General features: G+C 36.5%; 55 protein-coding genes, 2 pseudogenes and 1 riboswitch (1 of these 58 running past the window's edge). Of the genes and pseudogenes, 42 read left to right on the top strand and 15 right to left on the bottom strand.

The window, feature by feature from the left end; genetic code table 11:
- From dinG to J2S13_RS00250, 9 genes are all read left to right on the top strand, one after another.
- On the top strand, positions 1–1,868 hold the 3' portion of the coding sequence (gene dinG, locus J2S13_RS00290) for an ATP-dependent DNA helicase DinG (RefSeq protein WP_307255655.1). Its footprint begins 931 nt before the window's first position; 1,868 of the gene's 2,799 nt are visible here — the last part of the coding sequence; its start codon lies off the left edge, out of view; the stop codon is at positions 1,866–1,868.
- A 73-nt stretch (positions 1,869–1,941) separates the two neighbouring features.
- Positions 1,942–2,742: a ComEC/Rec2 family competence protein gene (locus J2S13_RS00285; RefSeq protein ID WP_307255654.1), complete on the top strand. Its 801-nt coding sequence runs from the start codon at positions 1,942–1,944 to the stop codon at positions 2,740–2,742.
- Between the two features lie 171 nt (positions 2,743–2,913).
- On the top strand, positions 2,914–3,084 hold the full coding sequence (locus tag J2S13_RS00280) for a YpmA family protein (RefSeq protein ID WP_307255653.1): 171 nt from the start codon (positions 2,914–2,916) through the stop codon (positions 3,082–3,084).
- 12 nt (positions 3,085–3,096) lie between these two features.
- Positions 3,097–3,573, top strand: a complete 477-nt coding sequence (locus J2S13_RS00275) for a cell wall elongation regulator TseB-like domain-containing protein (RefSeq protein ID WP_307255652.1) — start codon at positions 3,097–3,099, stop codon at positions 3,571–3,573.
- Positions 3,574–3,596: 23 nt separating this feature from the next.
- Positions 3,597–4,781: a pyridoxal phosphate-dependent aminotransferase gene (locus J2S13_RS00270; protein WP_307255786.1), complete on the top strand. Its 1,185-nt coding sequence runs from the start codon at positions 3,597–3,599 to the stop codon at positions 4,779–4,781.
- A gap of 269 nt (positions 4,782–5,050) precedes the next feature.
- Positions 5,051–6,343, top strand: a complete 1,293-nt coding sequence (gene asnS, locus J2S13_RS00265) for an asparagine--tRNA ligase (RefSeq protein WP_307255651.1) — start codon at positions 5,051–5,053, stop codon at positions 6,341–6,343.
- A 151-nt stretch (positions 6,344–6,494) separates the two neighbouring features.
- Positions 6,495–7,196, top strand: a complete 702-nt coding sequence (locus tag J2S13_RS00260) for a DnaD domain-containing protein (RefSeq protein ID WP_307255650.1) — start codon at positions 6,495–6,497, stop codon at positions 7,194–7,196.
- 101 nt (positions 7,197–7,297) lie between these two features.
- On the top strand, positions 7,298–7,957 hold the full coding sequence (gene nth, locus J2S13_RS00255; RefSeq protein WP_307255649.1) for an endonuclease III: 660 nt from the start codon (positions 7,298–7,300) through the stop codon (positions 7,955–7,957).
- Positions 7,954–8,469 carry a YpoC family protein gene (locus J2S13_RS00250; RefSeq protein WP_307255648.1) on the top strand — a complete coding sequence of 172 codons (516 nt, stop codon included), beginning with the start codon at positions 7,954–7,956 and terminating at the stop codon, positions 8,467–8,469. The genes nth and J2S13_RS00250 overlap by 4 nt, the downstream gene beginning before the upstream one ends.
- 16 nt (positions 8,470–8,485) lie before the next feature.
- Here J2S13_RS00250 and J2S13_RS00245 read toward each other — a convergent pair whose 3' ends face one another.
- Together J2S13_RS00245 and recU are read right to left on the bottom strand one after the other, a co-directional pair.
- Positions 8,486–11,134 carry a transglycosylase domain-containing protein gene (locus J2S13_RS00245; RefSeq protein WP_307255647.1) on the bottom strand — a complete coding sequence of 883 codons (2,649 nt, stop codon included), beginning with the start codon at positions 11,132–11,134 and terminating at the stop codon, positions 8,486–8,488.
- 60 nt (positions 11,135–11,194) lie between these two features.
- The gene (gene recU / locus J2S13_RS00240) at positions 11,195–11,803 is read right to left on the bottom strand and encodes a Holliday junction resolvase RecU (protein WP_307255646.1); all 609 of its coding nucleotides are present in this window, start codon (positions 11,801–11,803) and stop codon (positions 11,195–11,197) included.
- A 114-nt stretch (positions 11,804–11,917) separates the two neighbouring features.
- Here recU and J2S13_RS00235 point away from each other — a divergent pair, with 114 nt between their 5' ends.
- From J2S13_RS00235 to J2S13_RS00225, 3 genes are all read left to right on the top strand, one after another.
- Positions 11,918–12,913 carry a DUF2515 family protein gene (locus J2S13_RS00235; protein ID WP_307255645.1) on the top strand — a complete coding sequence of 332 codons (996 nt, stop codon included), beginning with the start codon at positions 11,918–11,920 and terminating at the stop codon, positions 12,911–12,913.
- A gap of 377 nt (positions 12,914–13,290) precedes the next feature.
- Complete coding sequence (locus J2S13_RS00230; protein WP_307255644.1) at positions 13,291–13,527, top strand: hypothetical protein; 237 nt, start codon at positions 13,291–13,293, stop codon at positions 13,525–13,527.
- Between the two features lie 92 nt (positions 13,528–13,619).
- Positions 13,620–14,000, top strand: coding sequence for a YppE family protein (locus J2S13_RS00225; RefSeq protein ID WP_307255642.1), 381 nt, complete (start codon positions 13,620–13,622; stop codon positions 13,998–14,000).
- Between the two features lie 118 nt (positions 14,001–14,118).
- On the opposite strand, the gene yppF is transcribed toward J2S13_RS00225, so the two are convergent.
- Positions 14,119–14,298 (bottom strand): YppF family protein, encoded by a 180-nt coding sequence (gene yppF, locus J2S13_RS00220; protein WP_307255641.1) that lies wholly within the window; start codon positions 14,296–14,298, stop codon positions 14,119–14,121.
- 181 nt (positions 14,299–14,479) lie between these two features.
- Between yppF and J2S13_RS00215 the strand changes: the two genes are divergently transcribed.
- Positions 14,480–14,971, top strand: coding sequence for a YppG family protein (locus J2S13_RS00215; RefSeq protein ID WP_307255640.1), 492 nt, complete (start codon positions 14,480–14,482; stop codon positions 14,969–14,971).
- A 125-nt stretch (positions 14,972–15,096) separates the two neighbouring features.
- Here J2S13_RS00215 and J2S13_RS00210 read toward each other — a convergent pair whose 3' ends face one another.
- Entirely contained in the window at positions 15,097–15,555 is a 459-nt protein-coding gene (locus tag J2S13_RS00210) for an Hsp20/alpha crystallin family protein (protein ID WP_307255639.1), read from the bottom strand.
- Positions 15,556–15,708: 153 nt separating this feature from the next.
- Between J2S13_RS00210 and J2S13_RS00205 the strand changes: the two genes are divergently transcribed.
- From J2S13_RS00205 to J2S13_RS00170, 8 genes are all read left to right on the top strand, one after another.
- A complete protein-coding gene (locus J2S13_RS00205; protein ID WP_307255638.1) occupies positions 15,709–17,976 on the top strand; it encodes a DEAD/DEAH box helicase in 2,268 nt (755 codons plus the stop codon).
- 39 nt (positions 17,977–18,015) lie between these two features.
- Complete coding sequence (locus J2S13_RS00200; RefSeq protein ID WP_307255637.1) at positions 18,016–19,272, top strand: ribonuclease H-like domain-containing protein; 1,257 nt, start codon at positions 18,016–18,018, stop codon at positions 19,270–19,272.
- A 459-nt stretch (positions 19,273–19,731) separates the two neighbouring features.
- Entirely contained in the window at positions 19,732–19,956 is a 225-nt protein-coding gene (locus J2S13_RS00195) for a CotD family spore coat protein (RefSeq protein ID WP_307255636.1), read from the top strand.
- A 164-nt stretch (positions 19,957–20,120) separates the two neighbouring features.
- The gene (locus tag J2S13_RS00190) at positions 20,121–20,681 is read left to right on the top strand and encodes an SLOG family protein (protein WP_307255635.1); all 561 of its coding nucleotides are present in this window, start codon (positions 20,121–20,123) and stop codon (positions 20,679–20,681) included.
- Between the two features lie 129 nt (positions 20,682–20,810).
- Entirely contained in the window at positions 20,811–21,128 is a 318-nt protein-coding gene (gene gpsB, locus J2S13_RS00185; protein ID WP_307255634.1) for a cell division regulator GpsB, read from the top strand.
- 577 nt (positions 21,129–21,705) lie between these two features.
- Positions 21,706–23,760 (top strand): sensor domain-containing protein, encoded by a 2,055-nt coding sequence (locus J2S13_RS00180; protein WP_307255633.1) that lies wholly within the window; start codon positions 21,706–21,708, stop codon positions 23,758–23,760.
- Between the two features lie 10 nt (positions 23,761–23,770).
- Positions 23,771–24,928: a THUMP domain-containing class I SAM-dependent RNA methyltransferase gene (locus J2S13_RS00175; RefSeq protein WP_307255632.1), complete on the top strand. Its 1,158-nt coding sequence runs from the start codon at positions 23,771–23,773 to the stop codon at positions 24,926–24,928.
- 287 nt (positions 24,929–25,215) lie between these two features.
- Positions 25,216–26,724 carry a carboxypeptidase M32 gene (locus tag J2S13_RS00170; protein ID WP_307255631.1) on the top strand — a complete coding sequence of 503 codons (1,509 nt, stop codon included), beginning with the start codon at positions 25,216–25,218 and terminating at the stop codon, positions 26,722–26,724.
- 304 nt (positions 26,725–27,028) lie between these two features.
- Here the strand turns inward: J2S13_RS00170 and J2S13_RS00165 are convergent, their stop codons facing one another.
- From J2S13_RS00165 to J2S13_RS00155, 3 genes are read right to left on the bottom strand one after another with little or no spacing between them, the layout of a single operon-like run.
- Positions 27,029–28,678, bottom strand: coding sequence for a b(o/a)3-type cytochrome-c oxidase subunit 1 (locus tag J2S13_RS00165; RefSeq protein WP_307255630.1), 1,650 nt, complete (start codon positions 28,676–28,678; stop codon positions 27,029–27,031).
- Between the two features lie 2 nt (positions 28,679–28,680).
- Positions 28,681–29,157, bottom strand: a complete 477-nt coding sequence (locus J2S13_RS00160) for a cytochrome c oxidase subunit II (protein WP_307255629.1) — start codon at positions 29,155–29,157, stop codon at positions 28,681–28,683.
- Between the two features lie 21 nt (positions 29,158–29,178).
- Positions 29,179–29,331 (bottom strand): cytochrome c oxidase subunit 2A, encoded by a 153-nt coding sequence (locus tag J2S13_RS00155; RefSeq protein WP_307255628.1) that lies wholly within the window; start codon positions 29,329–29,331, stop codon positions 29,179–29,181.
- A gap of 347 nt (positions 29,332–29,678) precedes the next feature.
- Positions 29,679–29,780: riboswitch (purine riboswitch) on the top strand.
- Between the two features lie 128 nt (positions 29,781–29,908).
- On the opposite strand from J2S13_RS00155, the gene J2S13_RS00150 reads away from it, so the two are divergent.
- From J2S13_RS00150 to J2S13_RS00120, 7 genes are all read left to right on the top strand, one after another.
- Positions 29,909–30,499 carry a xanthine phosphoribosyltransferase gene (locus J2S13_RS00150; RefSeq protein ID WP_307255626.1) on the top strand — a complete coding sequence of 197 codons (591 nt, stop codon included), beginning with the start codon at positions 29,909–29,911 and terminating at the stop codon, positions 30,497–30,499.
- Positions 30,489–31,793: a nucleobase:cation symporter-2 family protein gene (locus J2S13_RS00145; RefSeq protein WP_307255624.1), complete on the top strand. Its 1,305-nt coding sequence runs from the start codon at positions 30,489–30,491 to the stop codon at positions 31,791–31,793. Before J2S13_RS00150 ends, J2S13_RS00145 begins: the two co-directional genes overlap by 11 nt.
- Positions 31,794–32,224: 431 nt before the next feature.
- Positions 32,225–33,295, top strand: a complete 1,071-nt coding sequence (locus J2S13_RS00140) for a type III polyketide synthase (protein WP_307255623.1) — start codon at positions 32,225–32,227, stop codon at positions 33,293–33,295.
- A complete protein-coding gene (locus J2S13_RS00135) occupies positions 33,295–33,870 on the top strand; it encodes an isoprenylcysteine carboxyl methyltransferase family protein (protein ID WP_307255622.1) in 576 nt (191 codons plus the stop codon). Before J2S13_RS00140 ends, J2S13_RS00135 begins: the two co-directional genes overlap by 1 nt.
- A 496-nt stretch (positions 33,871–34,366) precedes the next feature.
- Positions 34,367–38,008, top strand: coding sequence for a dynamin family protein (locus J2S13_RS00130; RefSeq protein WP_307255621.1), 3,642 nt, complete (start codon positions 34,367–34,369; stop codon positions 38,006–38,008).
- A gap of 14 nt (positions 38,009–38,022) precedes the next feature.
- Positions 38,023–38,217 carry a hypothetical protein gene (locus J2S13_RS00125; RefSeq protein WP_307255620.1) on the top strand — a complete coding sequence of 65 codons (195 nt, stop codon included), beginning with the start codon at positions 38,023–38,025 and terminating at the stop codon, positions 38,215–38,217.
- Entirely contained in the window at positions 38,214–39,047 is an 834-nt protein-coding gene (locus J2S13_RS00120) for a sulfurtransferase (protein WP_307255619.1), read from the top strand. Before J2S13_RS00125 ends, J2S13_RS00120 begins: the two co-directional genes overlap by 4 nt.
- A gap of 123 nt (positions 39,048–39,170) precedes the next feature.
- On the opposite strand, the gene J2S13_RS00115 is transcribed toward J2S13_RS00120, so the two are convergent.
- Together J2S13_RS00115 and proB are read right to left on the bottom strand one after the other, a co-directional pair.
- The gene (locus J2S13_RS00115; RefSeq protein WP_307255618.1) at positions 39,171–40,415 is read right to left on the bottom strand and encodes a glutamate-5-semialdehyde dehydrogenase; all 1,245 of its coding nucleotides are present in this window, start codon (positions 40,413–40,415) and stop codon (positions 39,171–39,173) included.
- Complete coding sequence (gene proB, locus J2S13_RS00110; protein WP_307255617.1) at positions 40,415–41,536, bottom strand: glutamate 5-kinase; 1,122 nt, start codon at positions 41,534–41,536, stop codon at positions 40,415–40,417. Before proB ends, J2S13_RS00115 begins: the two co-directional genes overlap by 1 nt.
- A 433-nt stretch (positions 41,537–41,969) precedes the next feature.
- Between proB and J2S13_RS00105 the strand changes: the two genes are divergently transcribed.
- On the top strand, positions 41,970–42,869 hold the full coding sequence (locus tag J2S13_RS00105) for a 5'-3' exonuclease (RefSeq protein WP_307255616.1): 900 nt from the start codon (positions 41,970–41,972) through the stop codon (positions 42,867–42,869).
- Positions 42,870–42,879: 10 nt separating this feature from the next.
- On the opposite strand, the gene sspL is transcribed toward J2S13_RS00105, so the two are convergent.
- Positions 42,880–43,017 (bottom strand): small, acid-soluble spore protein L, encoded by a 138-nt coding sequence (gene sspL / locus J2S13_RS00100; protein WP_307255615.1) that lies wholly within the window; start codon positions 43,015–43,017, stop codon positions 42,880–42,882.
- 109 nt (positions 43,018–43,126) lie between these two features.
- On the opposite strand from sspL, the gene J2S13_RS00095 reads away from it, so the two are divergent.
- The gene (locus J2S13_RS00095) at positions 43,127–43,402 is read left to right on the top strand and encodes a DUF6123 family protein (protein ID WP_307255614.1); all 276 of its coding nucleotides are present in this window, start codon (positions 43,127–43,129) and stop codon (positions 43,400–43,402) included.
- Positions 43,403–43,491: 89 nt separating this feature from the next.
- On the opposite strand, the gene J2S13_RS00090 is transcribed toward J2S13_RS00095, so the two are convergent.
- On the bottom strand, positions 43,492–43,890 hold the full coding sequence (locus J2S13_RS00090; RefSeq protein ID WP_307255613.1) for an RNase H family protein: 399 nt from the start codon (positions 43,888–43,890) through the stop codon (positions 43,492–43,494).
- Positions 43,891–44,031: 141 nt separating this feature from the next.
- Complete coding sequence (locus J2S13_RS00085) at positions 44,032–44,709, bottom strand: queuosine precursor transporter (RefSeq protein WP_307255612.1); 678 nt, start codon at positions 44,707–44,709, stop codon at positions 44,032–44,034.
- A gap of 145 nt (positions 44,710–44,854) precedes the next feature.
- Here J2S13_RS00085 and J2S13_RS00080 point away from each other — a divergent pair, with 145 nt between their 5' ends.
- Both J2S13_RS00080 and J2S13_RS00075 read left to right on the top strand, forming a co-directional pair.
- Positions 44,855–45,508, top strand: coding sequence for a reverse transcriptase-like protein (locus tag J2S13_RS00080; RefSeq protein ID WP_307255610.1), 654 nt, complete (start codon positions 44,855–44,857; stop codon positions 45,506–45,508).
- Positions 45,509–45,575: 67 nt separating this feature from the next.
- Complete coding sequence (locus J2S13_RS00075) at positions 45,576–45,752, top strand: zinc-finger domain-containing protein (RefSeq protein ID WP_307255609.1); 177 nt, start codon at positions 45,576–45,578, stop codon at positions 45,750–45,752.
- 118 nt (positions 45,753–45,870) lie between these two features.
- On the opposite strand, the gene cspD is transcribed toward J2S13_RS00075, so the two are convergent.
- Positions 45,871–46,071: a cold-shock protein CspD gene (gene cspD / locus J2S13_RS00070; RefSeq protein WP_046524220.1), complete on the bottom strand. Its 201-nt coding sequence runs from the start codon at positions 46,069–46,071 to the stop codon at positions 45,871–45,873.
- A 344-nt stretch (positions 46,072–46,415) separates the two neighbouring features.
- Here cspD and mntR point away from each other — a divergent pair, with 344 nt between their 5' ends.
- Positions 46,416–46,838, top strand: coding sequence for a transcriptional regulator MntR (gene mntR / locus J2S13_RS00065; protein WP_307255608.1), 423 nt, complete (start codon positions 46,416–46,418; stop codon positions 46,836–46,838).
- A gap of 175 nt (positions 46,839–47,013) precedes the next feature.
- Here the strand turns inward: mntR and J2S13_RS00060 are convergent, their stop codons facing one another.
- Entirely contained in the window at positions 47,014–47,229 is a 216-nt protein-coding gene (locus J2S13_RS00060) for a DUF3892 domain-containing protein (RefSeq protein ID WP_307255607.1), read from the bottom strand.
- A 1,080-nt stretch (positions 47,230–48,309) separates the two neighbouring features.
- Here J2S13_RS00060 and J2S13_RS00055 point away from each other — a divergent pair.
- The 5 genes and pseudogenes from J2S13_RS00055 (at position 48,310) to J2S13_RS00030 (ending at position 53,605) form a co-directional block, all read left to right on the top strand.
- Positions 48,310–50,247, top strand: coding sequence for a T7SS effector LXG polymorphic toxin (locus J2S13_RS00055; RefSeq protein WP_307255606.1), 1,938 nt, complete (start codon positions 48,310–48,312; stop codon positions 50,245–50,247).
- A gap of 29 nt (positions 50,248–50,276) precedes the next feature.
- Complete coding sequence (locus tag J2S13_RS00050) at positions 50,277–50,792, top strand: SecY-interacting protein Syd (protein WP_002137246.1); 516 nt, start codon at positions 50,277–50,279, stop codon at positions 50,790–50,792.
- 261 nt (positions 50,793–51,053) lie between these two features.
- The gene (locus J2S13_RS00045) at positions 51,054–52,412 is read left to right on the top strand and encodes an IS1182 family transposase (protein ID WP_307255605.1); all 1,359 of its coding nucleotides are present in this window, start codon (positions 51,054–51,056) and stop codon (positions 52,410–52,412) included.
- Positions 52,413–52,512: 100 nt separating this feature from the next.
- Positions 52,513–52,780 (top strand): annotated as a pseudogene (locus tag J2S13_RS00040) (WXG100 family type VII secretion target); the annotation flags it as partial.
- A 348-nt stretch (positions 52,781–53,128) separates the two neighbouring features.
- A complete protein-coding gene (locus tag J2S13_RS00030) occupies positions 53,129–53,605 on the top strand; it encodes a hypothetical protein (protein WP_307255604.1) in 477 nt (158 codons plus the stop codon).
- A 313-nt stretch (positions 53,606–53,918) separates the two neighbouring features.
- Here J2S13_RS00030 and J2S13_RS00025 read toward each other — a convergent pair whose 3' ends face one another.
- Positions 53,919–54,119 (bottom strand): helix-turn-helix domain-containing protein, encoded by a 201-nt coding sequence (locus J2S13_RS00025; protein WP_074598755.1) that lies wholly within the window; start codon positions 54,117–54,119, stop codon positions 53,919–53,921.
- 165 nt (positions 54,120–54,284) lie between these two features.
- Here J2S13_RS00025 and J2S13_RS00020 point away from each other — a divergent pair.
- From J2S13_RS00020 to J2S13_RS00005, 4 genes and pseudogenes are all read left to right on the top strand, one after another.
- A pseudogene (locus J2S13_RS00020) lies at positions 54,285–55,060 on the top strand (recombinase family protein).
- Between the two features lie 134 nt (positions 55,061–55,194).
- A complete protein-coding gene (locus J2S13_RS00015; RefSeq protein ID WP_307255603.1) occupies positions 55,195–56,427 on the top strand; it encodes an IS110 family RNA-guided transposase in 1,233 nt (410 codons plus the stop codon).
- 12 nt (positions 56,428–56,439) lie between these two features.
- Positions 56,440–57,021 (top strand): AHH domain-containing protein, encoded by a 582-nt coding sequence (locus J2S13_RS00010; RefSeq protein ID WP_307255602.1) that lies wholly within the window; start codon positions 56,440–56,442, stop codon positions 57,019–57,021.
- A 20-nt stretch (positions 57,022–57,041) separates the two neighbouring features.
- Positions 57,042–57,551: an ankyrin repeat domain-containing protein gene (locus tag J2S13_RS00005; protein WP_307255601.1), complete on the top strand. Its 510-nt coding sequence runs from the start codon at positions 57,042–57,044 to the stop codon at positions 57,549–57,551.
- Positions 57,552–57,671: the final 120 nt, after the last annotated feature.

The following is a 57,671-nucleotide window of genomic DNA, read 5'->3' as shown; positions in this document are numbered from 1 at the left end:
GTACATATACGACGGTTTTACAGGAACAATTATTGCAAAAAGAACTGAAACAATTACAAACAATCATCCCCTTCCCATTTCAGGTCGCCGTGTTAAAAGGGAGGAGCCATTATATTGATTTACGTAAATTTGAAAAGAGTTTACATGAATTGGGGAATTATGACACCATCATGGCTAAAATGCAAATATTGGTATGGTTGACCCAAACAGTGACGGGCGATGTGGATGAATTACATTTATCATCGGGGGGAGAACATTATTGGCATCAGATTAAGCAGAAAGAGTCGTATTTAAACAAGTCTCATCTTTTCCGGGAAGAGAAAGATTTTTATCGCTGTTCTCGATTACAGGCAGAAGAAGCAGATGTAGTGATTACGAACCATTCTTTACTAGTACTAGATTTATGTTCAGAAAAGCAACTTTTACCGCCATATGAATATGTCATCATCGATGAAGCTCATCAGTTTGATCGAACAGTGCGAGACTATATTGGGTTGACGTTTGAAGAACATTACTTTAAAAGAATCTATCAAAGATTAGGATTATATGAACAAAACAAACTTCTTTTTCAATGTGAAAAGCTGTTAAAAAAATATGGGGAAAAACCTAATGTTCCAATCTATATTGTGAACGAGAAAATGACACAGTTAGGATTTGAATGTGAAGAATTATTCATTTTTGCTCAAGCTTTTTTGAAAAAATTCAGTGTCACAAAGGGGCCAGCTAGTCGAATCGTCCAACTGAGATTGACGGATCAAGAACGAAAGCATCGTAATTGGAAACAGGTTCAATATACAGCCGAACGAGTTTTCCAAATGATGAAAGACATTTGGATGGAAATGGATGATCGATTAGTAAGACTAAAAAAACACGAAAAAAAATGTACAGTGGATGATCAATTACGAATTGAACAATTATTTAGCGCGATGAAGGAATGGAAGGAGTTAAGTGAATCCATTCGAAATATTTTGATACAGCCCAATCAAGATGAAGTGTACTGGATGGAAGGGGATATACGGTCACTATCTAATACATTTAAAATCATATCCCAACCTATAGAATCTGGAACATTCCTGAAAAATCGTTTATATCCTAATAAAACGGTGATCTTTACTTCCGCCACTTTAACAGTGAACCATTCTTTTCAATATTTTGTACAAAATATTGGTTTACAAGGCTTATCTTACAAAACAGACACATTTTGCTCGCCTTATGATTATAAGGAACATTGTAGATTGTATATTCCAAATGATGTACCAGAAGTCAATCAAGTTTCACTTTCTGAATATGTAGAAGTTTTGGCCAATCATTTAATCAGCATTGCGGAAGCAACAAAGGGAAGAATGCTCATTTTATTTACCTCCTATGAAATGTTGAAGAATACCTATCACTTAATGAATGACTCAGGGATGCTTGAGGATTTCGTTTTGTTAGCACAGGGAATTACGTCAGGGAGTAAATATCGGCTAACTAAGAATTTCCAAAAGTTTGAAAAGGCCATTCTATTTGGTACGAACAGCTTTTGGGAAGGAGTGGATATTCGCGGGGAGGATCTTTCATGTTTAGTCATGGTCCGCCTTCCATTTACTTCACCGAATGAACCATATTTAGCGGCTAAAACGGAGCAATTACAAAGAGTAGGAAAAAGTTCTTTTTTCGCTTATTCTTTACCACAAGCTGTCCTCCGTTTCAAACAAGGATTCGGCCGATTAATTAGAAGTGCGGACGATCGTGGAATTATCATTGTGTTCGATCGCCGAATTATGACCTCATCTTATGGGAAAATGTTTTTGAAATCGATCCCAGAAGTGCCCATCCATCATTCATCATTAGACGAGATGATTGTGGATATAGAAAAATGGTTATAGGGAAGAAAGAATATATGTGATATTTTGAGAGCGGATAACACATTCTAATGAAGATAGAAACGGAGGAAATAAGATGAAAGTGTTATTCGCCATTATGTTACTGTTTTTTTCAATCGTACCCCCGACCTATAGTGCCGAAATTGATTTGAATTTGAAGGATAACGAATTTGCGATTACCTTTTTGCCATTAAATCATGGTGAGGCGGCTTTCTTGCACTTACCAAATAATCGAAATATAATGATCAATTTAGGAATGAAACAGCATGATAAAATGATTGTGAATTATTTAAAAAATTTTCATATCCAAAATGTTGAATCTGTGATCATCACGGATCCGCAATTTATGAATGATTCCTTACTAAAAAAATTAAAGAAGTCCTATCATCTACAACATATTTACACTGGAGGAGAGTTGTATAAAGAGTTAAAATCAAAAATCCCCCAACTTGAAAAATGGGAGAAAGGACATCAATGGTTATTAACTCCTAATATTTTACTTGAGGTCATTTATGAGGGACATGAACATCATGAGGGCTTAGATTTTTCCATTACGTCTAATCAACAAAGGTTTTTATGGATGAGCTCCACATCGGAGAAGTCGAAGCAATCGTTATTATTGGAAAAATTAGCGGATGTTAATATTATTAAAACCGCTAATTTTGCGCAACTGGGCAGTATGTCCCCACAGCTTTTAAAGCATATTGATCCGCAAACAGCAGTTATTTTGAAAGATAAAGGGCGAATGCCTGATCCGGAAATTATGCAATTGATGCATGAAGCTTGGATTGATGTATACTATACAGAACAGCATGGATTAGTGATGATCAAATTTTCAAATCAAAACTACGAAGTCATCACTGTTCCGATGAAATAAAAGAATGTCGTTTTCCAATATTTCCAAGTGGAAATCAATTTTTTCTTTGAAAGTAAGAAAAAAATACAGAATTTGCGACCGTCACATAAAATTCTTGCTATAATGATTTTAGCTGACGAAAAAAAGACCGTGAATGACAAATGATTATTTGATGGATACGGGAGGATTTAGATGGAAAGCAAAATTGAAGTTTTATCTACAGTAAGAATTGCACATCACCCTGAACTATATAAGATCGTGGATGCGTTAAATCGTTCATTAAAAAAAGATGATTTAATGTTTGGTTTAGCTCTCGATCCTAAAGACCAGGAACAAGCAATTTTTACTATATATCGAACATAATGAAGTGAGCAAATGAAAAAGTGGATTTTTAGTTTATCGTTACTTTTCATTTTTGTCATTGGTTTTTTCGTCCATGTTTATGTTGAAGCGCAAAGCCCTTATAAGAAAGCGAAGCAGAATGCTTTGAAAATGGCGAAGGATGAAGCGGGTATCATTTCTGTTGTAGATTTTTACATATATAACAGTAATCAAAGTTATGAAGTTGTCGTTGGGAAGACGAAAAAGAAAAAAACTTTAGCCGTTTGGATTCCGGAAAAGAAAAATGCCGACACGATTGTGATCGATTATTCAAAGGGAATTTCAAAAAAGGAAGCGATTCAGAAACTTCAAACAGAGGAACATCCAAGGGAAATTATATCCGTTCGACTTGGTATGGAGAAAGTGGGCCCGATTTGGGAGTTAGCCTATTTGGATAGGGATGATCATTTAAATTACTACTATCTTTTATTTGAAAATGGTAAGTGGTGGAAGAAAATAAATAACATCTAAAAGTGGAGGGGTTTTTTATGGAGATTAAATTAGCTGAGAGAGTACAAGCATTAACACCTTCTTCAACTTTGGCGATTACAGCTAAAGCAAAGGAAATGAAAGCTAGAGGAATTGATGTCATTGGATTAGGAGCTGGGGAACCAGATTTTAATACACCTGAACATATTTTAAAAGCGGCATACGCCTCCATGAAGGAAGGTCAAACAAAATATACTCCATCTGGGGGATTGATTCCATTAAAAGAGGCCATTATTCAAAAATTTAAAGACGATCAAAAAATTGCCTATGACACTAGTGAGATCATGGTAGCAACAGGTGCGAAACATGCACTTTATACACTCTTTCAAGTTTTGCTAGATGAAGGGGATGAAGTCATTATTCCAACCCCTTTTTGGGTAAGTTATCCTGAGCAAGTGAAATTAGCAGATGGTGTACCTGTTTATATAGAAGGAAAAGAAGAAAAAGATTTTAAAATTACACCTGAGCAGTTAAAGTCAGCTATTACAGAAAAGACAAAAGCAGTTATCCTTAATTCTCCAAGCAATCCTACAGGGATGTTATATTCGAAAGAAGAGTTACAAGCTTTAGGGGAAGTATGTTTAGAACATAATATCATCATCGTATCAGATGAAATCTATGAAAAACTAATCTATGATCATCATGAACATGTTTCGATTGCACAATTATCAGAAGAGTTAAAACAACAAACGATCATCATTAATGGGGTCTCGAAGTCCCATTCCATGACAGGTTGGAGAATCGGGTATGCAGCTGGAAACAAAAGCATTATTAAGGCAATGACAAATTTAGCGAGTCATTCTACTTCAAATCCAACTACAACCGCTCAATATGCGGCGATTGCAGCTTATACGGGAACTCAACAGCCTGTTGAAAAAATGAGACAAGCATTTGAACATCGACTAAACACAATTTACGATCAGCTTATCTCAATCCCTGGTTTTTCATGTGTGAAACCTAAAGGAGCCTTTTATTTATTTCCAAATGCCAAACAAGCGGCAGAACTTACAGGTTACCAACATGTAGATGAATTTGTGAAAGCTCTTTTAGAAGAAGCAAAAGTTGCAGTGATTCCAGGTTCTGGATTTGGTGCTCCTAATAATATACGTCTTTCATATGCAACCTCTTTAGAAGTGCTTGAAGAAGCTGTGAAGAGAATTCGAGAATTTGTTGAACAAAAAGCAAACTAATACGGCATGAATGCCACAGATTGTGCCCTGCTCTCTTCTACATTGGAATGGAAAAGAGAGCGGGGCGTTTCTTCTTTTGATTTCAGTATTCGAAGCTTCCTTTCTAGTTGCTTGCCTACATGCAAAAAAGGTATAATAGAAATCGACTGCTTAGTAGTTTAGAAACAGCGGTTTAATGGATACATATTTATGAAAAACAGTTCTTAGGAGCTGTTCTTAAGAATACACTTTTCAAAGATTGTTTTAACGTCTTGGAGGGAATGAAACGTATGAAAATAACAATTGCTGAAGTGAGTAAACACGTTGAAGAAGAAGTAACGATGGGTGTTTGGTTAGCAAACAAACGTTCTAGCGGAAAAATTGCTTTCCTACAATTACGAGATGGTACAGGTTTTATACAGGGTGTTGTCGTAAAAAATGATGTGGAAGAGAATGTCTTCCAAAAAGCCAAGTCATTATCTCAAGAGACTTCACTTTTCATTACAGGTGTTGTTCAACAAGACAACCGCTCAAAATTTGGATATGAACTATTAGTCAAAAATATAGAAGTGATTGCGGAGGCAAAAGACTACCCCATCACACCGAAGGAACATGGTACTGAATTTTTAATGGATCACCGTCATTTATGGCTGCGTTCACGAAAGCAACATGCAGTCATGAAAATTCGAAATGAAATTATTCGTGCCACTTATGAATTTTTTAATGAGAAAGGCTTTGTTAAAGTCGACCCACCGATCTTAACTGGCAGTGCACCTGAAGGAACGAGTGAACTTTTCCATACGAAATATTTTGATGAGGATGCTTATCTTTCACAAAGTGGTCAGCTTTATATGGAAGCAGCTGCTATGGCATTAGGAAAAGTATTTTCATTTGGGCCAACATTCCGTGCAGAAAAGTCAAAAACTCGCAGACATTTAATTGAATTTTGGATGATCGAACCGGAGATGGCGTTCTATTCATTTAAAGATAGTTTAGAAATCCAGGAACAATATGTTGCTTATATCGTTCAATCCGTTTTACAAAACTGCCCAGTCGAATTAGAAAGACTTGGAAGAGATATCTCGAAATTAGAAAAAATCAAAGCGCCATTCCCAAGGATCACCTATGATGAGGCCATTCAATTTTTACATAAAAATGGGTTTGATGATATCGAATGGGGGGATGATTTCGGAGCTCCTCATGAAACAGCCATTGCAGAAAGTCATGATAAACCAATCTTTATCACTCACTACCCTACAAAGATTAAACCGTTTTATATGGAACCTGATCCAAATCGTCCGGAAGTGGTATTATGTGCCGATTTAATCGCACCGGAAGGATACGGTGAAATTATCGGTGGTTCAGAGCGAATCCATGATTATGAATTATTAAAATCTCGCTTAGAAGACCATCATCTCTCAATGGATGCTTATAAATGGTATTTGGAATTACGAAAATATGGATCTGTTCCTCATTCTGGTTTTGGACTAGGATTAGAACGGACTGTTGCATGGATTAGCGGTGTTGAACATGTACGTGAAACAATTCCATTCCCAAGATTGTTAAATCGTCTTTATCCATAATAACAAGAAGGACCGCGCACAATATTGTGTGCGGTTTCTTATTATGGATGAATATTATACTATGCACTATGAAACATTCATTTTTTGAAGTGAACCATTTCCATTTCTATCGTATAGCCGTCATGCTATACTTGAAAGTGAGGTGTGCAACATGGAAAATAAAGATTTGGTCATTCACTGGATGGAAGAGGGGATGGTGAACATTCCCCATATCTTATTATCAAATTATACTAAATTACATTTAACAGAATCTGAACTGGTGCTTTTACTTCAAATATATGCGTTCAAATCTAAAGGAAATGGCTTCCCAACACCTGAACAATTGGCAGAAAATATGACGATTACGAGTGGCGAGTGTGCCATAACACTTCGGAAGTTAATTCAGCAGCATTTTTTGGCGATAGAAGAAGGAGATCACCCAGGTTTTGAAAAATATTCATTAAAGCCATTATGGAGAAAATTAGCTGATTTTGTATTATTAGAGAATCGCCAGAAGGAATTAGAAAAGGCTGTGACAAATGAGAAGGATTTATACACATGTTTCGAGCAAGAATTTGGACGGCCACTTTCACCATTAGAATGTGAAACATTAGCTATTTGGCTTGATCAAGATCATCATGATGCCATGATTATTAAAACAGCCCTCCGTGAAGCAGTTATATCTGGAAAGCTAAACTTCCGTTATATTGACCGAATTCTATTTGAGTGGAAAAAGCAAGGGATTGAAACCATTGAACAAGCCCGTGTTCATGGACAAAGGTTCCGGCAAAATCAGAATAAGTATACAAAGCCAAAGCCATCATCGAAAACCGTACCTTTTTATAATTGGTTAGGGGATGACACGGTGGATTAGAATAAATGAAGATTGAACGAAGAAAAACAGCGTTAATGACGGGGGTACTTTTGACGTTGTTTTTTTACTGAACACTAAAAAGAGAGAGGAGGTACAAGTATATGTTAAATAAAAAGCAAATTCAATTTTGCTTAGAAGAAATAGGGAAATTATTTCCTGATGCTCATTGTGAACTTAACCATTCCAATCCATTTGAATTAGTCATTGCTGTTGCTCTCTCCGCACAATGTACAGATGCACTTGTGAATAAAGTGACAAAAAATTTATTTCAGAAATATAAGACTCCAGAAGATTATGTATCCGTTCCTTTAGAAGAGTTGCAACAGGATATACGGTCGATAGGATTGTATCGAAATAAAGCCAAAAATATTCAAAAGTTGAGCAAGATGATCATGGAAGACTATCATGGAGATGTTCCTAGAGAGCATGAAGAACTTGTAAAGCTTCCTGGAGTGGGGCGGAAAACAGCCAATGTGGTCGTTTCTGTTGCCTTTAATACGCCAGCAATTGCTGTGGATACACATGTTGAGAGGGTAAGTAAACGCTTAGGGATTTGCCGCTGGAAAGATAGCGTCTTAGAGGTAGAAAAAACATTAATGAGAAAAATACCGAAAGAGGATTGGTCGATTACTCATCATCGGCTCATCTTCTTCGGCCGCTACCATTGTAAAGCACAGTCACCAAAATGCGACGAATGTCCACTGCTTGATTTATGCAGAGAAGGGAAGAAACGTATGAGAAAGAAAGGGATGAAATCATGATTGAAAGAAAGTGGGTCCCTGATGAGTTATTTCATCCTTTTTTCTTTCCAACACGGTCTGTAGAGGTAGACTTTCATCAAACCATACAAGAGTACCCGTATTTCATTTATGAGCTGAAGTTGAAAGATGGACAACTTGCCACATACCCTTGGGATGACCTGGAACCAATGATCCCGAAGATTCTATCTTTTTGGGAGGAAAACAGTCAGAAGTTGTCCGAAAAATTTGCCCTCCGAAATAAAGAGGTCAAACAAGAGATGCAAACAGCTATCGCCTTCTATTTTATGTTTCTTTTTTGGAGTAATGGTTTTCCAGTCCAATTAAAAGACTGGGACCACTTAGTAAATGGACTTACGATCAAACCGGTAAATGTGGTTGAACGTCTGCGATTTATTTTGAATCGACCATTTTCTTTTCATGCTTATAGACAAATCCAGGAGTTATGGCAAGAACAACATAAACAGTATGCGAAAAACTTAAGTGTAAGAAAAAATAAAGGACAGCGTATTTAGCTGTCCTTTATTTCTGCTACTGGGTTGGATTTTCATTATTTGATTGATCAGGTGGGTCTCCACCATTATTATTCCCATTATTTCCTCCGTTGTTCCCGCCATTATTTCCACCATTGTTATTAGGTGGTGTTACTGGTGGGGTTACAGGAGGTGTTTGTCCATCAGACAGATTTCCCCCAGGTTGTCCCGGATTCTGTCCAGGGGAATGATCATCATCCTGATCTCCAGGTTCTCCTTGCTGTTCATCCTCATTCAGATCTTCGTTATCATCTGGCTCATCTGTTTCACCACCCGGAACTTGTAACGACGTGGAAGCTGGATCACTTTTTTCACTTTCAACAATAGCTACAACAGAAAAATTATAGGAATCTCCAGGTTTTACACCAGTAATGACAATGGACTTTTCACCCGTTGTTTGGGTATTTGAACTACCACCGTTTAATGTGGAAGTAACTTCAAAGCTTGCCGGTTTTTCACTTTCATAATTCCAAGATAAAGTAATGCTTTGAGTTAAAGCATCATATTGAGCCTGTAAATTTTTCGGTCCCGGTATTTTTTCTTTTTCTACATAATGTGTCGATACTTTAGTTGGCTGTTCACCGCGGACGAATAATTCATAAACAATCTTATCTTTTGGAGTATGTTTGCTTGGTAATCGAGCTGGTTTTGACCCATCTTCAACCGCTACTTCAACGACACTTTTTGGCTTTTTAAAATCAGGTGTTTTCTTATCCGATGAAACATGGGCCATTAATTTTCTAAACATTTCTTTTGAAATCCTTTGGCTATTTGGGGATAAATAGTTCTTTTTCTTTTCATATCCTGTCCAAATGGCTGCAGAATAATTGGTTGTATAACCGACAAACCATGAATCAGGGGATGCGTTGGAAGGAATTCCCCAATCTCTTTTTTCATCCTCTGTATAGTTCGTTGTTCCCGTTTTTCCCGCTAAAGGCAACCCTGGAACATTGGCATCTGCACCTGTACCGGAACGAACGACATCTTTTAACATATCGGTCACCATATAGGCTGTATAATCTTTCATGGCAATGACAGGGTCAATTTCATTTTTGACTTCTGTTTCACCATCACGTAGAACAATTTTTGTAACGGTATGTGGTTGATTGAAAATCCCGTTATTTCCAAGGGCAGCATAGGCTCCAGCCATTTGTAATGGGGATAACCCGTATTTCATCCCGCCGATGGAATAGGATTCTGGAACTGGTTTTTCCTTAAGCTCAATGCCAAGTTTATTCATAAATTCCCAAGCCCTATCAGGACCAACTGCTTGAAAGGCTTGAAGTGCCGGAATATTTCTTGACCACTTTAAAGCTGTTCTGGCTGAAATTTGCCCCATATAAGATCCACCTGCATTTCTAATAGGTGTACCTCCTGAATAAGTATAGGGCTTATCTTCAAGCTGATGATAGGTCGACCATTTCAAATGTTCAATCGCTGGGCCATAATCAATGAGAGGCTTAATCGTTGAACCTGGCTGTCTTTGTAAATCGACCGCAAAGTTGAATCCACGTGCCACCTCTTGATTACGTCCGCCACCAATAGCTCTTACTTCCCCTGTTTTTGTATCTAATAGGGCGATTCCTGCTTGGAATTCTTTACTTGGATAATTAATCACTTCATCTGTATTTAACATATTTTCTACGTATTTTTGCGCTTCAGGATCTAATGTCGTATAGATTTTTAATCCATCGGCATATGGATTATACTCTCCCATTTTTTTGACTTCTTCGACAACCATATCAATGAAGGAATTGAATTTATTAAAATTCGATTTACGATCCTCTTCCGGCAGAATAGTTTTGGCAACGGACATCGTTTTTGCTTCATTCATTTCCTGTTCCGTAATTTTTCCGTGTTGATTCATTAAAGATAGTACGATATTCCGTCGTTTTTCAGCTTGGTCAGGATGTTTAAATGGATTATAGTTATTTGGACTTTGTGGCATCCCAGCAAGTTGCGCAGCTTCCGGTAATGTAAGTTCGTCCAATTCTTTTCCATAATAATATTTTGCGGCTTCTTTGATCCCATGTACATCTGACATATTGACTTTATTCACGTACATTTCAAAAATTTCTTCTTTTGAATATTTACGTTCAAGTTGATAAGCAAGCCAGGCTTCTTGTGCTTTTCTGCTTATTGTTTTTTCTGGTTTTAGAAAAGACATCTTCGCCAATTGTTGTGTAATAGTACTTGCACCTTGTGAGCCAAATCCACCCGTAATATTTCCCACAACAGCACCGCCGATTCGATAAAGGTCAACGCCGTGGTGTTCGTAAAATCGAGCATCTTCTGTTGCGATGATCGCGTCTTTCATTAATTTCGGTATGTCATCATATTTCACATAATCTCTTCGTTCAGATCCGATAGAAGTTAGAAATTCTCCGTTTTTATCGTAAATTTTCGAAGGAATCGGATCTCTTAACATGGCTTCATTTAATTTTGGAGCATCCTTCACCATAAAAGCAAACACGCCAATACCAGTGGCGATACATACGAGCCCTAAAATGGCGATTGTCAGTAAAATGCGCTTAGCTAAAGAACCTTTTTTCCCTTTTGGTTGATTCCCTTTAGGCTTTTTTTCCTTCTTTTGCTGATTTTGCCGGTTTTTCCTTCTTTCAGAACGAGATTTGAATTGTTCAGCCATAAGCTTAATTCCTCACTTTCAAAGGAAGTAAAATGTAATAAAATGCTTCATGATTAAAGGTTAGAAATAATCATAATATAGACGTTCAATAACGTTTAAATAATCGATCCTTGGAGTGAATTGTATTGGAATAGAGTAACCATGCTTTTCAATTTCTAATTTTTGAATAGATTTTCTCCCTCCATTTAACATCCTTTCCCAAAAATGAAACAATGGTTGACTCGGTAATAAAAAGTATTCATCTGTTTGGGAGAAGCGGATAATGACAAAGCAGATCCCCTTTTGTTGATCAACTTGTTTCAAGTGAGTGATTTGATGTTCATGAAAGTTTTGTAACGGAAGGGATGTATTGCTTTTAGTTTCTTTTGCTTCAAAGTCAATATATCTTCCCTTATAAACACCATTATAGTCCGTAGTCGAAGGTTGTTTAAAATAAGCTTCTTTAATGACCGCAGCACTTCGACTTGGAAAATCAACATGAGCGATTTGGATGGGGGTTGGCTTTTTATGTATAACCGCTATCCCTTTTTGTAAATAATATTGATTTGTTTCGTTTAAATCTTCCTCCAATGTCATCCCTCTGTTACTATAGCTAATCTTCTTTTTCGGGGAAAGTTGATTAGTAGGGGATGACCTGTACTTTTTCCCATTAGGATAATGGATTTTCACTTCAAACACCTCTCAAGCTATACTATATAATAACAGAAACAAGTAATGAATGGGTGAATAAAAACTACTAAATCCCGCAATCATAAGCTTATATATGGAATTGGGGCGGGAAATATGAATAAAAACTTATTATTTCAGGAGTTTTTATCGAAAAACTTCGACGAAAACAATTGTTCAACTCTAATAAATGAGATTCGAGAGATTACTTTTCAGTTGAATCGAGATAATATAAGCAGGACATCAGCCTATTTATATTATTATTTACGAAACCCTGAAATAAAATGGGCATTTTTAGCCTCCATGGTATCAAGAAATGCTGGGTATAATATGTGCGATCTAGCCAGTCCTGCTTTTCAAACCATCATTCCAAAAGCTAAAAGAGAGATGTTTTATTTGGCTTATGAACACGCTAATTGGCTCATCTTCCATGATGCATTTCCACAACTGATGATCTACTATTACTCCAAAAAAATAGGCAAACCTTTATTTTCATTATTACCGCAGTTTACAGTCTCTCAATTTATGGCAAAAGAATGGGAATGGTTCTGGAATCGAAAGGATGAAAAAAGACTGTTACAAGCATTAATCATAAATGAGCAAAACGTAATCCAGAATCCTATTTTAAAACATCGAAAGTATAAAAAAAGAGTCTTTCGGTCCCTTTTATTCTATATACAGGATCAATTTCACTTTAGTTTCATTGTTTTTCCAACTCTAAATGGAGATTTATTCGGATCAAGCGTGAAAAATTTCAAGCGAGTACACTCTAGAATAGTATTAGGGAATCTATTATCGGAAATATTATTCCATCCTAATTTATATGCGGATTTTTTAAGATTTGCTAAAAAGGTGGAACACACAGGTTCAAGATGGGATTATGAGAAGTATTTGCGCAAATCCTTTTCAAGTGAAACTCCGGTGTGGAAAACAATCTATGCAATCGTGGATCATTCGATAGAAAAACGGGGTGATTGGTTTGATGAGACAAAAATAATAGACAAATGGTTTCATCCCTCGACGATGAATAAGCCCATATTGTTGACGGATTGGATCTACAAAAAGCACCTTCAAATTCAAAGTTTTGCAAAATGGAAGCGTCTATTTTCATAGGAGAAGCTAAGGAATTTAGAAAGAAAATCGTAACGGGAATAATCAGTTTGTTTAACCCGTTACTTTCTTCTTTCCAATTTACTGAAGTTAAGTGGAAGGACGATTCGGCCCCACTAATTTTGGATTTCCGCCGGCAGCTTTCGTTTCCAAAGGATTTTCTTTATTTATTGGCTGTTTTTTCTTCTTTTTTTCCATCTTTTCCACCTCCATTTTTATTCTTTGAGGTTTCCCCACTTTCATTCATGTATTTTTTTCGCCCTGATGTCGAAAGGTTAGTCATTCGTTCTTTCTTTGGCGAATTGCTTCTAGTTTTGTCAAGTAGGAAGGGATAAAGAAAATCAGAACGAATACAGTAGATTAAGAAAGGGGAGAAATTGATGATCAAAAGGCAGGAAATATTATTTTCATTAAAACAACTGGAAAAATCGGTGGATCATTTGGAAAAAAACCTAAAAAAGAAGGTGAACTCCGAAATTCAAAAATCCATTTCAAATTTTCAGGACAGGAAATATTTACTACATCAAAAACTAACCCATATGGAAGAACAATTGAAATCACTAAACAAAACTCCAGCGACACTTCAAAAACTTGAACTTCAATATAAATCTTTATAAAATAGGTAAGTGGCGGCTAGCTGCTTTTTTTGTTGTTTAGGAACACCTTAAGATGATAAATTATAATAAAAATAGGATTGGAATCTTTTTGTATGAAATCTTTAAAAGAATTAACAAATCAATTGATTGAATTAAACTTTCAAGCTAATCAGATATATGATCAAGTAAGGGAGTCTGGGCAACGAGGGGACTTTTATCTAGAAGTGAAGCCTTTTGCTAATCAAGTGAAAAAGGTTAGTGAAGACTGGGGAAATCTGGCGAGAAAATGGCTGGATTATATTGTACCAAAACCAAAAACATTTCATGCGAATCAAATAAAAGCGACGGTCGAAAATTTGGAACTTGTATCTGTACAAGCATTTTTTCCAGAATCAAGTTATAAGCGATTTAAGAATTATGTGCGCTCCATCGACTTTGTTCTAAAACAATTGATGGATGAATTGCAAATGAGCGAAGAAAGTAAAGACAGTTGAAAAAATCCTTCCGGAAAAATGGAAGGATTTTTTTAAATGAAAAGTGAGAATAGAATATGAAGGTCATAATGACTCTTGATATTATTGTTTGTCCTTTTTTTGAGGAAAGAAAATGGATTTAACCGATAGGATTTATAGCCCCTTCGAGTTCAAGATCACGAATAACATTGCGGTATTCTTTATAAGAGAGTTCATTGAATAAATACATTTTTTTGGCGAAATCAAGAAGTTGGTTGGAATCATGTGGAGCATATGATTTTTTTTCAAAAAATATTTTTTTAAGCTCGTAGATCGTCATTTAAAATGCCTCCCTTTTTCTTTTTTTCTATATTAACATAAATATCAAAATGTTAGCATCCTTATTTACGGACAATTTTTGCTATAAACCACCAATATTCGCAAAGGTTGATCACGCACTCTTCGAATCTAGAACACATATATTAACATGAGTATGAAGTGTTTGGAAGGAGGAACAAAAGATGTATCCAACATCGCCATATGCTCCAGCATATTATGGAGAATATGATGTTAGAAATGATTTTTACTTTCGAAATCTTCCAAATCATGCTGGGAACTTTTTGTTTCCGGGCCAGTCTCTTCCTAATATATACAATCCCTTTCAATCATCTTTTCTTCAAGGAAATGGTAGTTTTCCTTTCCCGGTATTTCCTGGTGATGGAGTCCAGAATTATCAGGCCTCAAAAAATGGGAATACTTTTGTTTTTGAAAACCCATTTCAAAAAAATAAAGAAAACTTTATGTCCCCTGGTCCTTATTATCACCCTTATCCAAATGGGGCCCCTCCACAGTCGCCTCCTATTGGAGGGATGAATACATTTATGAATTCATTTAAAAATAAAGATGGCACGATTGACTATAATAAGATGATTAATACAGCGGGGCAAATGATTAACGTGGTGAATCAAGTTTCAGGCATGGTAAAAGGTTTTGGAGGATTATTTAAAGCTTGATTGAAAAGGGGGTAGCGTAATTGCTACCCTAGATCCCTTTTTTATACTGGAAGTGTTTTGGAGTATAACTTTTAACTCTAATCACTCTTAAGAATAGAAAAAAGCAGGTAGCCTCCTGCTTATATTTATTCCAAATACAAAGTTCTTCCTTTCACTTTTGGCAATGTCAATTTTAAGATCCCGTTCTCATAATCTGCCTGAGCTTTTCTTTCATCGATTATAGTTGGCAATGGAATGGTTCTTGATTGCTGTTTGTATAAGGAGTGGTGCTTAAACGTTTGCTTATGTTGATTTTCCTCTTCGACTACTTCCTCTGATTGAACTAGAATGGAAACAAATGTAGAATGCACTTCAATATGCAGTTGTTCCTTTTTTATTCCAGGAAGTTTCGCCATCAGTTCGTAATGCTCACCTTGATCTCTTAAGTCAACCCCAAAATTGGAAGCGGGGAATGCACCTGAAAAAAACTCATCAATACTTTGTAAAACTCCTTTAACAGGTCTTTCGTGAAAAAAATAATTCATTGTTTTCATTAAATCCCCAAATTGAATCCCTTTTTTAGGGTCTGATTGATGGTCTGACATATCAAATTCTCCTTTCACTTCAAACTCCCATTTCAGTTTATTCAACCAAATAGATAAATGTTCATTACTGGACCGAACTTCATTGTCACAGGTAAAAATACTCCTTTTAATCAGAACGTTTATTCGCTAGAATATAATGATGAGGTGAAAGACATGTTTAGTAAACAAAATCTTCAGGATGTGATGAACTGGATTCGATCAAATGATGCGATCAATCGAAATATTGTTCATTGGAAAACAATTGAAGCGAAAGCAGCAAGAACAGTAGCGTTTCCGGGACGAATTCACCCCAAATTGATCTCAGCTCTTCAACAAAAGGGAATTGATCAATTGTATACACATCAACGCGATGCTTTTGAATTGGCAATGGAAAATCAAAGTTTTGTTGCGGTTACCCCGACGGCATCTGGGAAAACCCTTTGTTATAATCTACCTGTTTTGCAAAAAATTCTTGAAGAGGACCAATCCCGCGCCCTTTACATGTTTCCTACAAAGGCATTAGCACAAGATCAAAAAAGCGAAATGAATGAATTAATTGAACTCATTGGTTTACCGATCAATAGTTATACATACGATGGGGATACACCTGCGACTATTAGACAAAAGGTACGGAAAGCGGGACATGTCGTGATGACAAATCCAGATATGTTACACTCAGCTATTTTACCTCACCATACTAAATGGGTGTCTCTGTTTGAAAACCTAAAATATGTGGTGATTGACGAACTTCATATTTATCGTGGTGTCTTTGGCAGCCATGTAGCGAATGTAATGAGAAGGTTAAAAAGAATTTGCCAGTTCTATGGGAGTGACCCCATTTTTATATTCACATCGGCAACCATCGCCAACCCATGTGAATTAGCGGAAAAGATTTCAGGAGAAAAGGTCCAATTAATCGAAAGAAATGGTGCTCCAACCGGAAGGAAACATTTTGTCTTTTATAATCCACCAGTTGTGAATAAACCATTGAATATAAGAAGAAGTGCCGTTTTAGAAGTTCGGAATCTAGCGGCAAAACTGTTAAAAAACAAAATTCAGACGATTGTTTTTGCTAGAAGTCGTGTGCGTGTTGAGCTTCTTCTATCCTATTTACAAGAAGTGGTTCAATTTGAACTGGGAGCAAAATCAATTCGTGGCTACCGCGGAGGGTATCTTCCGACAGAACGAAGGGAAATTGAAAAAGGATTACGGAATGGAGATATATATGGAGTAGTAAGTACAAATGCTTTAGAGCTTGGAGTCGATATTGGGCAACTCCAAGTGTGTATTATGACGGGCTACCCTGGAACCATAGCAAGTGCATGGCAGCAAGCAGGACGGGCTGGAAGACGACATAGTGAATCACTCGTCATCATGGTCGCTAGCAGCAACCCATTGGATCAATACATCATTCAGCACCCAGAATATTTTTTCAACAGCACCCCAGAAACAGCTAGAATAAATCCAGATAACTTAATTATTTTAATTGATCATTTAAAATGTGCCGCATATGAACTCCCTTTCAAAAAAGGGGAGATTTTCGGAAATGAAGAAGTGGATGAAATTCTTGAATTTTTAACCGATGAAAAAATTTTGCATCAAAATGGCTCACAGTGGTACTGGATGAATGATTCCTTCCCAGCACATAATATTTCATTGAGGTCTGCCTCACAAGAAAATGTGGTGATCATTGATATTACCACAACAGGGCAGGCAAAAGTTATTGGGGAAATGGATCGATTTAGTGCCATGACATTATTACATGAAGAAGCAATCTATTTACATCAAGGAATTCAATTTCAAGTAGAGAAACTGGATTGGGATGAGAAGAAAGCTTTTGTTCGTGAAGTAGAGGTAGACTATTATACAGATGCCAACTTAGCTGTTCAATTACAAGTATTAGAAGTTGACAAAGAACGTCAGATTAAAAGCTCTAGTATCGCATACGGGGATTTAGCGGTGCATGCGATGGCTACAATCTTTAAAAAGATCAAGTTTGAGACTCATGAAAATATTGGGTCTGGTCCGATTTATTTACCCGAAGAAGAAATTCATACGAATGGTGCTTGGATTGCATTCCATCAGGCGGAATCGAAAATGTCAGATGAAAGGCTAGAACAAGGACTCATAGGGGTCGCACATAGTCTAAAAACGATTGTCCCACTATTTTTAATGTGCGATCCTAAAGACATTCATATAGTGCCCCAAGTGAAAGCAACTCATAATGAAAAGCCAACCATCTTCTTGTATGATCATTATCCAGGTGGCATTGGTCTTAGTGAGCAGTTGTACAAAGAAATAGAATCGATTTTATATCAAACAAAGAGGTTAATCGAAAACTGTCCATGTGAAAATGGTTGTCCAAGTTGTATCGGAATGGAAGCAACCCAAGAACACGCAAAAGAAGATGTAGAAAAGTTAATAGCGATGTTTTTAGCTTAAAAGCAATCATCAAATACGATTTCCAAGGGAAGTGTGAGTGTGGCATTACGAAATAAATTACAGAGAATGAAATCTCATATCATTCGCCATTATGAGGAGGAAATAACACCAACCCCCGTTATGGAATCAACTTCTCTGAACATCCCATTTTCTGACAAGTGGAAGAAGTGGGATGTTCAAGCTTATTATTTTGATCAACAATATTGTTTGATAAGGGAAGTCATCTATCCATTGGATTTCCAACACGGGAAATATTCTTTTCAACATTTAAACCGGGTAGTGGAAAAATGGAATGATTGGGATGGTGTTCACCCTTTGTCTGCAAAAGGGCTGAACGTGAATGAATTATTTTTCTTTGATACTGAAACGACCGGCCTCGGTGGTGGAGTCGGGAATACGATATTTTTATTAGGTCATGCAAGAGTATTTGAAAACAAGGTGATCCTCCGCCAACATATTTTACCAGAGCCGGGAAATGAAATTGCTCTTTACCAAAGCTTTTTAGAAAGAGTAGATTACCGAACTTTGGTTACATATAATGGAAAGTCATTTGATTGGCCTCAATTGAAAACACGCCATACATTAATTCGAGATCACGTACCAAAACTTCCAGCCTTTGGGCATTTTGATCTTTATCATGCAGCTAGAAGATTATGGAAGCACAAGTTAGAATCTGTTAAGTTAGCGAATGTAGAAAAAGATATTCTTCAAGTTGGACGAAAGGAGGATATCCCGGGCTATTTAGCACCGATGATTTACTTTGATTATGTGGAGCGAAAAGACCCAGAAGGTATGTTTGGGATCCTAAAGCATAATGAAATCGATATTTTGAGTTTGATTAGTTTGTATATTCATTTAAGTTATCAAGTGCTTCAATTGGATACAACACAGACATCCGAAGAAAAATTACAAGTGGCTAAATGGTTTCAATATATAGGGGAATATTGGAAAGAGCGGATCATTTTGGAGAAAATGATTGGGGCGAAAGACAAGGAGAAGGAAGTGGATAGAAGAGCAAAGTTTGCTCTAGCCCAGAACTATAAACGTAATCGGGAATATAATAAAGCAGTTCCGCTTTGGCATGAAATGGTGGGGAGTGAACCAAATGACGAGATTCATTTGGACTCTTGTATTGAACTAAGTAAGTATTATGAGCATAAGGAAAAAAACTACCCAGAAGCATTGAAATTTGCTACAAAAGTGTTAAATTCTTTAGAAAAAAAGCAGGATGGTCACTATCAAGAAATAATGAAGAGAGTGGAGCGCTTACATGTAAAAATAGGGAAATACGAATAAACAATCCTTTCAAGATTTCTCAATATAGGCATGATTCTCTATCCTACAGGTCAAAATATGTAAACTGTTATCAAAAAAAGACCTATATAATAGGAAAGGATATTTCCTAGGAAAGCGCAGTATTCGACGAAACTTGCAAAATTATGAACATTTTTTTGCATTTTTTTATGTTTTCACTAAAAATTCACTATTTTTCACTCTATGAATTGAAATTATTGTAAATAAATTGTATGATAATGTTGAAGATTGTAATATTTTTTTGCGGGGTTGATGTCCATTGTATCGTGCTTTATTAGTTTTGTTTTTTGTTATGATTGGAATTACAGCAATTGTGATGACGTCGTTGAGAGAAAGTTTTTATAATTTCCTATAAATTGGGTGTTTGCATTAGACAGGTCCTCCCCTATACACATAGTTATATAGTGTACTATAGAAAATAGATGAAAGGGGATATGCTTTATGTTTTGCAGACCAAAAGTATTGCCTGCGGTTGTACACCCAACAAAATGTTGTGTGAACCATACCAATCAGCAATTTATCGTACCACATATTCACCCAACACATACTACGAATATAAACCATCAAATGTATCAACATCAGCATCACTTTCCACAAACTCAGTCTTTTGTAAATAATGTTCAACACCAACATGTGAACTGTGGTCGGCCACCGTTCGGGTGTTAATCATTCAGGCAAGGGGAGGCCCTTGCCTATTTTATTGTTTCTCATCAAAGGGAAACGACCGATTTTCCTTTATGATTATTCAAAAATAAATATATTTCTTTGTTTTATAAAAGCATTTTTAATATACTAGTGGAAGGATAATGAATACATAAGGGGTTATTGAATTGAAGGTCGTAACAATTACAGGTTACAAACCGTTTGAATTGGGAATTTTTCGCCCGAATGATCCAGCTATTACGATTATTAAACTCGCTTTAGAAAAGGAAATACGCTCTTTGATTGATGAAGGGGTAGAATGGTTTTTAATTAGCGGGCAACTAGGAATCGAATGTTGGGCTGCAGAAGTAGTGTATGAGCTTCAAGAAGAATTTCCAGAAGTAAAGCTTGCGGTTTTGACTCCATTTTTGAATCAAGAGGAAAGATGGAATGAAGGAAATAAGGAGTTGTATGAAATGATTTTAGCTCAAGCTGATTTTGTTTCGGCAATCTCCAACACCCCCTATAAAACGCCAAAGCAATTTCATAATAAAAATCGTATTTTTTTGCATAAAACAGATGGAGTACTAATAATTTATGATGAAGAAAAGCCTGGTTCACCCCAATATTTTCTGAAAGAAGCTCGGAAGTATAAAGAAAAATATTCCTATTTGATTAGAATGATCACTTTCTATGATTTACAATTAATAGTCGAAGAGGAACAGCTAAGAAGACAAGAAGAGTCCTAATTTTTACCGATTTAGTGGGGGAACTTATGGCTATAGCGGTCGAATCGTTCTTTTAATTTATTGACAATCGAGCTATTTTTTGAAAAAATAAAATGGATGTTTTGGAAAATTTATGAGGTGATGACAGTTATGTTATCTAATAAAGTTAAACTTACAGCAAAGGATATCTATGATAAAGAATTTAAAATAGTAATGCGGGGGTTCAAACAGGAAGAAGTCGATAGCTTTTTGGATGTAGTTATTAAAGATTACGAAACATTCCATCAAGCAATTGAAGAACTTCAACAAGAGAACTTAAGATTAAAAAAACAACTAGAAGATGCAAATAAAAAGCAAAAACCCCAAGCTCCAACGCAACCTGCTACTGGATCAACAAATTTCGATATTTTAAAGAGATTATCCAATCTCGAAAGACATGTTTTTGGAAATAAACTATATGAAAATTAGTGCAAATGCAGAAGCGCCTCGATCATCGGCGTACGGATTCGCAAGTCTTCGACTGAGATAAAGGAAACACTGCGAGGTAGTTCACGAGCAGATGTTGGCTAATTAGAAGTGGACAACATTTTTCAAGGGGTATCCACAGTATTAAATTTTTTAGTTCCCTAAATAGTGGAAAAGGGACTCTCGATTTTTAAAAAAGCTGTCACATATTATCATTGAAGTTCAGTTACTTTTCTCCTATACTTAAGTAAGAAATAGTATGAATAATGTCGGTAATGCTTTCAATTAGTGATAGTTTATAGAATGAGAGTGCTCTGTTTTAATGGTGATGAACATACGAGGTAAACCCCCAACATCAAAGCAACTTTTTGTTTGAAAGTCGGACAAGGTTTATTACAAGAAATGTCGTTGCCTGAAAATATGGATCTAAAGACCCGTATATACGACAGGAAACTCCCAAACAAACGCAAGTAAATATTTACTAAATTGAAAAGCTCTCCTCATCAGTAGGGGAGCTTTTCTACTATTGACGATCAATAGTAAGAATATGGTTCTGATAGTTGTTGAGGAGGGCCTCGGATTGAAAGAACTAAATGATTCAACCCTAAAAGAAGCCTATGTCGCTACATATGAATTAATGAGTGAAGGGGTTGTTTTATTAAATGACCAATACAAGATTGTAGCGATGAATGCAAAGGGAAAACAAATGTTGGATTATGAAGGAAAAGAATACATTGGAAAACCCTATTCCATCCTTTTTAAAGATGAGCGTACATGTCACCAATTATTTGCCCGCCTTTCATTGAATGAAGAAAGTAATGAAAGTGTGGTTAAGAAATATAGAAAGAATGGGGAAGCCTTATTAACCAAGCTTCGAATAAAGGAACTGTCGAATTCTTCCTTTCGTTATATCATTGTGTTCACTGATATAACAAAACAAATGGATATGAAAAGACCGTTAGCTTTAGCAAGCCAAGTATTTCAACATATGAACGAGGGTGTCATGATTACAAATGACCAAGGAAGAATTATCTTTGTAAACCCCTCTTTTCAAAAGGTAACGGGTTATAGTGAAAAAGAAGTGATTGGAGAAAAACCAAAGATCCTCCAATCTGGTATACATGATGCCCTTTTTTATTCAAAAATGTGGGATGCGATTTTAACAAAAGGTTTTTGGCAAGGGGAAATTTGGAACAAAAGGAAGAATGGTGAGGTCTTTCCAGAATGCTTAACAATCAGTGCAATTCGCAATCGTGAGGGGAAGGTCATTAATTTTGTTGGAGTGTTTACAGATATAACCGTTAAGAAAATGACTGAAAAAGAATTGAAAAAATTAGTTCATTATGATTCATTAACAGGAGTAGTCAATCGATACTCCTATATGAAAAGAATGGAATCATTGATTCATACATCCAGGAAGTATCATCAGCAATTAGCTGTTCTTTATTTAGATATGGACCGCTTTAAACAAATTAATGATAATCTTGGACACGATGCTGGTGATCAGTTATTAATTGAAGTGGCCAATCGCCTAAAAGGATTGCTGAAAGATAAAGATATTATCGCCCGTTTAGGCGGAGATGAATTTGTCATTACATTAGCGAATATCAAGCACCCGAGAGAACCCTATTTATTATCAGAAAAGATTATTCAAGTATTAAATTCTCCTTTTTGGATTTGCAATCAGGAAATCTACACTTCCATCAGTATAGGAATTAGTGTATTTCCAGATGATGGACACTCGGTTGGAAACTTACTACGTGCTTCCGATAAAGCGATGTATGAGGCAAAAAGCCAAGGGAGAAACCGCTTTGCTGTTTATCATGAAAAAATGAAAACGAATAATAATGAGCAATTAAAACTCGAGGCGGATCTCCACAAAGCGGTTAAAAGAAAGGAATTTCACTTAGTTTATCAGCCGCAAATCAATTTGAGAACGAATAGAATTGAAGGGGTAGAGGCGCTTATTCGTTGGAATAACCGGAGAAAAGGGGCGGTTCCACCAGGAGAGTTTATTCCTCTAGCGGAGGATATGGGATTAATCGTTCCCATAAGTGATTGGGTCTTAAAACAAGTATGCCATGATTTTAAAAAATTGCATAGGTTAGGCTTTCAAAAATTACGTTTTGGAGTGAATGTTTCTCCACTTTACTTTCGTGAAGAACAATTTGCTGAGAATATGATTCAAATTACAGAAAAAGAAAAGATCCCTGCAAGATTTATCGATATTGAATTAACAGAGAGTACGATTATGCCAAATGCAACAAGTTCCATTCATAAATTATTACAGATGAAAAAACATGGATTTAAAATATCCGTCGATGACTTTGGAACTGGCTATTCTTCTTTAAGTTATTTAAACCGGTTCCCGTTAGATACCTTGAAAATTGATCAAAGTTTTGTTAAAAGTATATGTAAGTTCGATGAAGATTCATCAATTGTGGAAGCGATTATTACAATGGCCCATAGTCTCCATTTAAAAGTAATCGCTGAAGGGGTCGAAAATGAAAAACAACTTGATTTCCTGAAAAAAGAGAAATGTGATTTTGTCCAAGGGTACTATTTTTCAAAACCATTACCATTGGATGACCTCATAGACTTCTTCTATAAATGGGAAGCTGAGTGGATAAAGTAAGGGTGGAAATATGTCAATGTATACAATCATCGCAACCGCTGCAATGGGCTTAGAAGCACTCGTAGCGAAAGAAGTTCGTGATTTAGGTTATGAATGTCAAGTAGAAAACGGAAAGGTCGTTTTTCAAGGAGATGAAACGGCGATTGTCCGCGCTAATCTTTGGTTGAGAACGGCAGACCGTGTGAAAATTTTAGTTGGTGAATTTAAAGCGTTCACGTTTGATGAGTTGTTTGAAAAGACAAAGGCTCTTCCCTGGGAAAAATATTTACCTATCGATGCAGAATTCCCCGTTCAAGGGAAATCTGTCAAATCTAAATTATTTAGTGTCTCCGATTGTCAAGCAATCGTGAAGAAGGCGATTGTAGAGAAAATCAAAAAATCGTATCGGCATGAGACGTGGTTAGATGAAAATGGACCATTATTTAAGATTGAAGTCGCATTATTAAAAGATAAAGCCAGTTTGCTTATCGATACAAGTGGCGCCGGTTTACATAAAAGAGGGTATAGAGTAGCTCAAGGGGAAGCGCCCTTAAAAGAGACTTTAGCTTCGGCACTTGTCCAATTGTCAAGATGGACCCCAGATCGTCCGTTCGTCGATCCGTTTTGTGGGTCGGGCACCATCGCTATTGAAGCGGCACTCATTGGACAGAATATTGCGCCTGGATTTAACCGTGATTTCGTGTCAGAAACTTGGCCGTGGATTAAAAAGAGCATTTGGGATCAGGCCCGAATTGAAGTGGAAGATTTAGCTAACTATGATCAAGAACTTGACATTATAGGTTCAGACATTGATCATCGAATGGTTGAGATTTCAAAACAAAATGCATTTGAAGCCGGATTTGCTGATTTAATTACGTTCAAGCAAATGCAAGTAAAGGATTTTACAACGAATAAAGAGTATGGGGTAATTGTTGGGAATCCTCCATATGGTGAGCGATTAGGAGATCGCCCTCTCGTCGAAAAAATGTATAAAGAAATGGGTGAAGCCTTTTCATCATTAAACACTTGGTCGATTTATATTTTAACTTCGCTTGAGGAATTTGAGGAATTTTACGGGAAAAATGCGACGAAGAAGCGAAAATTGTTTAACGGATTTATCCGAACCGATCTTTATCAATATTGGGGACCGCGCCCACCTAGAAAAAAAGAATCTACCGTTAAACCGTAGTAAAACGAATGCTTTGATTTTCATACATTTTAAAATATAAAAAAGTGCTTTAGTTTTCTAAACCGTGTTTTTGGCCGAGTAAAGGAACTGAAGCACTTTTCTTTTTCGTTACACCTATCCTTAATCCATTGTTTTTAAGCAAAATGTGGTAAAATAATGATGTAGAGTCATTCACTAAGAGCATTATGTAATCAACCTAATATAGAAAACATCGTCTTAGAAAGGTGGTATGAGCGGTAATATTATGAAAACCCGCTCGGCTCCTTTACCATTTGGGAGGAAAATATATGGGATATTTAGAAGAAAATGAACAGGATTTCCTGAAATATGTGAAAAAAATGCGAGCCTATCAAGAAGCAATAAACCTGCTTTTTTGGGACTTAAGAACCGGGGCTCCAAAAAAAGGGGTTAATCAACGAGCAGAAGTATATAGTGTCTTATCATCGGAAGTATTTAAAATGTCTACTTCTGAAGAAATGGCTGCCTATATTGCTAATTTATCTCCACATGAAAATAGCCTGCCAGAAATAACAAAAAGAATATTACAGGAATGTAAACGGGAATATAATCAAAATAAGAAAATTCCGCATCAGCTTTATAAGGAATACATCGTTTTACAGTCTAAATCAGAGAATGTTTGGGAACAGGCGAGGGAGGAAAATAATTTTAAATTATTCCAACCTTATTTAGAAAAAATAGTGGACTACAAAAAAAGATTTATTGAGTATTGGGGATATGATGAGCAAAAATACGATACATTGCTTGACTTATATGAGCCAGGTATGACGGTTGCTAAATTAGATCAAGTATTCGCCGAGCTGCGAAATGCCTTAATCCCACTCGTTCAAAAGATCAAACTATCGCCCCAAAATATTAATCATGATTTCCTCTTTCAACGTTTTCCAATCGAAAATCAAAAGGCTTTCAGTATGGAAGTATTAAAGAGAATGGGATATGATTTTGAAGCTGGTCGATTAGATGAGACGATTCATCCATTTGAAATTAGTCTAAACCCAGGAGACGTTCGAATCACTACAAGATATGATGAATATGATTGGAGATTGGCTGTGTTTGGTACCATTCATGAGGGTGGGCATGCCATCTATGAACAAAACATTTCAAAAGAGTTGATTGCAACACCGTTATGCAATGGTACTTCTATGGGGATCCATGAATCACAATCATTATTTTATGAAAACTTTATAGGACGTCATTACGGATTTTGGACATATCATTATCCGCTGTTAAAAAATTATTCAAACGGACAATTTGATTCTATTTCTCTTGATCAATTTTATCAGGCCGTCAATGTTTCCAAACCGACACTTATTCGAATTGAAGCAGACGAGCTCACGTATTGCTTACATATTATCATTCGTTATGAAATCGAGAAAGCGTTGATTCATGATCAATTATCAGTGAAAGAATTGCCTCGTGTCTGGAATGAAAAATATAAGGAATATTTAGGGATTCAACCTGAGGATGATCGTACAGGGGTGCTTCAAGATGTCCATTGGGCAGCAGGGGATTTCGGCTACTTCCCTTCATATGCCCTTGGTTTTTTATATGCGGCACAGTTTTACCAACAAGTCCAAAAGGATATTCCAGAATTTCCGTTTTTGTTAGAAAAAGGGAATCTACAACCTATTCGGAAATGGCTTACCACTCATATTCACCAATATGGGAAACTTAAGAAACCTTTGGAAATCTTGCAAGAAGCGACGGGGGAAGGGATTAACCCAAAATATTTAATTGATTATTTGACTAAAAAATATGGGGCGGTCTACTCCATTTAGGTAGTTGTTTGAGAAAATATACCTCATGATTTGAAACAGGGGATGGATCCAGGGAAATGTCCTAGTGAATGGTTTTAATGTTCGTGTGCTAATAGGGAACCATTGCCATTTTCGTAAAGGCGAATATTCCACGATTTCATTTACTTGGATGGAATTTATCACAACCCATGTCACTCCCGGTACTGTTATGGATTTGAGAAATTTCATATTGCCTTATATCTTCTTTCCTCATTTTAATAAAAATATACCTCATAATCAAAAGGAGCTCTCCCTATGATGGGAAAGCTCCAGATTAAGTAAAACATTACCAAAGTCTATATCCTTTTGAGCCAATCGGACCATTTTGGAACATTTCCATAAATGGTACAGTATAAGCAATCAAGATTAATGCAATAGTTAAAGTAATCCAAATTTTCCAGTTTTCTAGAATCATTGGAGTTTTTTCAGCATTCTCTTCAACTTCACCAATTGGGAATTCTTCTTCTCCTTTTGGTGCAAAGAACGCTAAGTTAATGAAGATGACTAGTACTAAGATGATCCCTAGGAATAAGATGGAGCCACCTATAGCTTGAGCGATTTGGTATGGAATCCAATCCATCGCTTGTTGAGCATCCCCATAAGTTGAGAAGGATGAACGACGTGGTGCTCCGAATAATCCGGCTAAGTGCATGGCAGAAGACATAATCGTCATTCCGATCGCCCAAGTAAATGCTTGCACAATCGCTAATTTATTCATTGCAGGTGTTAATACACGTCCAGTTAAATGTGGGACAAGCCAATAAGCAATTCCAAAAAAGGTTAGGACAACAGAAGTTGCTAATGTTAAATGGAAATGCCCTGTTACCCAAATCGTATTATGAACAACTTGGTTTAATTGGAAGGAAGCATTGATTAAACCACCTGCACCTGCTGGAATAAAGGCAACCATTCCGATAAATGGTACAGCGAACCGAGCATCTTTCCATGGAAGTTTCTTAATCCAACCGAATACACCTTTCGCACCTTGAGAACGTCCATATGTTTCAAAAGTAGCAAATAAACTAAATGCAGTCATAAGAGATGGAATGACAACCATAAACGTTAATACAACTTGGAGGAATTTCCATCCAGCATCAATTCCAGGCTCTGTCAATTGGTGATGAAGACCAACCGGAATTGAGAATAATAAGAATAAGATAAAAGACATACGAGCTAAAGAATCTGAGAAAATTTTCCCGCCAATGATTTTTGGAATAATCACATACCAACACATGTAAGCAGGTAATAACCAGAAATAAACTAATGGGTGACCGAAATACCAGAATAATGTTCTACTAATCAAGATATCTACACGATCCACTAGACCAAGCGACCAAGGAAGTAATTGGAATAATACTTCTGCTGCTACTCCAAGTGTTGCGACAATCCAGAGGACCACGTTAATAATAGCCATGAATGTTAATAAAGGACCAGGTTGACCAGGGTTTTGTTTACGCCAAGAAATATATTTCGAGATTTGGGCGGCTCCATCAACCCAACTTCCTACCACAACAAAAGTCAGTCCAAGATAAAAGATCCAATGAGCTTTAAGTGGAGCATAGAATGTATAAAGTACAGAAGCTTCATTTAATAAAATCATGGTTGCTGACATCGCTGTACCGATTAACATGACCCAGAAACCGATCCAACCGGTTAATCTTTGCCCATCCGAGAATGTCCCTGAAGTCCGACTAACAGCTGCTGTTTGGAAACCAAGAATAAAGAAAGTTGTAAGAATCAGTCCGAGTAATACCCCATGAGTCGTTAATACTTGATAATAACCAATATTTGCTGGTAATTCGAATTTTCCAGAACGTACTAATACCTGTAGTAAACCGGCTAAACCACCGAGTGCAAGCGCTGTAAAAGCAACATATAAATGGGCCATGGCCAGTTTTGCATCTTTGCGATCAATTTTTTCAAGTGCCTTATTCATGCTTAATCCACCACCTTAATCATTGATTTCATAGTGTGGTGACCTGTACCACAATATTCATTACAAACAACTAAGTATTCTCCAGCTTTATCAAGAGTTGTGACATATTCACTAATATACCCAGGCTCTAGCATCATGTTAATATTAGTGCCAGCTACTCCGAATCCGTGAACGACATCTTTTGAAGTAGCAATTACTTTTACTTTTGAACCTTTCGGAATTTCGACCTCCCCAGGATTGTAAAAGAATGCAGATGCTAGTACGACTAACTCATAGTCCCAATCTTTTCCTTCCACTTTTTTTAACCCTGGCTCATTGAACGGGGCAATTTTGTCCACCTGTTCATGATTGACAAAGGCTTTTGCACTTGGAGGTGTATGGCCTTGATGAAAGGCACTTATTCCAAGAATGAATAGAAATACAACGAGTGATCCTGTACCGAATACAAGCCACCATTTCTCATAGCGATGCATGTGCATAATCAAAAACTCCCCTCTCTCTTAAAAACGCTCTAAGAAAATTAGTAATACTGCCAACCATGTAATAATTAAAAAGATTCCAATTCCAAATACAGAATATAAGGTGCCTTTCAATGATGAAGATTCTTCTTTGTCTACTTTTACCTGTACTTGTTTTGTTTCTGGTTTTGCCAAGGAAATCACTCCCTTCAATAAATAACGGAATATACCCCGTTACCATCATAATAGTGAGGAAAATGAACTTAATCTGTGATATAAATCACAGATTGTATGCACTTTTGTGAAAATAATGTGAAGAAAAATGAAAAAGAATGACGACTATTGAACAAATCAACAAGATACAACTTGGAACTGATTAGAGGAAGAGAAGATGTAAAATAGGTGGATGAAGTGAAAAATAAGGCAAAATTGGATTTTTTCATTGGCGGATAATTCAGAAAAAACGATTATTATATCCATTTATTATTTTAATGTTCGGGAATTAGGTTGATTTTTATCGTTAAATTGATATAATGATAATAAATTATTCATATTCAGTCACATATATAATGGCAAGAATAAGGCTTGCGAGTTTCTACCAGATTACCGTAAATAATCTGACTATGTGTGAACAATGTAAGAGAAAGACATATTTAAACGCATGTGTCTTTTTTCATTCCCAAAGATGATTGGGCATTGCTTCACTCAAGAAGGAATGCCCGATCATCTTTGGGTTTTTTGTTTACATTTATTTTTTTGAGGAGGCAACATCATGAAGTTATTAAAGGATAAAATTCATCAAGACGGATTAGTCTTATCAGGTAATGTATTAAAGGTAGATTCTTTTTTAAATCATCAAGTAGACCCATTTTTAATGAAGAAAATTGGGGAGGAGTTTGTTCGTAGATTTTCAGATGAGAAGATTACAAAAATATTAACATTGGAATCTAGCGGAATTTCTCCTGCACTTATGGCGGCATTAGAGTTGGAGATCCCCCTTGTCTTTGCTCGAAAACGCAAATCATTAACTTTAACAGATGATTTATATACCGCCGAAGTGTACTCTTATACAAAACAAGAAACGAATACAATTTCGGTATCAAAGAACTGGATTCATTCAGGAGAAAAAGTACTTATTATAGATGATTTCCTAGCGAATGGACAAGCTGCTTTAGGACTTTGCTCAATTGTACAGCAAGCAGAGGCCGAGATTGTTGGCATTGGAATTGTGATTGAAAAATCATTTCAACAAGGAAGAAATCTATTAATGGATCAAAATTTAAGAGTGGAATCTTTAGCAAGAATTAAATCTTTAGAAAACGGCAAGGTGCAATTTATTGAGGAGGAAAATAATGAAAGATAATCAGATGAAAATGGCCTCTCTTGGCATTCAACATGTATTAGCCATGTATGCCGGGGCAGTCATTGTTCCCCTCATTGTCGGAGGTGCTCTCGGACTAACAGGAGAACAACTTACCTATTTAGTGTCTATTGATATTCTAATGTGTGGAATTGCTACCTATTTACAATGTATAAAAGGCCGTTTCTTTGGCCTTGGTTTACCTGTAGTATTAGGGTGTACATTTACAGCGGTTGGGCCGATGATTTCGATTGGCGGTTCATACGGGATTTCCGCTGTTTATGGAGCAATCTTAGTTTCAGGGCTTTACGTCCTTCTTGTTTCTTCCTTTTTTTCTAAATTGGTTCGTTTTTTTCCACCAGTTGTTACAGGTTCTGTCGTGACCATTATTGGTGTAACTCTTATTCCGGTTGCAATGAATAATATGGCTGGAGGAGTAGACAGTCCAGACTTTGGTTCTTTAACGAATATTGCCCTCTCATTTGGTACTCTTTTCTTCATTATCCTTCTATATCGTTTCTTTGATGGGTTTATTCGTTCGATTAGTGTTTTATTGGGATTATTACTGGGAACCGTTGTGGCATTTTTCGTAGGAAAAGTAAATTTTGAACCTGTTCTTGAGGCCTCTTGGTTTCATATGATTAAACCTTTTTATTTTGGTATTCCAACTTTTGAAGGAACCGCTATTTTAACTATGATTTTAGTTGCAACTGTGAGTTTAGTTGAATCAACTGGTGTTTATTTCGCTGTAGCGGATATTTGTGAAAAACAAATCAAGGAGAAAGATTTAGCGAAAGGATACCGCTCAGAAGGACTAGCCATCATACTCGGGGGTCTTTTTAATTCCTTCCCATATACAACTTTTTCGCAAAATGTCGGATTAATGCAATTATCGGGTGTGAAGACTCGAAAGGTTTTATATTATGCAGCCGCTTTTTTAGTCATTTTAGGTTTCATGCCGAAAATAGGAGCCTTTACCACCATTATTCCTGCATCTGTATTAGGTGGAGCAATGGTTGCCATGTTTGGAATGGTGATCGCTCAAGGAATAAAAATGCTTGGAAAAGTAAATATGACGCAAGAAAACTTACTCATTATGGCTTGTTCGATTGGAATGGGCTTAGGAGTTACAGTAGTTCCTGACCTTTTTGCACAATTTCCTAAAGGAATTCAAATTTTAACAGGGAATGGTATTGTCGCTGGGAGCATGGCGGCCATTACATTAAATATTGTTTTTAATATATTGGGCCAAAAGTCGAAAAAAATAGAATCTATGAACAATGTAAAAGCATCGTAAAAACAGTAGATAGATCGGATAAATGAATGATCGGTGGGTATGAAAGTAAACTCTACTGATCGTTCATTTTTAAAAAACATGCACACTTCCATATCTAATTGCATATAGTAATAAAAATCTAACTTTGAAAAGAGTGACAGATATGGAAAAATATTATTGCGACCATTGTTGTAACCTATTTGAACACAAAGGGGAATGTCCGAAATGTCAAGCTCCTCTTACAAGAAAGATCAAAATTGATGTCCAATATCAAGCTCATTCGAATGAACATCACTCAAATTAAAGCAGAACGAGAAACTCCTGAAACTTAAGGGGTTTTTTTACTTTATAAAACCAATTGATCGAAAGTTCTCCTTCATTCTAGAAAAATAATATGCATAATTTCCACATTTTAGGTAAACATAACCTAAAATACTTGAAAGGAGAAGCTTATGGCAAAGATTACTTCTGTGGGGTTTGGTCTCCCAACCTATTGTATACCCCAAGAGGAAGTAGAACGGTTTATTAAAGAGACCTATCAGTCCTCTTATCCAAGAATTCACAGATTACTAAAAGTATTTAAAAATAGTGAAATTAAAAGAAGACGTTTTGTTCGCCCAATGGATTGGTACCGCGAGCCTCATACATTTGAAGAAAAAAATCATATATTTATTGAAGAAGCCATTCAATTAGGTTGTAAGGCGATAGAACAATGCTTACAACGATTCAAGGTTGATTATAAAGAAATTGATGCGATTTATACGATTTGTTCAACTGGATTAGCCACACCTAGTATTGAAGCAAGAATAATGAATGAATTACCATTTCATCCCCATGTGAAAAGAACTCCAATATGGGGATTGGGTTGTGCAGGCGGTGTAGCGGGGCTTGCTAGAGCAGGTGAATTTTGTAAAGCATTCCCACAAGCAAATGTCCTCGTATTAGCGATTGAGCTATGTAGCTTAACTTTTCAGCTAGAGGATCTTTCCAAAAGTAACCTCATTGGTACCTCCTTGTTTGCAGATGGGGTTGCCTGTTGTTTAGTTTGCGGGGATGAGAGCACTGTTTTGAATGGAAAGGAAGAATCTTTCCCGACGATTATTGATCATCAGGCAACTCTAATCCCACATTCACTCGATGTGATGGGATGGGAAATAAAGAACGATGGGTTGTTTGTTATTTTTTCTAAAGACATTCCGACCATCGTTCATAATTGGTTCAAGCCCAATGTAGAAAAATTCTTAGAGAAGCACCACTGGACGATGAATGATATTCAACATTTTATTGCACATCCTGGAGGGAAAAAGGTGATTGAAGCGTATCGTCATTCTCTGTCGATCCCAAGTGAAATGACAGCTGATTCAATGGAAATATTAAAGGAATATGGAAATATGTCATCGGCAACGGTTTTATATGTATTGGAAAGATTTATGAAGAAAGAGAAGAAGATGGGGGATATTGGCTTAGCCGTCACCCTTGGTCCTGGATTTTCCTCGGATCTTCTTTTAATGAGGTGGGAGTAATGCCGGTGTTTTTTGCCTTCATTTTTTTTGTCATTATTCAAAGGATCATCGAATTAATCATGGCCAAGCGGAATGAAAAGTGGATGAAGGCTGAAGGTGCGAAGGAGTTCGGACAAAATCATTATTATTGGATGGTTCTTTTACATACCATGTTTTTTCTTACCTTAATGGGGGAAGTTGTATTCTTTCATCGATCGACTTCGGACTTCTTTTTCTTATGGTTATTTCTGTTTGTTTTATTGCAAATAGGGAGAATTTGGGTGATCCAATCATTGGGACGATATTGGAATACGAAGATTATTGTGTTAAAGGATGCCGACACTGTCCGAACAGGTCCATATAAATGGTTTCGCCATCCGAATTATATGATTGTTACTTTAGAATTAGCGGTTATCCCCCTCATGTTTCAAGCGTATTTCACTTTATTTTTGTTTGCCATCCTAAATCAATGGATCTTATTGAATCGAATTTCCATTGAAGAAAAAGCTTTAACAATGCATACAAAGTATCAAGAAGTGCTAGATGGTCGACGGAATCTTTTGTTTCTTAGGAAAAAACATGAGGAAAACAGTTGAAAGTCATTTTCAATCGTGATACCATTTCATTGAAGATGAAAATTATTCTCATAACAGCACGAAAAGGTAGGTGCTTAAAAATGGTATGGTTATTCATATTATTCACAGTTATTGTCTACAGCTTTATGATGGTTTTTATTTTAAAACGTATACACAAACCAGCTAAACAAATAAATATTCAACTGAAACGGGAAGAACGGCAAGAAAGCAATTGGAGTTCCTATTCGCCCTCAAGATAAAGACAATGTTCCACATTGTCTTTTTTTTGCTTTCTAATGGATGTGAAAATAAAAGGGTGGATCTCATACTGTATATAGGAAATAATTAAAAAATCGTTTACAATAGAAAGTATCTGAGGTGTTATATTTACTTCAAGGATGGAATGAAGGTGAGTTGATTCCCGAGATCGTACGCAGCATGCAATTGGTGAATCACTAGTTGCTTCTATACACACCTACCCACTCACCTCAAGAACGATAATAAGGGGTTTAATAGAATGGCAAAAACTGTGCAGCATCAATCGCTAGAAACAATCATAGCTCGAACGGTTCATTTATATGAGCGTTTTTCTTCATTTGGGGATGAGGAGCGAGCAAAAAAAGCAAAACTATTTTTAAAGAAATTGTATGAAAAAGAATTCATAGTGGCATTTTGCGGACATTTCTCTGCTGGTAAGTCCACGATGATTAATGAATTAACAGGTGAAAAACTATTACCATCGAGTCCGATTCCAACAAGTGCGAACTTAGTCAAAATTCATCACGCAAATGAAGACTTTGCAAAAGTTTATTATAAAACGAAGTCACCACTTTTGTTTCGGGCACCATACCGGTTTGAAAAAGTAAAGGAATTTTGCAAAAATGGTGATGAAGTTGAGGCAATAGAAATTGGTCATCAACATTCTAATTTACCAAACGAAGTAACGGTAATGGATACACCTGGTGTTGATTCAACAGATGATGCTCATCGAATTTCCACAGAATCGGCCTTGCATTTGGCAGATATGGTCTTTTATGTGATGGATTATAACCATGTTCAGTCAGAATTAAACTTTATTTATACAAAGGATTTATTATCACATGGAGTTAAGCTTTACTTGATTATTAATCAGATTGATAAGCATCGGGAAGAAGAGTTATCCTTTAAAGAATTTAAAGAATCTGTCTATAAATCATTCGAAACATGGAATGTCGAGCCGGAAGCCTTCTTTTTTACAAGTTTAAAAGAACCTCAAATGGCAGATAATGATTTTCATCAAGTACAGAAATTAATTCATGAAAGCATGAATAACCGGGAAGAATTGGCTTTTCAATCGGCTATTACGATGATGAATCGATTAATTTCTGAACATATTCAATGGTTAGAGACCGAAAATGATGAAAAACGTCAACAAAACTTATCTATTTTAGGAACAGAATTTGATGAAGAACTTATTTTTTCAAAAGAATTACAGGTTCAAGAAGAGAGAGAAAAACGGGATCCTAATTATTTGTTATCTCCATTTGAGACGGATCGTGAAACTATATTAAAAAATGCCTATTTAATGCCAGCAACAACACGTGATTTAGCGCGCCAATATTTAGAGTCTGTTCAATCTGATTTTAAAGTGGGACTTCTATTTAGTAAGAAAAAAACAGAAGAAGAACGAAAACGTAGATTACACGTATTATTAACCGATTTACAGGAAAAAGTCCAATCTCAATTAGAATGGCACTTAAGACAATTATTCAGTCAGTGGATGAAGAAAGCGAATATTATGGACGATGAACTTCAAATTGCGGCGGAAGAATTGTCTGTCCCGGTTGATGAGCAGCTTCTTTATAATACAGTGAAGCATGGGGCACGTGTAACAGGAGACTATGTCCTCCATTATTGTGATGATGTAGCGAATCAATTAAAAAAGATCGCCATTTCAATTACGAACCAAATGAAAGAGCAAGTCATAGAAAAAATTATGATTCGTTTTCATTCAGAAGAAAAGCAGTTGATGGAGAAATGGAAAATTTGGCATGAAAAAGCAGAAGCTATTCGTTCAATGGAAAATTTAGATAAAATAGAGAACACGAGAAAGAAAGAACTACAAACGATCATTGAAAACGATGATGTCACGATCCCACCACCATTTCAAAACTTAATAAGTGAGTGGGAATATGAATCAGAAATGGTCGAAATCTACAAGGAAGATGAAGATCAAGCAGAACAGCAAAAGGGAGAAAAAGAGGATGTAATACAAGAAAAATCCGCTGTCGAAATAGAATATGATGACAGTATATCTGTTGAAAAAACGACGGCTAAACTTCATTTCATGGCAGAAAGACTTGAAGGAGTACCAGGGTTTTCTCGATTTATTACAGGCTTAAAGAATAAAGCGGAGCGTCTTGAAAAACGTGAATACACAATTGCTTTATTCGGTGCCTTTAGTGCGGGAAAATCCTCATTTGCCAATGCGATGTTAGGGGAAAAAGTTCTTCCAGTGTCACCTAACCCTACAACTGCAGCGGTGAACCGGATTCATCCACCAAATGAGCAATTTGCCCATCGGACGGCAGCCGTTCATTTCAAAACATCAGAGCAAATGTTATCAGATGTTCAGGGGTCACTAGAATTATTTTCAGAGTCCGTCCAATCCTTACAAGAAGCTTATTCGAAGATTCCTTCCATTTTAAATAATCATAATGGTGAAGGAAAGGAAAAAATTCATTTATCGTTTTTAAAAGCGTTCTATGATGGTTTTTCCCAATATGGAACAGAACTTGGATCCACACTTACCGTTGATTTAGATGAATTTCGTGGGTTTGTTGCAAATGAGAAACAAAGCTGTTTCGTTGAATCCATCGATTTGTATTATGATTGTGATTTTACAAGAGAAGGGGTCACATTAGTTGACACACCAGGGGCAGATTCGATTAACGCTAGACATACTGGAGTTGCTTTTGAATATATTAAAAACTCAGATGCTATTCTGTTTGTTACTTATTATAATCATGCGTTTTCGAAAGCGGATCGTGAATTTTTAATTCAATTAGGTCGTGTGAAAGATGCCTTTGAACTTGATAAAATGTTCTTCCTTGTGAATGCCATCGATTTGGCGAGTAATGAGGAAGAAGTAAATGAAGTGATATCCTATGTGAAAGATCAATTACTTCAATATGGTATTCGATTCCCACGGATTCATGGGGTTTCAAGTTTGTTAGCAATGGAAGAACAAAAGCAGAATATTACCGATGGACCTTCAAATATCGGCAAGTTCAAGCTAGCATTCGGTCAATTTATCGAGGGTGAGCTAACAAAAATGGCCGTTCAAACTGCTGAGGCCGAATGGGAACGTGGTCTAAAACGTTTGCAACAATTAATTCATACTGCGAAAGAAAATCGAAACTCCCGTGCTGAAAAATTGGCAGAGTGGGTCCAGCAAGAGCAGGAGATTGCTGCCTGCATTGAACAAGAACAACCTAATCTATTACAAAAAAGGTTATCACAAGAAGTAGATGAACTTGTATTTTATGTGAAGCAACGCGTATTTTACCGTTTTTCTGATTTCTTTAAAGAAGCGTTTAATCCAGCCATGTTCCAAGGAAATTACAATGTTAAAACTACTTTATCTGAGGCTTTACATGAATTATTACACTCAGTAGGCTATGATTTTGCTCAAGAATTAAGGGCAACTAGTTTGCGAACAGAAAATCATGTACACCAGCTGTTAACAGATAAATATGAGCAATTACAGACTCATTATCAATCGATTCAAGATCAATTAGTCTTTTCTTCTTTTGAGCTAAGTTCAGAAGAAACACCTGAGTTTCCGGTTGCTTTCCAAGAAGAGCCAGAAACTACATTTGCATCTACACTAAGCTTGTTTAAAAACGCAAAGAGTTTCTTCGAAAAAAATGAAAAACAGGTTATGCGAGATCAATTAGAAGAAATTCTTTCTAGATTAGCGGACGATTATTTGTTGAAAGAAAAAAATAAACTGTTTGATTGGGCGATGGAGGAGTTACAACAACAGTTTACAAAAATGAAAGAACAATTGTTCACTGATTGTTCCGAACAGTTTACTTCATGGAAAGAAGTGTTAGATTCTGTAGAAAATATTGACGAGTGGGAAGAAATTTTAACATCGATTCAAAAGAACAGATAAGAGGAGAGAACGTTTTGGCGACCAATCGCTTTCATGCATGTGCTACTTGTGTTCATTTTTCTGCAATCAAAACAGCCAATAAGATGAATTACAAATGTTCTCGTCTAGGATATGAAACCCAACCATCATACCAATTCCGGTGTTGGGAACCAAAAGATCATGTAAAGAAACTCATTCAAAAAGAGAAAAAGGAAAGAGGGGGAAAATGAAGAATATTGTTTCGAAGAAGTGGTTAATAGAACGGCTAAAAGATGAAAATGTCCGAATCATTGACTGTCGCTTTTCCTTAGGTGCTGGTGATTATGGGAGACAAGAATATGAAAAATCTCATATCCCAGGTGCTGTTTTTGTTGATTTGGAAGAGGATTTATCAGCCCCGAAACAACATGGTGGTCGTCATCCCCTCCCATCAATTGATAGATTAACAGAGCTGTTTGAAAAATTAGGCGTTGATCAAGAAATGACCGTTGTCGTATATGATGATGGAGAGGGAGCATTCGCTAGTCGATGCTGGTGGATTTTACACTATCTAGGCCATAAAAAAACTTATATCCTTGATGGAGGGATGCAGCAATGGAAGGTAGGGGGACTGCCGACAGAAAGTACGATTCCATCATATGAAAGAAGGAAGTTTTCATTATCAATTCAAGAGGACTGGCTTGCAACACTAGAGGATGTGAAAGACGTCGTTTTTTGTCAGCCATCTAGGACTATCCTGATAGATTCCAGAGCACCAGAAAGATATCGTGGGGAAATAGAACCTTTAGATCGAGTGCCAGGACATATTCCAAAGGCAGTGAATTATTTTTATCAAGACGGGTTTGAAGGAGTCCATTGGAAAAGTGTTGAGAATCAAAAGATGCGCTTTAAAGCGATTGAACCGGATACGCCCATTATTGTTTATTGTGGGTCAGGGGTGACCGCAACACCTAATTTTCTCGCTTTAAAAGAGGCGGGGTTTAAAGATGTTCGGTTATATGCTGGAGGCTATAGTGACTGGTCCTCCTATGAAGAGCTTCCTGTGGATAAAGAGGAATAAAGAAAGAACTAATCTATTCAGTCTCTAAAAATAGCAGGTGGAGAAAAACCATCCGTTTTTCCCTACCTGCTATTCTTTTTAGTCTACATTGTAGAAGGATACTTGCTATTTTTTCTAAAATAATTACGGACGGATTTGCCCAGTTCCTTTTACAATCGTTTTTGTCGTTGTAATGGCCCGTAATCCCATTGGTCCTCTTGCATGTAATTTTTGTGTACTAATTCCAATTTCAGCTCCATATCCAAACTGCTCACCATCTGTAAAACGAGTGGAAGCATTATGGTAAAGAACGGCTGCATCCACTGCTTTAAAGAATAAGTCTACATGATCTTGATCTTCGGACACGATGGCTTCAGAATGGGCCGTTCCATATTCATTAATATGCTCAATCGCATCTTGAACAGAATCTACTAATTTGACAGATAATATTTTGTCTAAATATTCTGTTCTCCAATCTTCTTCTGTTGCTGTTTTCATAAAAGAATATTGTTTCGCTAATTCAGATGAGCCACGAAGCTCTACCCCTTGGTTGTGAAGTTCCTCGATGATGGAAGGGATATAAGGCCAGTCTTTTTGTAGCAATAAAGATTCGGCTGTATTACAAACGGAAGGTCGCTGTGTTTTAGCATTGACAGCAATATCAATCGCCATTTGTTTTTTGGCGGATTGATCGATAAATAGATGACAATTACCAACACCAGTTTCTAAAACAGGAACGGTTGCCTGCTTAATGACAGATTGAATTAATCCAGCACCACCTCTTGGAATTAAGACATCTAAGTACTCATTTAATTTAAACATTTCATTCGCTGTTTCGCGACTTGTATCTTCTAATAACTGTAAGGAATCAGTAGGGATTGGCGAGTTGTTCATAAGCGCCTTTTTCATGACGGTGACAAGGGCTTTGTTCGAATGTATGGCAGATGAGCTTCCTCTTAAAAGAACAGCATTCCCCGCTTTTAAACAAAGACATGCTGCATCAACCGTTACATTAGGACGCGCTTCATAGACCATCCCAATCACTCCTAAAGGAACGCGGATACTTTCCATTTTTAAGCCATTTGGTCGTTCCCAAGTCTCAACAGTTTGACCGATTGGATCTTCGAGATGAATCAATTGACGAACGCCATCCACTATTTGATGAAGTCTATCTTCTGTTAATAAAAGGCGATCAAGTAAAGAAGAGGACATCCCTGCTTTTTCACCTTGCAAAATATCTTTTTTATTTTCTTCCATAATCCAATTTTTTTGCTTTAATAGGGCTACCGCGATTCTTTCTAACGATTGATTTTTATCGTCTGCGGATAACATCGATAATGTGCGTGAAGCTTTTTTTAAGACTTTGGCTTTTGTTTTTAGTTCACTCATTATTTTGTATTCTCCTTTTCTATAGGTACCCAGTTGTCGCGATGAACAACTTCGGCACGTTGATTAATTGAAAATTTTACTGTTTGGTCAGTTGTCAAACCCTTCAATTTATCTAAATCTTCAGAAGAATAATAGGTCTGTCCCTTTCCAAGTAATTCCCCTTTTGAATTCACTACTTTGACTATATCAAGAGCCTCAAATGGGCCTTCCACACGAGTGAGCCCAGCAGGCAATAAACTTTTTCCGTTTTGTAAAAGGGCTCTTTCTGCCCCCTCATCAATTTCGATCGTCCCCATCACTTGGGAATGTAGTCCGATCCATTGCTTTTTCATATTCATTTGTTCTTGAAAGGGGGCTCCAATATAGGTGCCATCCCCTTTTCCTTCTAAAATATCACTTAGTTTCTCTTTTCCTTTTCCAGTTCCCACAAAAACATTGACACCCAGTTTAAGGGCTTTTTTGGCAGCTAAAAGTTTTGATTTCATCCCGCCTGTTCCAACATTCGAGCCACGCCCCCCAGCGAGTTCAAGTAATTCATCTGTTATTTCAGGGAGGAAATGATATTTTTTTGCTTGCTTTTCTGTATTTGGATTCCCATCATAGAGTCCATTAATATCTGTTAAAATAATAAGGGCATTTGCATGTAAAAAACCGCTCACTATAGCAGATAGCATATCATTATCGCCGAATGTCAATTCTTCGATCGATACGGAGTCATTTTCATTCAGGATGGGCAGAGCTCCATTTTTTAATAACTCGGAAATAGCGGAAAATAGATTACGATAACGTTCCTGACTATAAAAATCCTCTTTCGTTAATAGCATCTGGGCTGTAACGATCTGATGTTGTTTGAATAAAGAATTATAACCTTGCATTAACAAACCTTGGCCAACAGCTGCCGCCGCTTGCTTTCCGGCAATAGTATTTGGTCTAACCGAAAAGCCAAGCGGACCAAATCCAGCTGCAACAGCACCAGAAGAAATTAAGATGACCTCATGTCCTAATGCTTTTAAATGAGCGAGAGCATTGACATGATCACTTAATTTTTCTGTAGATAACATCCCTTGTTCATTTGTAAGAGAGCTACTACCGATTTTCACAACGATTCGTTGTTTATTCATTGTCTAAACTCCTTTGTTAAATGATTTCATAAGGGCAATAAAAAAAACGCTTCACTGTCCAAAGAAAAGGACGGAAAAAGCGTTCCGCGGTACCACCTTCATTGGTGCATGAATTTGCACCCAACTTCTACCCGTAACGTGGGGAGCGGCTTATGTTGTCATAAGCAGTATGAAAAGGGTAGGTTCAATTTACATCTGTGAGGAATCTTCCAGCCTAAGAATTCCACTCTCTTGCACATACAGTTAAATTTACTGGTCCTTTACTTTTAAATGGATTGATTTTTTGACCATTATCCATCGTAAGTGACGTTTTGTCAAGGAGTTTTATGAATAATCTAAATGACTCCCTCTGGGGAACTCCTTCCTATTTTTAAATGCTTCTCCGTAAAGTGATCGAAATGAAAATATGTTAAGATAGATGAGAGGTGACAAAATGAGAAAACAACATCTTTTATTAGTAGATGGAATGGCCCTATTATTTCGTGCATTTTTTGCAACTTCAGTGACGGGGCAATATATGGTCAATTCAAAGGGAGTGCCTACAAATGCTGTTCAAGGGTTTATGAAGCATCTCCTTTTGGCAGTAAGAAAAACCACCCCTACCCATGTAGCTGTATGTTGGGACATGGGAAATCATACATTCCGAAATGAAATTTATCCTAGTTACAAAGGCAATCGCGAGGCGCCCCCAGTTGAATTGATCCCACAATTCGATCTCGCAAAGGAAGTATCCGAAGCATTTGCTCTTCCAAACATTGGTGTTGTTGGATATGAAGCAGATGATTGTATAGGAACGATTTCAAACATAGAGAAAAAGGATCGCAAGGTAACGATTTTAAGTGGGGATCATGACTTATTGCAATTATTAGATGATCAAATTGATGTTATGCTCTTAAAAAAAGGATACGGGAATTATCAATTTCAAACTATTCAAAGCTTTTATGATGAATTTAAGATAACCCCGCGTCAATTTATCGATGTGAAAGCGTTGATGGGGGACGCTAGTGATGGGTACCCAGGAGTAAAAGGAATCGGGGAAAAGACGGCCTTAAAGTTGATTCATCAATATCACTCGATTGAAGGCATCCTTGATAATATTCAACATCTAACACCAAGTCAAAGAAAGAAAATTGAACAGGATTTAGATATGCTTCATTTGTCGCGACGTTTAGCTGAAATTCATCGGGAAGTACCACTCAAGTGGAATATTGACGAAGCCATTATTAAGGGGCTTAGCAGTGAAGCCATTCACATCGTGGAATCATTAGAACTGAAATCAGTAAGACGCATGTTAATGGAAATGGAAAGACAAGAAGAAATAAAACGGGCATAATGGAGGCCCGTTATTTTGTATTCTTTTTTTTGGCGGCGTTTTCTAGTTTGCTTTTTGGATCGGGAGTAAAATCGTCATCTTGACCAAAACCTTGAGGATTCACCCCAGGTGCATTTGTTCCACGGTTTCTACTTTTTTTATTACTCAATTCGGATCACCTCCATAGGAATACTATTTCCAAATGGATAGGATTCATTCAATGAAACGCAAGCTGCCATATATTATAAACTATGCTTTATATATATTAGGTGAGATCAATGAAAAACACGGATGAAATAGCCAATTATTTATTCTTATTAGAGGAAAAAGGGTTTAAGTTTACGGATGATATGATTGCCTTTATTTATTTTGGTAAGAAATATACGGATGCATCCGAACAACTTGTGAGGACAGCCATTGAAATGACTTTGATTATCCAGAGGGAATTCGATGGTAGTTATTTTTTGTCCCTTCTTGAGACATTAGTCGGGGAGAATATTCAAAATAGAAAGCAGGCCCTGCACCTTTTAGGGAAAATGAATATATTAAAATAATAAAGAGGCGTGAGCCTCTTTATTTTCGTGACAGAAATTCACATTTCATATGTGAGCAACAAGTAGTAAAGAAACCTCGACAATCCATTTCATTTCTCTGTCTCCTTATTTAATTTGATCGCTCGTTTTGCAAGAATGTCGGCATGATTGGTTTTACTCGGGATCCATTTAATGAAAAACAAAGGAATTTGCTTAACATGAGAGAGAATGCTGTGCAAAATTGGCTGATAGTTTGGATTATGTATATATTCTTTTTCAACCGCATTCACGACTACTTGGGAATCACTTCGTACTGATACCGTCTCTGCCTTTTTTTCTATCAGTATTTCTAAAGCTTTCAGCAAGGCCAAAAATTCTGCTTCATGAGGGTCACATAACCCTAAAGGAATGGTGTACCGCTCCACTTGTCCTTGATGCTTAATAAATATTCCGGCCCCACTTAGACCTGGAGAACCAGTGCTAGCTCCATCCGTATATACCTCGTACAAGACAACGCCTCCATTTTTACATGTTCTTTCAAATTAAATTTTACGAGAGGCGAGCATATATGACAATATAATAATAGATGAAATGACTTATTCGGGTTAGAAATGAATCAGAAGAAAAAGGTCTAGACAAATGCTAGACCTTCATCTTGTAGTTGGAAATTTCTTTGCGATATAGCCAAAAGGTGTGTCAAGTAGTGCGACGATCCATTTTAATAAATAAGTTGTAATGAAGATTTGAATCCACACATCCATCGGGAACTCGCCTAAAAAAGCGATGCTTGTAAAGACAAGTGTGTCAAGAAGTTGACTAGTCATTGTACTTCCATTATTTCGAATCCAAAATTGCGAATCTTTCGGGAATCTCTTCTTTAAATATGAGAAAATATAAACATCTGCAAACTGACTAACTAAATAGGCAGCTAAACTACCAATAGCAATGCGGGGTAATAGACCAAAAATTTCCTGCAAATGTTCATGGGCAAAATCTGATTCATGTGGTTGAAACTTTAGTACCATTTGCATGATCACGGTCATCGTTAATAAAGTGAAAAAACCGAGCCAAACTGCTTTTTTTGCCTCGGATTTCCCGTATTTTTCATTTAGAATATCTGTTACCAAAAAGGCAGTTCCGTACATGGTATTCCCAAGTGTAGCTGTTAATCCAAAAATCTCGATTGTTTTCACTACTTGTAAATTGGCGAGTACGGTGGACATCCCAATCCACACGAATAATCCTGTACGGCCAAAAATTCGGTACAGGAAAAGAACAAGAGTGAAATTAACAAGGACAAAAATCAAACCAAACCATTCGTTAAACAATGTGAAACCTCCTAGTTTTGTTTATGCGGGATTTTTCGAACCGCAGTTGTCAAAAATATAGTAGATGATTCTATGGAAAAGCATATTTAAACATTATACCAGATGATTTGATACGAAAGAATAATGTAATAAAGGGTGGTAAAAAATGAAAATGAAAATTAAGTGGGAATATGAACATAAAGGGGCACACACCCATTTTGAATCTGATTGGTTAGAACAATCATTCATTCTTCCAATTGTTGATGATCTTCAAAAAATAGGTCGTGCCAAAACCATCGTGGTGATGGATGAATTAGGGAATGAATGGACTCGAAAGGAGTTTATCAAACTAGGACAACAATTAGAACAAGAACCTACCGAGATTACTATTTACTTTGATGGTGGCTTTCAGTTAGAGACGTTAAAAGCTGGTATTGGAATTGTGATGTATTATAAAAAGAACAGAAAACAATGGAGAATTAGATTGAATGATCAGTTGGATGAATTGGATTCCAATAATGAGGCGGAGTATGTTGCATTATTTCGTGCCGTTCAGCTACTAGAGGAGATGGGTGTGAGGAATACAATCTGTACCTTTAAAGGAGATAGTCATGTTGTATTAAAGCAATTATCAGGGGAATGGCCTTGTTTTGAAGATAGTTTCAATCGTTGGCTTGATCGGATCGAAGAGAAAATCCATACACTTGGAATTACCCCCCTTTACAAACCAATTAATCGGAAGCAAAATAAAGAGGCTGACAAATTGGCCAATCAAGCTCTTGAGGGAATAATGGTAAATAGTGAACGACAATTAGAATAATATATTGTAAAGCCCCTAATTTAACAGGGATATTGGAAACTTGAATAAAGGAAAGAAGGTTAGAACGTTGAAACGGAAACAACTCTTTTTAGAAGTTGAAGAAATTATGGAGACATATTGCGTAGACTGCCTTGTAAAAGAAACATTGAGAAAAGAAAAAGGGAAGACCTCTGCACATCGTTTCTGTATAACGCAATGTACAGTTGGAGATAAGTTAAAAAAGTATGGAAAAAAATTATCTTAACATAAAAGACGAGAATGGAAAAACGACATAAAGTATTTCATACAAATAAAAACTGGCGATGACCGATCGCCAGTTTTGGTTATTTATTAATTGAATGTCATTTATATGAGTGGTTTAATTATAACTTAACTACGTTAGCAGCTTGTGGTCCACGGTTTCCTTCAACGATTTCGAAAGAAACTTCTTGACCTTCTTCTAAAGATTTGTAGCCTTCACCTTGAATAGCAGTGAAATGTACGAATACGTCGTCTCCGCCTTCAACTTCGATAAATCCAAAACCTTTTTCGTTATTAAACCATTTTACTTTACCGTTTTGCATATAACTGATCCTCCTAAATCTTCCAAGCACATTTGTGCTCAAAACAAAAATTTATCAAAAAACGGAATACATAGTATATGATATTCAAAATAAAATATATTCAGTTCAATGATAGTTTAAATATACCTTATTATAAGTATTCAGTCAAGGTATGTACTGCCAAAAAAGAAGGTTTTTCACAGGAAAGTTATTTCATTTCTATTCTGTCTATTAGATAGGAGGCAAAGTAGTCATGCAAATACAACAGAATCTGTTTGAATAGATGGCTTATTCTGTCAGTGTCTTGTCGTAACTTTGAAATTATAGTAAACTTTTATTGATTAATGATTTTGGGGAGGTTTAACATGCCTACACCTAGCATGGAAGATTATATAGAACAAATTTACTTGTTGATTGATCATAAAGGATATGCTCGTGTCTCTGATATTGCGGAAGCCCTTTCCGTCCACCCTTCTTCTGTCACGAAAATGGTGCAAAAGTTAGATCGAGATGAGTACCTCATTTATGAAAAATATCGTGGCCTCATTTTAACGAATAAAGGGAAAAAAATTGGAAAGCGCCTTGTGGCACGCCATGACTTGCTAGAACAGTTTTTAAGAACTATTGGTGTAAAAGAAGAAAATATTTATAATGATGTAGAAGGAATTGAACATCATTTAAGCTGGGATGCAATCGATCGAATTGCTGATTTAATCCAATACTTTGAAGAAGATCCGAAACGGTCTTCTACATTAAAAGAAATTCAATGTAAAAATGAAGAACTGTGACTGCCACCCATTTCAATCGGTGGTTTTATTCATGTAATTGTTGTGATTTTAAGTCATTCCCCACAAAATAGCTGGAGAATTACAATAGAAAAGGCAACCGGTCCACGTCGATTGCCTTTTTGTTATAGGCACATAACCGCTCCTTCATTAAGGAAAAACTTACTTTATATAACCATTATACATGGGGAGACTCAGGGAAGTAACCATCTTCAGATAATGTGTTGATTAAAAGCTGTTCACCATCGCGGTTCCAACGAATAGCTGCCCCTGAAAGAATTCCTTCTTCTGTTTCTAAAATGGCTTTTTGAAAAGAAATGATTCTTCCTGTGGATGTTTGAACATTGATGATTTTTCCCTCTTGATTCTGCTGAATTGCTGTAATATATTCCACGTTTTTCTCTCCTTATGTAGAAAGGTGTTCATTTTTTAATTTTTTACCAAGATCGTTTTGGAAATACGTTTAGTAGAATTTTTTATGTTAAAAAATAATACATTGTTGTAATCAAAAGCGCATTCAAGGAGTTTTAAATTACAGCACCCCTGCTCATTACGATAGAGCGATTTAATCACAGGGCATACATGCCATATTTTTTCCTTCTAATCTTGATACCCCTACCTCAGATTGGTGGATGGCTGTCAAGCGCTTTCCTTGACGGACATTAAAACCAATCGGTGATACTTCGAGATGATGAGTTATATTGTCTACTTTTGGGATCTGAACGCAGAGTGACGAAGATATTTCGATGATTTTGCCTTTTTTAATGGGGTTGAAGTTGAAATTGTCCGGTTACCTGAAGTTGGTAATTTTGTCCATTTTTTATCAATTGAAACACTAGTACTTCTCACATTTCCATGAAAGTTTCCATCACAGGTATCAAGCGGAGTATATTGTTCACATGGGTTTCACGAAAGAATTAGCGTATGTTTCCTATTGGAGAATTTCGGATTAAAGGAATTACAGTTTGCTAGTAGGGACGGCGAAATATCTACAAGTTCATTTTCTTCATCAACACCCACTACTTCATACGCCATCTTGCGGTACGGCACTAAACGATTTGGCACCTGTACATACCGGAGCCGAGTTGCTGCGAGTTCTTCAGCTCTCATCATCAACTTCCGTAAATCATCGTTTTATTTCTTTTTTTCTTCCCTCCAACTTTAAACAAATGTTAATAAAACGATCATTGCTTAGCCAAGGAAACTTTTGTGGAATAGTGTTCAATTTCATTTGGCTAAATAGTTGATTAAAAATTTAGCCATTGACTAATCTCGTTCTTAAGTCCTCTTTTTTCATCCATGAAATAGCCCTAAATAATCCATGAAATAGCCCTAAATAATCTATGAAAAAAATATACTTCCATTTATTATCCTATTTGAATACATATTTTGCTAATGGCCTTAATGAGATGGATATAGTTAATCAATAACATCAATGATTTGACACAATTATGCAGATTCGGGAGGTGTCTCATTGAAAGTATTAGAAGTGAGTAGTTTGCAAGAGGGGATTGACCAAATAATTCAGAGAATTGAATCTTCATTTGGGCAGATTTCAGCGATTCAACGAGCAGTCAGAGACTTTTATCAATTAGATGAGGCATTAAAAGGAGAAGGCGGAAAGGCCATCCGTCACTTTTATAATGAATGCCATCAACCATTTTTAATTTTTCTTGCTCAATCCTTAGTAGACTACCAAATGGCTCTAGAAAAATTGAAAGAAGCGGTTAAAACGTTTGAACCCAATCATTCGGGATTGATCAGGGAGACATTTTTAGAACAGAACGTAGAAGATGGCCTATGTCATGTGAAGGAAAAGACAGAAGAACTTACAGATGAAGCCAACAGGATCATCCAGAGTGTAGAAGATATCGTGTCCCTTCAAAAGATAGATGATTCCGAGGTAATGAACAATATCCAACTGGGAAGGAAATATGCTGAGACAACAGTAGAGGAACTACATATTCTAGACACCTACGGGGTCTCCCTTCTGAAAAAAACAGAAGAAAATATTCAAACCATGGGAACATACCTATCGGAGTTGGAATCCAAGTTTCAAAGTGGGGGGCTAACGATTGAAAATTACCGTGTAGAAGCCATTCAGGATATCGCCTTCCATCAAACGATCATGGATAGCATTTACAATCGAAAGCCGAAAAAAACGGAAGAAATCAATGCCAAAACGATAGAAAATATGCCACTGTCTGAAATAGAAAAAGCCAAAGAGGCTATATTGGATGATTTAAGCGAGGATGGGAAAGCGACCATCAGCATCGCCTTTCAAAAGTTAAAGGATGGAGAGTTGGATCGGCAAGAGTATGTTGGAATCCTGCGTGGAATCCAAAAATTTGAAGTGGAATTGGACAAGTTAAAGAAGAAAGAAGCTTCTATAGAAAAGAAAGATCATTTCTTGATTTCAGCCTTAAAAACAACCGGCAGAACGATGAAGGGAGCAGCTATTGGAGTAAAGGATGTCGCCGTCGATACGGTTGAAGGGGCTTATCAAATGGTTCGACACCCGATTCAAACAGGGGAGTCCGTCGCCCAGATGATCAGAAATCCAAAGGATACATGGGAATATATGGCGGGTGCGATAACCGAATCCTATAACCGCGACATGGTGAATGGAGATGCAGAAAGTCGGGCCCATTGGGTAACCTATGCGCTTGGAACAATCATAGGAACAAAAGGGGCTGGAAGTGCAGCAAAAACAGGAACTACGGTGACAAAAGTCGCCAAAGAAGGTGCGAAAAAAGTAGCCAATGAAGCGGCAAAAGTAAAAATCCCTAATTTATTCCCATATGGCCCGCAATACCAATTGGCACCTGGGGGAAACATTCCTTATAATGTAGTAGACGGACTTCGCTTAAGAGACCAGTTGGTGATGTTCGCTAGGGAGATTACTGAGAGGACTACTAAGGGTACGGGTGAAACGGTTAAGAAGATAGGTGATATTAATGATCCTATTAGAACATATCGTGGTGCTGATTTAGGTAAGCTAGAGGCTAAATATACTGCGGATCCTCGGTTAACTGTTGAGATGCCCTATGTTGGTAAAGGTGAAAAAAACACCAATGCAGAGGGCTGGTTACGCGATAAAGATTTTTATTGGAAAGAGATGTTAGAGAAGTACCCAGAAGCGTTTAATAGGTCAAATAGACAAAAAATAGAATTAGGATTCGCACCTATAAACAATCCAACGTTTAGAAAACATTTTCCCCAATATGATTTAAAAGAATTATATAATGACACTTTAATACATCATCACATTGGTGGTGGAGGTCAAGCTGTGGCTGTTCCCTCAAAGCTACATCCAGGTTTAGGAGGGATTCATAATGCTGAGAAAAGCGCAGGAGTTTGGGGAAATGACCAAAAATATGCTGAACTATTAGAAAAATTCTTAGAAAAGTAAGGGTGATTATTTTGGTAATGAAGGATGCTATGAGCAAATATTTTAATTTAAGAAAAGAATATTTTGATAAAGGGTTAGATTTTTTATTTAAAACGTCATATAACGAAGAAGTTGATTCATTTATATATCAGGGTGAAATGGATGATGAAGAAGAAATTTCATGGAAACCTATTGAAAAAAATAATAAGGATGATTTAACGACGATTGAGGAAAGATTTGAAATTAAACTGCACACTTCAATTGATGATTATTTTAATTCTTATTGGTTTGCTGATTTAGATGGATTTATTGGTAATCATTATATTAGGCTAGAACCTGTATTACCAAATATTGAATTGGATTCCTTCGAAAGTAATTTAGAAGGGTATAAAAACAATCATAATAAGGTTGATAAGACTCCAATAGGTATAGAGGGGAACGGTTTGATAGTTGTTTTAGATAATGTAAGTGGTAAGGTTGAATTAGAGGATTTTGAACGTGGTTCGTTTGAAGAGATTTCGGATAGTTTAGATGAGTTAATTGCTAGTTTAAAATTACAAAAATAATATACTAAGAACATTTATATGAAAAATGCCTGATATGAAGTGTAGCCCAAGTGTTAGATGCAATTGGACTGCAGTTTTTTTATAGAAAGATGTAATATAAAATTAAGCTAAGACCTACAAAATTTATGTTACTTGAATGAATTTCATAAATCTTAGCCCAACAGCCACAAGGCTTTTCAGAACGAAAAAAAGGAGTACCTCCCCAAAATCTCGAATGTTTTAGTTACCACACTAAAAACAAAGATTGGAGGACGACTCCCTATGTCTATTATACGACAAGAAAGCCTGTTTGACCTGCAAGATTTATATGATTTAGAACCTACCCAACGTTTTGATGCCATTTTTTCTGCCATTGACATTCAGCCCATTCTAACTGTGGTATCCAAAAAATCACGTTTTGGCCCGCCTGTTAAGCTGAATTACGCAGCTATGATTTATTCGTTAGTCATCAGAATTTCAGAACGAATCCCATTTATTAAAGATTTGGTTCATCGACTTAAACATGATTTTATCTTTCGTCTGGATTGTGGCTTTTTGGTTTCTGATCATGTCCCATCTGAGGCAGCTTTTTCAAGGTTGATTACTCAAATAAGTGAATCAGATGTACTAGAACGTGTTCAAGAAACACTTCTACTTCAAGCTATATCTGAAGGGTTTATAACAGACGATACAGTTGCGATTGATGCCACTCATATAGAAGCAAGAGATCAAGCTCCAGCGAAAGAAGAAAAACCAAAGTCTGAGCCGAAAAAGCGTGGCCGTAAATCTAAAGAAGAACACGAAAAATGGATTCTAGAAAAAGCCGAGAAAGAGGCCAATCTTTCTTTATATGAAAAACCGATTGAAGCTCAATTAAACGTTTCCCTAAACGACCTTCGCACCTTAGTTCCCAATGATCCTAAATGGGGAATTAAGAAGAATAGTGAAGGGAAAAATACGTTTTGGTTTGGGTACAAAGGACACTTAGCTGTAGGAACAAAAAGTCAATACATTCTTCAATCCCTGTTTTCTTCAGGTAGTCTTAATGATGGGAAAGCTGCGATTCCTCTTTTAAAAGGAATCCAAGAAAGGTTGCCATCACTGGTGATTCGATTTGGAACATTAGACGCTGGCTATGATTATGTTCCAATATACGAACAAATCTATCGGATGAAAGCTCAATCTGTTATTGCTTATAATAAAAAGAATGAATCTGATCCGATTGGGTTTGACAAATATTTTGCCCCAACCTGTGTTCGTGAGCATTCGTATCAGTATGATAGTTTTGACTCTAAGTATGAAACCATAAAATATACACGCCCGAAAGAATGTCGGGACTGTCCATTGGCAAAAGACTCCTTGTGCCAGAAAGTGTATAAGGTGAAAATTACAACGGATTTACGACGGTATACCGCACCAGCTCGCGGTTCAAAGAAATGGAAAGACATCTATAAACAAAGAACCGCAGTCGAACGAGTCAATGCCTATTTAAAAGAGTATTTTCAATTAAATCAAATTCGATATCGAACAGGGAAACGGGCAAAAGTACATTTTGATTTGGTTCATCTTGTTTATAATGCATCAAAATTAGCATGTGATCGACTATCCGTACAGACAAAATTATTGAATCAAGCAGCCTAATTTTTTAAAACGGAAACATCAAAATTCTGTACGTCTTTGAATTTTTAAAAACTTACATTATGAAATTGATTCGATTGAGAAAATAAAAAATATATACTAAAAAGCAGCTGTCGATGGCATAAAAACAGCTAGCCACAAGTAAAAGAGGGTGTAAACTTTGTAGCCGCCACAATCGTAAAAACAACCTTCTTGCAGGGGAATGAAAAGATCCAGCACGTAGTAAAAAGATTACTGGAATACAAATGGATCCCATGCGAGGGAAAAGGCTTCGCCATGACTGGAGTAGGAAATGTCTCAGGGGGAGGACAGTATTCTCTGAAAGAGCTTATCAGTATATGGAGAGTAAGGTTGTTAAGGGTATAGAAAAAGGTAAAAATATCAAGGACTATAAAAAGACATTCTTTAATGAGTATCCTGACCTTAAAGGTAGTGTTGTGGTACATCATGCAATAGAGCAACAAGTATTAAAAAGACATCCTAACTTATTTTCACTTGAAGAAATACATGCTTTAGAAAACCTGAGAGGGATACCAAAAGAAATAAACAGTGATATACATTTATCAAAAATAAGAAGGGATTGGAATAGATTTTATAGAAATAGTCCAAATCCTACAAAAGAAGAAGTAATAAATTATATGATAGAGTTAGATAAGAAATAAATATGGTGAAAATTTTAATCCGCCAGTGAAAAGGTAAGTGGTAGGAGGAGTAAACTAATGAAATTATATTTTTTAGAACCAGAAGTATCAGGTGGTCATGGTGAATATACCATTTATGGAACTGAAGAAAAAATTGCAACAGAAGGTATATCAGAAAAGGTAAAATATTTACATTATGAATTTGAAGGATGGCTAGGAGATGACCTTTTAGAGTCAACACCAGCCTTCATCGTGTCAAGTAAACTTGGAACAGAATTAGAGAATAGTGATTTTATCGATTACAAACTTGAAGAGTGTTTGATTACAAAGTCAGATGAGTTTATAGAAATGTATCCAGATAAAGAAATACCTACATTTAGCAGATTTATCCCGCTTGGTAAAATTGAAGTAGAAGAAGAGAACTTCAAAAACTGGTCAGGACATCATTTCTGTTTATCACCGAAAGGCGAGTTAGTTGTAACTCAAGAAGCATTGGATTTTTTAAATAGGTTCTCAATAGATAATTGTTTTATTACACCTCTAACACAGGAATAAATTTTATAAACCTTAGAGATAAGACAATCTCTAAGGTTTTATTTTGGGAGGGGAGTGACGAATAGTTCATTTTTTTTACGGAGAATATGAGTAACCCCTGTAAGCCCTATATTTTGTTTCTATAATTTATATAGTACGTACACACACATTTAAAACGTATGCCCTATTTACTCTTATTTTGTTAAGTAAATAATCACAATATAATCAGTTACCATCATTTTTATTTTCCTACAACTTATCTTCGCTTTCTCCCTTGTCTTTTAAATTTTTCGCAACTTTTACGTACATTAAAACGATGGCTATAGCAAGAGGACTACTCCACCTCGATTAACTCCTGAATGTCGATGTCTAACACTTTGCATACCGTTTCTAATGTTGATAGATAAACCCTGTCTACATTGTCTGAACACAAATGGCTGATTGTATTAGGACGTAGCCCAGTCATACGTGCCAATTCACGCTGTGAAAGGTTACGTTCTTTAAGGATTTCCTTTAGTTTGATTGAAATTGGCATGATATTTCCCTTCCTCTTTTTCATGTTACTTTTACGATACACAATAAACTTGTATCGGTAAAGGGGTTGATTGTATCGCTAAAGCCGCATACAATGAATTTATATTAAAAATAGCGGCTAAGCGTTACGTTAATTCAGATTAGCGTAACGGAGGGGGAAAATACCATGAAAGTTATCGGATATATTCGAGTATCTACACAAGGTCAAGCAAGGGATGGATACAGCCTTGCTTACCAAGAAGATGAAATAAAGGCATATTGTAGGCTCAAGGATACACTCTTTTACGCTTGTTTAAGGACGAGGGTATCAGTGGGGCTAAAGTGGATGAGGAAGCGTTAGAAGTGGATAGAATTGGCTTTCAGGAGATGTTGGAGTATCTCACCCACCATCAGGTGGATTATGTTGTCACACTGAATACAAGCCGTTTATGGCGGTCAGACATAGTAAAAGTGTTGGTTCATCGAGAATTGAAAAAGTATGAAGTGGACATTCGGAGTATTGAACAACCGCAATACAGTATCCATAAGAAAGACCCTAGTGACTTTTTAATCAATGGTTTAATGGAGTTATTAGACCAATATCAACGATTAGAAATCTCTTTAAAGCTAGGGAGAGGGCGGAATAAGAAAGCCCAACAGGGTGGCTATTCAGGTGGAAATGTCGCATTAGGCTACAAAGTGGAAAAAGGTAAGAAAATCCTTGTCATAGATGATAGACAAGCCAAAACCATACAACGAGTGTTTGACTTAAAGGAACAGTATCCTTCATGGTCATTAACTCAACTAGCGGAACAACTGAATGAGGAAGGTCATCGAACAAAACAAGAAAAGTTGTTTACTAAAGTCCAAGTCAAAAGGATTTTAGATAGAAAAGCCTTTTATAGTGGGTTATACCACTATGGTGACATAACAGCAGATGGCAAACATCAAGCCATTTTATAACGGTTAACAGATAGAGAAATGGATAGGCTTTCGTACCCTTGCGAGTCCCTAGAGACTAACGCTCGACCTAAGGTTGCCGACATTCTCTGTCTTGCTTTATCCGTTCAATTCTAGTATAGGGGTGAGGTTTTCTGATGAAACGAGATAAGCATATTTATGTAGGATTAGATTTACACAAGTTTCAGCATACAGCGGTAATATTGGATTGTTGGTTTGAGAAGTTAGGTGAGATGACTTTTCAAAATAAACCATCTATTTTTCCTAGTTTATTAGAATTTGTAAGTAGATTTCTAACAAAAGGTTTGACCCCTGTATTTGGATTAGAAGATGTGGGCGGCTACGGAAGGGATTTAGCGTTATATTTGATTGAACAAGGTTACATTGTGAAATTTGTTAACTCCTCTTTATCCAATGCAGAACGGAACAGCTATGCGATGACACAAAAGAATGATAGTTGGGACGCCCAATGTGTGGCAAGGGTTTTAATACGTGACCTACCGTATTTACCTGAAGCTACACCATCTGATATTCATTGGATAATCGCTCAACTTGTGGGTAGAAGAAATGCTGTAGTGAAAACACAAACATCCTTGAAAAACCAACTGCATATGCAATTAAACTATCATTATCCAAGTTACAAGGGTTTCTTTTCAGAAGTAGATGGAAAAACAGCTTTAGCTTTTTGGGAAAGCTACCCTTCACCATCTCATTTGGAGGGGGAAACAGTAGAGGACTTACGGAAGTTCCTATTAGAAGTGAGTAACAATGCTTGTTCCACTAGAAAGGCAGAGCAGATATTAACATTTGTTCAAGCAGATGGAGAAGTAAAACGAGAATACCAAACATCAAGAGACTTTATCATTCAAAGCATAGTTCGAGATATTAGCTTTAAGAAAAGGGAAATCAAGAAGGTAGATATAGAATTAAAAGTAACTATTCAGAAGTTAGGTATGCAGCTTGAAACCATGCCAGGGATTGATACGGTTACTTCGTCCGCTTTAATTGCAGAAATCGGAGACATTCATCGTTTCACCAATTCTGATAAACTAGCAAGGTATTCAGGCATAGCCCCTATTAAGATGGGTTCGGGCGGTAAGGAAACGATGAAGAAAACAAAACAAGGCAACCGAAAGCTATATGATGTTTTTTACAACCTAGCAGTTCAACAAGTCCAAGTAAGTAAGGGGAGTAAAATTCCTCGTAATCCTGTGTTTTATGCTTACTATAATCAAAAGCAAAGTGAAGGGAAATCCAAGTCACAAGCCCTTCTCTGTATTATGAGGAGATTAGTCAGAATTGTCTATGGTATGATGAAAAATAAAACGGCTTATATTCTGCCAAGAATGCCTGAAACGAAGGCAAGTTAATCAATTTGGGTGGTGGTTGAAAAAACTGCCATCCTTTTATTAAGAACTTATTTAGATATTCCTAAGGGTACGGGTAACACTGTAAGCAATTATCTTGATGATATAGTCGAGGCTGGTAGTGTCAATGCCACAAAGATGAATAAGCTTAAAAATGCTATTCAAAATAATACTTTTAGTGTAGATGAGTTGTCTGAGATTAGAAAAAAGATGTCTGATTTAGGCATTACTAAAGAATATAATGAAGCATTAATTAAACTTGATTTTGGTAAATATCTTAGAGGACTAATAGGTGCCCCACCTACTGCTATGATAGATCCACATGCACATCATATTTTATTTAAAAAAGGCCTTCGTCAGAAGCAACAAGAACTGGTTCGAGAAGGTCAAGAAATATTAAGAAAGTATGGGATAGATCCAATAATTGGTAAAGAAAACCTTGTTTGGGCACCAAATAGAATTGCAGGACAACACGGCATAGAACGTCTTCAACATATTATTGATAAGTTAAAGGCAGTAGATAGTTTTGGTGGAACTCGTGAAAAAATGGTTGAAATGCTTAAACTACTAGGTGAAGAAGCGGCATCAATGAAATAAAGATATTTTAGGAGGATTCTATGGATAATAAGGAGAAAGCAATAAAAATCTATGATTTAATTAAGAATGGTGATATAGAACAAGCGAAAGAGATAATTGTTACTGATAAAAGTTTACTTGATTTTGTAACACCTTTTGGAACGTGGCTACATGTTGCGACTAGAGCTGGTGAACTGGATATGATAAAATTTCTAGTTGAATCTGGTATGGATATTAACATAAACGAAGGTGTACCAAAGTCAGCGCCTATTGCACATGCGGCTAGTGAAGGTGAAATTAATATTGTAGAATACTTATTTAATAAGGGTGCAATATTAGATGTTGGTGACCCGAATAGGAATCCTTTATTCTCAGCGATTTATGGTGGGCATCTTGATGTTGCAAAGTATCTTGTTCAGAATGGTATTGATATTACTGTTAAGTATACAGGAGATACTATGAAAGATATGGGAGCTTATGAATTTGCTATTGAAAGAGGGCAAACAGAAATTGCTGAATATTTAAAGCAGAAGATGGATGAAAAAGAATAAAAAAAATAAATTTTTTATTTAATAGCTCAACTTTCGCACCAGAAAAATAAGCGCTAATTGTTGGCTGTATTGTATTTAATATCTATTAAATATGTTGCTTGACAATGTTTTTTTAAAATG

It is taken from the genome of Oikeobacillus pervagus, assembly GCF_030813365.1.
GTDB classification, from domain to species: Bacteria; Bacillota; Bacilli; order Bacillales; family DSM-23947; genus Oikeobacillus; species Oikeobacillus pervagus.
This window is presented reverse-complemented; position numbering and strand designations above follow the sequence as displayed.

Excerpts from the sequence above, each read along its gene's own strand:
- J2S13_RS00285 (WP_307255654.1), top strand. The coding sequence starts at position 1,942 with ATGAAAGTGTTATTCGCCATTATGTTACTGTTTTTTTCAATCGTACCC.
- J2S13_RS00280 (WP_307255653.1), top strand. The coding sequence starts at position 2,914 with ATGGAAAGCAAAATTGAAGTTTTATCTACAGTAAGAATTGCACATCAC.
- J2S13_RS00275 (WP_307255652.1), top strand. The coding sequence starts at position 3,097 with ATGAAAAAGTGGATTTTTAGTTTATCGTTACTTTTCATTTTTGTCATT.
- asnS (WP_307255651.1), top strand. The coding sequence starts at position 5,051 with ATGAAAATAACAATTGCTGAAGTGAGTAAACACGTTGAAGAAGAAGTA.
- J2S13_RS00260 (WP_307255650.1), top strand. The coding sequence starts at position 6,495 with ATGGAAAATAAAGATTTGGTCATTCACTGGATGGAAGAGGGGATGGTG.
- nth (WP_307255649.1), top strand. The coding sequence starts at position 7,298 with ATGTTAAATAAAAAGCAAATTCAATTTTGCTTAGAAGAAATAGGGAAA.
- J2S13_RS00250 (WP_307255648.1), top strand. The coding sequence starts at position 7,954 with ATGATTGAAAGAAAGTGGGTCCCTGATGAGTTATTTCATCCTTTTTTC.
- J2S13_RS00245 (WP_307255647.1), bottom strand. The coding sequence starts at position 11,134 with ATGGCTGAACAATTCAAATCTCGTTCTGAAAGAAGGAAAAACCGGCAA.
- J2S13_RS00235 (WP_307255645.1), top strand. The coding sequence starts at position 11,918 with ATGAATAAAAACTTATTATTTCAGGAGTTTTTATCGAAAAACTTCGAC.
- J2S13_RS00230 (WP_307255644.1), top strand. The coding sequence starts at position 13,291 with ATGATCAAAAGGCAGGAAATATTATTTTCATTAAAACAACTGGAAAAA.
- J2S13_RS00225 (WP_307255642.1), top strand. The coding sequence starts at position 13,620 with ATGAAATCTTTAAAAGAATTAACAAATCAATTGATTGAATTAAACTTT.
- yppF (WP_307255641.1), bottom strand. The coding sequence starts at position 14,298 with ATGACGATCTACGAGCTTAAAAAAATATTTTTTGAAAAAAAATCATAT.
- J2S13_RS00215 (WP_307255640.1), top strand. The coding sequence starts at position 14,480 with ATGTATCCAACATCGCCATATGCTCCAGCATATTATGGAGAATATGAT.
- J2S13_RS00210 (WP_307255639.1), bottom strand. The coding sequence starts at position 15,555 with ATGTCAGACCATCAATCAGACCCTAAAAAAGGGATTCAATTTGGGGAT.
- J2S13_RS00205 (WP_307255638.1), top strand. The coding sequence starts at position 15,709 with ATGTTTAGTAAACAAAATCTTCAGGATGTGATGAACTGGATTCGATCA.
- J2S13_RS00195 (WP_307255636.1), top strand. The coding sequence starts at position 19,732 with ATGTTTTGCAGACCAAAAGTATTGCCTGCGGTTGTACACCCAACAAAA.
- gpsB (WP_307255634.1), top strand. The coding sequence starts at position 20,811 with ATGTTATCTAATAAAGTTAAACTTACAGCAAAGGATATCTATGATAAA.
- J2S13_RS00175 (WP_307255632.1), top strand. The coding sequence starts at position 23,771 with ATGTCAATGTATACAATCATCGCAACCGCTGCAATGGGCTTAGAAGCA.
- J2S13_RS00170 (WP_307255631.1), top strand. The coding sequence starts at position 25,216 with ATGGGATATTTAGAAGAAAATGAACAGGATTTCCTGAAATATGTGAAA.
- J2S13_RS00165 (WP_307255630.1), bottom strand. The coding sequence starts at position 28,678 with ATGAATAAGGCACTTGAAAAAATTGATCGCAAAGATGCAAAACTGGCC.
- J2S13_RS00160 (WP_307255629.1), bottom strand. The coding sequence starts at position 29,157 with ATGCACATGCATCGCTATGAGAAATGGTGGCTTGTATTCGGTACAGGA.
- J2S13_RS00150 (WP_307255626.1), top strand. The coding sequence starts at position 29,909 with ATGAAGTTATTAAAGGATAAAATTCATCAAGACGGATTAGTCTTATCA.
- J2S13_RS00145 (WP_307255624.1), top strand. The coding sequence starts at position 30,489 with ATGAAAGATAATCAGATGAAAATGGCCTCTCTTGGCATTCAACATGTA.
- J2S13_RS00140 (WP_307255623.1), top strand. The coding sequence starts at position 32,225 with ATGGCAAAGATTACTTCTGTGGGGTTTGGTCTCCCAACCTATTGTATA.
- J2S13_RS00135 (WP_307255622.1), top strand. The coding sequence starts at position 33,295 with ATGCCGGTGTTTTTTGCCTTCATTTTTTTTGTCATTATTCAAAGGATC.
- J2S13_RS00130 (WP_307255621.1), top strand. The coding sequence starts at position 34,367 with ATGGCAAAAACTGTGCAGCATCAATCGCTAGAAACAATCATAGCTCGA.
- J2S13_RS00120 (WP_307255619.1), top strand. The coding sequence starts at position 38,214 with ATGAAGAATATTGTTTCGAAGAAGTGGTTAATAGAACGGCTAAAAGAT.
- J2S13_RS00115 (WP_307255618.1), bottom strand. The coding sequence starts at position 40,415 with ATGAGTGAACTAAAAACAAAAGCCAAAGTCTTAAAAAAAGCTTCACGC.
- proB (WP_307255617.1), bottom strand. The coding sequence starts at position 41,536 with ATGAATAAACAACGAATCGTTGTGAAAATCGGTAGTAGCTCTCTTACA.
- J2S13_RS00105 (WP_307255616.1), top strand. The coding sequence starts at position 41,970 with ATGAGAAAACAACATCTTTTATTAGTAGATGGAATGGCCCTATTATTT.
- J2S13_RS00095 (WP_307255614.1), top strand. The coding sequence starts at position 43,127 with ATGAAAAACACGGATGAAATAGCCAATTATTTATTCTTATTAGAGGAA.
- J2S13_RS00080 (WP_307255610.1), top strand. The coding sequence starts at position 44,855 with ATGAAAATGAAAATTAAGTGGGAATATGAACATAAAGGGGCACACACC.
- cspD (WP_046524220.1), bottom strand. The coding sequence starts at position 46,071 with ATGCAAAACGGTAAAGTAAAATGGTTTAATAACGAAAAAGGTTTTGGA.
- mntR (WP_307255608.1), top strand. The coding sequence starts at position 46,416 with ATGCCTACACCTAGCATGGAAGATTATATAGAACAAATTTACTTGTTG.
- J2S13_RS00050 (WP_002137246.1), top strand. The coding sequence starts at position 50,277 with ATGAGCAAATATTTTAATTTAAGAAAAGAATATTTTGATAAAGGGTTA.
- J2S13_RS00045 (WP_307255605.1), top strand. The coding sequence starts at position 51,054 with ATGTCTATTATACGACAAGAAAGCCTGTTTGACCTGCAAGATTTATAT.
- J2S13_RS00030 (WP_307255604.1), top strand. The coding sequence starts at position 53,129 with ATGAAATTATATTTTTTAGAACCAGAAGTATCAGGTGGTCATGGTGAA.
- J2S13_RS00025 (WP_074598755.1), bottom strand. The coding sequence starts at position 54,119 with ATGCCAATTTCAATCAAACTAAAGGAAATCCTTAAAGAACGTAACCTT.
- J2S13_RS00015 (WP_307255603.1), top strand. The coding sequence starts at position 55,195 with ATGAAACGAGATAAGCATATTTATGTAGGATTAGATTTACACAAGTTT.
- J2S13_RS00005 (WP_307255601.1), top strand. The coding sequence starts at position 57,042 with ATGGATAATAAGGAGAAAGCAATAAAAATCTATGATTTAATTAAGAAT.